This is a genomic window from Megamonas sp. Calf98-2 (assembly GCF_900110235.1).
Taxonomy (GTDB): domain Bacteria; phylum Bacillota; class Negativicutes; order Selenomonadales; family Selenomonadaceae; genus Megamonas; species Megamonas funiformis.
In genome coordinates this window covers 1-57,671 of record NZ_FOCY01000003.1, presented here as the reverse complement: position 1 = coordinate 57,671, position 57,671 = coordinate 1, and the positions used below count along the sequence as shown (strand labels likewise).

Here is a 57,671-nt window from a genome sequence, read left to right as displayed (position 1 = left end):
GTGCACTACATAGTGTAAAATCTAAGATTTATATTTATAAGGTTTTTGAAAATGAATTAGCAGACCCATTTATGAGTAGATTTTATTGGCATGTAAATAAAAAATTAAATTTAGAAGATATGCAAGAGGCTTTAAAATATATTGAAGGAGAGCATGATTTTTCTTCATTTCGTTCTGCTGGCGGAAATGATACAAGCCCTATTCGTGAAATCTATGAAGCTAGTTGTACAAAAGAAAATAATGTATATACTTTTAAATTTTGGGGCAGTGGATTTTTATATCATATGGTCAGAAATATCATGGGTTTGATGATAAATATTGGGCTTGGTAGAGTGGATAAACATGAAGTGCCAAAAATAATAGAGGCTAAAAATAGAGCTTTAGCAGGGAAGATGGCACCAGCAAATGGATTGTATTTGCAAAAAGTATATTATTGATAATATTTTGTTTAAGCTATGAATAATAAAGATGTAGAGGTATAAATGGTCATTTTAATTGCAGGTGCTAGTCATACAGGAAAGACTTTGTTTGCACAAAAATTATTAGAAAAATATAAATATCCTTATTTAAGTATAGATCATTTAAAGATGGGTTTAATTAGAAGTGGACAAACTAATTTAACAGTGGAAGATGATGAGCAATTGACTAAATATTTATGGTCAATTGTTGTAGAAATGATAAAAACTGCTATTGAAAATAAACGAAATTTAATTGTTGAAGGCTGTTATATTCCAGCAGATTGGATTGGGTATTTTAAACAAAGATATTTAGAAGAAATAAAATATTGTTGTTTAATTATGAGTGAAGAATATATAAAAAATAATTTTAGTACGATAAAACAAAAAGCGAATATCATTGAAAAGCGTTTAGATGATAGTTATTGTACAAAAGAATTGTTGATAAAGGAAAATAAACGTAATTTAGAGATATGTAAGCAATATAATTATAAATATATATTAATTGATGAAAAATATAATATAAGTGATATATAAAAAAAGCAGTAGATTTATATCTACTGCTTTTTTGTTAGTGAATAATTTGATTAGTTACCAGAACAACCATGTTTATCTTCATGGCAAGCATGTCCATGACCACCGCAAGAATGACCGTGACCATGATGATTACATTGTACATTAGCATTATAGTTTAATGTGCCATTAAGATATGCTTTTACAGCTTCATCAGCATTTCCCATAACGCCACCGAATAATTTAATACCAGCTTGAGCTAAAGCATTTTGAGCTCCACCGCCGATACCACCACAGATTAAGATATCTGCTTGAGCATTATTTAAAAATGTAGCTAAAGCACCATGTCCTTGACCTTGTGTATCAATGATTTGTTCATTCACGATTTGATTATTTTCAATATCATAAACTTTAAATTGTGATGTATGACCAAAATGTTGGAAGATATTTCCATTATCGTATGTAACAGCTATTCTCATTGTATTTACTCCTTTTTTAGTTATAATTTGTTGTTTGTGAATTTTTCGTTTAGGGCAATTTTGTAAACAGTTTTGTTCTCCTTGGCAAAGTTGATAATTGCCACCAGAAATCAATAGTGGACGACCATGTACAAGGCTGTTGGCTATTTTATAGCGAGCAATTTCATATATTTCACTGACTGTAGTGCGAGAAATATTCATTTGTTTAGAAGCTTGTTCATGGGTGAGTTTATTTAAATCTATTAGGCGAATTACTTCATATTCATCTAAGGTCAAAATAATTTTTTCACCATTAGAGATGCCTTCAGGAATAAAACTATCATAAGTTGGTTCAAAACAAATCTTGCGACAGCGACTAGGTCTTGCCATAAAATCATCTCACTAAAATTTATTTCCGACATATGTCGATTATTATTATAAGATATTAGTTAAGAAAAAACAAGTTTAATTAAAAAATTTTTCAGATAATCATTTGACTTGGAGTTTACTTAAAGTTCTATAATAATAAAAAAATACATAAGAAAAGAGTGATTTTTATGAATAACGGAGAAAAATATCAGGATAAATTATTAAATGATAAAGCTATATTATTTGGCGAAACAGACCCAGATTTTGCAAAGTTTTTTGCTGATTTTGCTTTTGATGATGTCGTTAATCAAAATGATTTAGATGATAAAACTCGCATGATGGCTATACTTGCTACATTGATTGGTTGTCAGGGCAGAAAAGCTTTTGAATGTATATTGCCAGATAGTTTGAAGATGAAGGTTACACCTGTAGAAATAAAAGAAATAATTTATCAAGCTGTAGCTTATCTAGGAATAGGCAGAGTAGCTGACTTTTTAGAGATTGTAAATGATTGTTTTAAATCTTTAAATATCAATTTACCACTTGAAGCGCAATCAACAACTACAAGACAGACTAGATTAGAAAAAGGTATACAAGCTCAAGTTGATATCTTTGGCGAAAATATGAAAGATTTTTGGAAATCCGGAGATAGTGAAACTAGACATATAAATCGCTGGCTTGCAGAAAATTGTTTTGGTGATTATTACACTCGTAAAGGTTTAGATTTAAAACAAAGAGAGATGATAACTTTTTGTTTTATCTTGGCACAAGGCGGTTGTGAAAATCAATTGACAGCACATATTCAAGGTAATTTAAATGTTGGCAATGATAAAGAATTTTTATTAAAAGTTTTAACTCAATGTTTGCCATATATTGGTTATCCTAGAAGTTTAAATGCCCTAGCTTGTATAAAAAAAGTTTGTGATAAATAAGGAAAGAAGATTTTTTGATGAAAGATGTTTTATTATTAGTAGGCGCAGGTCAAATAGGTATGGCTATCGCTAGACGTATTGGCTTTGATAAAAAAATAATAATTGGTGATAAAAATTTAGTTAATGCTAAAAAAATAGCAGATATTATGTATAATGCTGGTTTTGATGTAAATTATTTAGAAGTAGATTTAGCAGATAGAATATCTATTAAGAATTATATACAGGAAGCTCAAAAATATGGTCAGATAGGAATGCTTATAAATGTAGCTGGTGTATCACCTAGTCAAGCTTCTATAGAAACTATTTTAAAAGTAGATTTATATGGAACAGATGTTTTATTAGAAGAAGTCGGAAAAGTAATCAAACCATATGGCACAGGCGTAACGATTTCTAGTCAATCAGGTCATCGCATGGAAGCTTTAGGTAGTGAAATTGATGAACAATTAGCAACTACTGATTGTGAAGATTTATTATCTTTATCTGTTTTACAAGTAGAAAATAAAAAAGACAATTTACATGCTTATCAATTAGCAAAACGTTGTAATGTAAAAAGAGTTATGGCAGAAGCTGTAAAATGGGGTAAGAAAAAAGCTCGTATAAATTCAATTTCTCCGGGAATTATAGTTACTCCACTTGCTATAGATGAATTTAACGGTAAAAGAGGTGCTTTTTATAAAAATATGTTTGCCAAAGCACCAGTAGGACGACCAGGTACAGCAGATGAAGTGGCAAATGTAGCAGAATTATTGATGAGTGAAAATACAGGCGCAGATTTCTTAGTTGATGGCGGAGCTACAGCAGCATATTTTTATGGCGATTTAAATAGATAAAAAAGGAATATTTTTCAAAAATTTATAGCACAAATTCTTTTACGTTGGTTATTACAAAGAAATATTGTATGTATATCAAAATCTGTAAGAATAGAATACTTAAAAGAGAATTTTAATGTATTTGATTTTGAATTATCTAGTGAAGATATGAATTTAATATCAACATTAGATACTAAAAAAATTGTTTCTTTAGTCATTATGATCTTAAGATAATAGAATGGCTTTGTTCCATGAAATAAGAAAAATAATAAATAAAACAAAATATTAATAGAGATATAAGTTTTATAGGAATTAAAAAATACACTTTAAAAGTTAGATAAAAAACTTTTAAAGTGTAGGATATATAATGTTATTTATTTTTATTAATATTTAGTTTAATAGTGTATTTATAATCATCTGAGCGATAAAACATTTCAACATATTCAACAGGAATATCATTAATATCATAAGTTAAACGCTCTCTATAAAAAATTGGAATATTAGAAGGTAACTCTAAAAGGTTCTGAATATAGCTAGAAGGCATAATAGCTTCAATGTTTTCTTGTGCGGAATTTAATTGAATATGCTGTTTTTTTAATAGTTCATATAAAGATGAATGTTTATCTGTGAAATCAGAATTTCTTAAAATTATATTGTTTTTTTGAGTTATATAACTTTTATGGACACCTATTTTAGAATTGTTCATACAACGAATACGTTCTATATAATAAACCTTATCATTACTTAATAAATTTAGAGCATTTCTAACTTTTATAGGAGGCAATATATTTTCAAATTTCACTAAAATTGAATAAGAATCAATTCCTTTTACTTTGGTTTCATTACTAAAACTATCTAATTTTTGTAAATCTAAAATAAATTTTTGGGACTGTATAATAGTTCCTTTTCCGGAATATTTCATTACATATCCATCATTTTGTAAATCTTGAATAGCTCTACGAATAGTGATTCTACTTACACCATAATATTTTTGTAATTCTGCTTCAGATGGAAGTTTATTAGTATCTTTAAATTCGTTATTAATAATTCTGTTTAGTAATTTGTCATAAATAACAGCATGTAGACATTTATTACTCATGGCTCTCCTCCTCTGCCAATATTGTAACATTTCTTAGTCTATTTTTCTATTATTATTAATAGTGTCCATAAAATGTTTTGCTTTTTGAGGATTAATAGGATTTCTCATATTGCCATCTTTTATCCAAGTAGCAATAGATACTCCATCATAATATTTTATTAATGTAGAAATATTATCTCCGTTAGCTCCTCCACCTAAATATATTGGAGTATTAGGAACACGTTGTTTAATTTCATTTACGATAGAGATATTTTCTTCTATAGTTTTACCTGAAACAAATAATCCATCAGCAAATGCTTCATGTACAGCTTCCCAAGCGGCATCTCCCCAGCTTTTTTTACCTATTGGAACACCATGTACTTCGTAAATATCAGCAAATATAGGAACTTTTGAACCAATTTTACGTTTTAATTCTAATATATCAACACATTGAGCTTGTAGAATACCAGCGCTAGTAACATTTGCACCTGTGTATAAATGTTCTACACGTATAAAATCTGCTCCACAAGCGTCAGCAACAGCAAGGGCTGCTTCTCCATCCCAATTGACTAAAATACCTAATAATAAGGAAGGATAAGCATTTTTGATTTCTTGAGCAATTCTCGTCATATAAGCTACTGTTTGAAAATTTGAATGTTGCTTTATAGGCATATCATTCATATTTTGTAAAATAATACCATCAAAATTATTTTCAAGTATCATTTTTGCTTCGGATAAACAATCTTTTACAATTTCATCAATAGTTTTGCCAGTATATGTGTAAGTACCAGGTAAAGGTGGTGGTTGAAGCATAGCTAAAGCAGGTTTATTTAGTAATTTTTTATTCATTTAAAATCACGTCTTTCTGTAAATTATTAATATAATTTAAAGCAATATTATACATTTGATTAGCCGGTATAATGCCATATTCTGTTATATAAGCATAAATGAAATTAGGATTGACAGGAACTAGTTCTGGAGTTTTAAATTGTATATTATCTTTATTGATATCTAAGTCCCAATTTTTAGTTAATTTTATATATAAATCATCAATAACTAATTCTTTATGAAAACCTTCTATACTACGAGTATCTAGTTTTATCATTGGTGTCAAGAAATATAATGGTATATGATAATAGTTGCAAATTAACCCTACAATATCTGAACCTGTGGTATTAAATCCAGTACCATCAGCATATAATGTTTCAGCACCCATAAAACAAGCATCTACATTTTTCATAAAATGGAATAATGAACAATCTGGAATAAAATGAATATCATAATTTTTTATAGAGTATAGTTTTTTTATAAAAGGATATCCACCATCAATAATTCTACTTTCAGGAATAAATAATTTACGAGAAATATTATCTTTAGATAAATTTATTAAAAATTTTTCAACAGTACTAGAATAATCATATGCTAAAATTGATTTAAATTTTTTAGATTCATTAGTTGCATAAAATAATATTTTTTCTAAATTTTTTGAAGAAATATCAAAATAGTTATTTTTATTATTAATAATATTGATACGAAATTCTGAGGAGTTTAAGTTAATTTTATCAATATTAGAAATCATAATAAATATTGCATTAGAAATAGCTTGACTAGCTTTTCCTCTTGTTTGTATATAATAATTACAAACTAACTTTATATTATGAATAATTTGATCTGGAGTATTATCACTATTAGCAAGATTTTCAATCATTGTACCAATAGCTTTTATATGATTAGAAGCTCCTAATAGAGTATGATTTTCAATTTGATCAAATATTATTTGATCATTTGATGATAATAATGAGCGAATATGTTCTTTAGTATACATATTATATTTTCTCCTAAATGAATTGATAATAAATTTAAATTTTTAATATAGAACGAGCATTATGATTAAATATTAAATTTAAATATTGCTTCTTTAAGTTTAACATATCAAATATTTTTAAACCTGTAGATGTTAAACGATAAGGATACATAGAACCAAATAAAATTTTGTGACTATCTAATGTATTAATGGATTTTCGTAAAATTTGTAGTTCATATTGATTAGATGTTTCTATAAAAATATTTTTATTTCTAGAAGCAACATCAATACAAGTATATCCATAATCAAAACAACCCATATGAAGAAAAATAAATTTTATTTTAGGATATTTTTTAGCCCAAAATTCCCATTGTTGTGGTATAGAACGAGCACCAATTCCTACAAAAACTTTTACAGGTTTATTTGTAGTTTCAATTATAGATAGTATTTCATTTAGATTATATTGTAAGTCGGGATAATATCCATGTTCGAAAGAATTAAATTCGAACATGGATATATTTTCATTAGTGCAAGCTAACTTTACACTATCAATACACGACGGATCTTTAGGATTTATAATAGCACAACCTAATAAATTATCATGTTTATTGACAATATTGATAATATTTTTTGTATTTTCAATATTACTTAAATTATTTAAAGAACCAACAACTCTATAATCAATATTATATTTTTTCATATCATTTAGTAATGGTAATAAATTATATTGTCCATTATTATATTTTATATATGAGTGGATATCAATATACATAACTATACTCCTAACCCAAAATACCTAGATATGTTCCAGCTACACCAATTATCATAGTAGAAAAAATTAATATAGTTGCAGAAATTTTCTTTTTAGTGATTAAAATATACATTAATAGAGTATACATTAATCCAAGAAAACCTGGCATTAAGCTATCTAAAGTATCTTGTAAGACTAAAACACTTTCACCACTTCCTATTGAGATAGGTGTTGTTATTACAACTAAGGCAGGTATAAAACCACCAACAATCATGAAAGCTGCTAAAGAAGCTAAATCTGTTATTTTATCAATTAATCCACTATTTTGAATAGTATCTAATAGTTTTATACCTTGAGAATATCCTTGAAAAACACCTACATATCGAGTACCTAAAGATACCACACACATACCTAAAACAAAAAATAAAGGACCAAACCAACCTAATCCACTTTGAATAAAAGATATAGCTAAACTAGCTAGTATAGGGCGAGCTGTACCATTTAATAAAGAATCACCAAGACCTGCTAATGGACCCATTAAAGCAGTTTTTATGTCTGTAACAATAGAACCATCAAAATCATCATTATTAGCATTTTCTTCTTCCATTGCAGCACTTATGCCTACAGGTATAGCAGAAGTAATGTCATTAGTTAGAAAATATTCCATATGACGTTCATAAGCTTCTTGTTTTTTTTCTTCTGTATCATATAGTTTTTCAATAGCAGGCATCATAGCTTGGGTAAATCCTGCATTTTGTTGACGTTCGTAGTTATTACAAGTACGAATAGTCATTTGATTCCAAAAAATTTTCCATAAATCTTTATTTGTAAGTTTCTTTTCCATATTAAAACCTCTTATTCATTTATTTCTTTACTACCAAAATAATAATATATTGCACAGCAGGCAACAGCTAATAAAGCTATGCCAATCATGTTAACATGAAGGTAAGATGCAAAGAAAAATCCAATGATAAAGAATGGCCACATTTTTTTAGACTTTATGGTAGAAAGTAATAAAGCAAAACCAACAGCACCAATCATTCCTCCACCAACAGCTAGACCAGATATAATTTTTTCAGGAATGGATTCTATAATATTTGCTACAAAATCAGCACCAAAATAAACTGCTAAAAATGTTGGAACACCATATAATAATATATTCATTAACATAGGATATATAGTATTGTTACGAATAATAGCTCCACGATTCATTTTACTAACAGCATTATCTACTCTATGCATAAAATATACATTTATTAAAGAATTTTGAAAAGTTGTAGCAATTTGACCAATAAAAGAAACTGGTAAAGCTGTTGCAACTGCAAGCTCAGTACCACCTCCACCTAAAATGGCAATTGCAGTAGCAATTGCTGTAGAAATTGTAGGATCTGGAGGAGTAGCAGTACCCACAAATATTACAGCTAAAAACATAAGTTCAATACTTACACCTACAGCAAATCCAGTAGCTGTATCACCCATAATTAATCCAACGATAGGACCTACTACAATAGGTCTAAAAATATGTGTTTGAAATGTATGAGAATCAATAAACGCAATAGTAACAAAGAGAGAAACTAATAAAGCTTGTTCAAAAATACCCATAATATATACTCCTTTTAATTTAAATATTATAAGTTAGCTTTTCTTATTAATTCGAAAGTATTTTGACTATGATCACTAGGTACTGTTCTAAATTCACAAATAAAGCCTAATTCTTCTAATTGTTTGAAGGCAGAAATATCCTCATCAAAGAGCCAGAAATTATCTAAAATTTTACTTTTTCCTTTTTTCATGTTTTGATTTCCAATATTTATATTTTTAATAGTTAAAACATTTGCTAATTGCAATGCAGTAGATGGTGATCCAGCAAGTAGAAGTGTATTATCAGAAGATGTATCGTCTTGTAAAATTTTAATGGCATCTGCAATAGTTAATACTTGTAATTTGATATCTTTAGGAGTAGCCATACGTAATAATTTTTGTCTTAACGAATTTTTAGCTGCATTATCATCAACAACAACAATTTGTTTGGCATCTGCATATTGAAGCCAAGCTGTAACAATTTGTCCATGGATTAATCGTTCATCAATTCTAAATACAGTAATGTTCATATTAAATCTCTCCTTATAAATCGCTGATACCAATTGTTTGGCTAGCATTTTCTAAAATATGTTTTTTCATTTTATCTAAAGTTAAAATATCTTTATTCATATAACATTCAATAAATGTAGGTAAATTTATACCATATAAGATAGCAATATTATTTTTTTCAAAGGCTGCTAATGTAGAAAGATTAAAAGGAGTTCCGCCTAAAATATCAGTAAAAATTAAAAGTTCTTTAGACTGATTGTCATTAATATAATTTGTTATAAGTAGCTCTAAATCTTCATTTCCCATAGTTTCTTTGAATGATATAAAGTCAACCTCTTTTAATTCACCTATTAGCATTTTAGCAGAGTGTAATAAGCCTTCAGCTAAATTGCCATGTGTTATTAATAAAAATTTCATTTTACATCCTCCATAAATATTCTGCATTTTTATAAAAAATTTGTTCAAGTTGAGTATCATTAAAACCTAAATGATAGAATTTATCTATTTCAATATTTACAGGCTTATAAGGCCAATCAGTACCGAAAACAACACGATTAGCTCCTAAAATTTTTACAGCATTTTTTAAAACATCAACATCCATTTGACCAGATGTTTCAACCCATACATTTTTTAAATCTTTAACTGCCATAATTGTAGACATGCCAAATTCATAATAACCAATGTGAGTAAAAAGAAAATCTATATTAGGAAATTTTTTTGCCCATTCTGCCCAAATATATGGAGTACTTAGAGGTGCAGTTCCTACATGCATTTCAACATGAACATTATATTTACTGATTTCTTTAAAAATTTTTGAAAGTTCAGGTCTATTATCTGGATAATATCCTTGTTTCCAAGAATGAAATTTTACGCCGTTCATTTTATATTCATCTAAACATAAATTAACTTCATTAATAGCATCTGAATCTTTTGGATTAATAAAAGCGTATCCTTCTATCTCATTAGGAAATTCTTTCATAGTATTATAAATTAAATCATTTTGTTCTCTTGTAGAATTTCCAGAGAGACAACTAATTCCAACTTTTGAAATACCATAAGATTTTAGTTCTGAGATCATGTTATTAGCTGAAACAATTTCACCAGAACTAGTAGGACCAAAATGAGAATGAATATCATATATTTTCATACCGTTCCTCCTTGGTTATAATGTTATAACGTTATAATGTTTACAAGAATAGTATAGAGCATTTTATTTAAAAAGTAAATAGTTTTTTATAAATTTTAAGAAAATATAAAAGAATTAATACAAATAAAAGCTCTTTGATTAAAAACTAATCAAAGAGCTTTTTTGTTAGTGAATGAAAATGATTTATAAAGTTTTTAGATTTTATTTAAGGTTATTTTTGAAGAATAATTCTAATTTATCAAATGGTATTTTATCAATTTTGTCATATAAATCAATGTGTTCAGTATCATCTACAACATATAATTCTTTAGGTTCAGAGGCTTTATTAAATGCTTCTTCACTGAAAAATTTAGAATGAGCTCTATCGCCAACGATAAATAATATTGGACGAGGAGAAATTTCATCAAGATAATCAAGTAAATGATAATTCATAAAAGCAAGATTACTAGTTGTAGTAAAGCCACCTAAAGCATTGATATGATGTCCTCTTTTTAAAGCGTAAAAACGGAACCATTCAGCTGTTGGTTCTGTTAAATCTTCAGGAACTTTTTCAAGTGGTTTATCTGGAAAATATGGAATGTATTCAGGATATCCGTTTTGAGCATCAATCCATCTTTGTTTAGATAATTTTTCTTTAGTAGCTTGAATAGTTTCTTTATCCATGCCTAAGCGAGAAGCTACAGTCATATCATACATTGAAGCTGTAGCCACAGCTTTTATACGTGTATCCATCTGTGTTGCAGATAAAGCGAAACCACCAGAACCACAAATACCGATAGCTCCAATTTGTTCACGGTTTACAAATGGTAAAAGCCCTAAATAATCAACACCTGCACTGAAATTTTCTGTAAAAATATCTGGAGATGAGACATGGCGAGGATATCCTTCAGATTCACCCATAAAGCAAGGGTCAAATGTTAAAACGATAAATCCACGTTTTGCAAGTTCATTAGCATAAATACAAGGCCCTTGTTCTTTAACACCACCATAGGGAGCACCTACGATTAAAGCTGGATATTGTTTGTTTTTATCTAAATTTTTTAGATGATATAAATCTCCAGCTAGAGTAAAACCATAGCGATTTTTATAAAAGACAGAAGTACGCTCGATATTATCGCTTAATGGGGCAATATAATGTTTAGACATAATGAGACCTCTATTACTGCAAAAAAAATAAGAACTGTATCTTTGAAAATACAGTTCTTATTGTTAATTACTTTATCAAATAGTTTTATAGAGCTTTATGGTCTTGCTCAGCGATTTTTTCTTTAGCTACAGAAAGCATTAATTTTATACGATTTAACTGGTTTACTTCACTGATACCAGCATCACAGTCAATAGCTACGATATTTACACCATCGTGAGTACGCATGAGTTCACGTATCATACCTTTTCCTGTGATATGATTTGGCAAGCAACCAAATGGTTGTAAACAAATGATATTATCTACACCTTCTTGGATTAATTTTGCCATTTCACCAGTTAAGAACCAACCTTCACCAGCCATATTACCTAAAGAAACATGAGGTTTAGTTAAATTGGCTATTTCTTTAATTGTATATGGAGCGGTGAAACGCTTGCTAGCACGAAGTGCTTTACGCATAGGTTTGCGGAAAAATTCAAGTACTTTGATGAAGATTTCGGATTTAGCTTTATCTATCCATTTACCATCGAGCATTTTATATTTTACGATATCATCATATGCCATGTACATGAAGAAATCCATTAAATCAGGTGTTACAACTTCAGCACCTTCATCAAAGAGAATTTTTTCTACATGATTATTAGCTGTTGGGTGATATTTAACAAGAATTTCGCCAACGATACCTACTTTTGGTTTTATTACATCTTCATTGAGAGCAATTTCATCAAATTCTTTTACAGCTTTTTTGATATTATTGCTGAATTTAATATAATTGCCATTAGTGATTTCGTCCATGAAGATTTTACGCCATTTATTATATAAGACATCAACAGAGCCAGATACTTTTTCATAAGGTCTTGTTCTATTGGATAGGCGAATTAATAAGTCAGCGTAAATAGTAGCTTTGACAACATCAAGCCAAATTTCTGTTTTTAATTTGAAATCATCTGTTTCACGACCAACACAGGCAAATACAGGAACTTGGCTTAAGCCGGCATTTTCTAAAGCTTTACGCATTAAATTTAAATAGTTTGTAGCACGGCAAGCACCACATGTTTGGAAAAGCATGATGGAAGTATTATTCACATCATATTCGCCTGATTTTAATGCTTTTAATAATTGACCGATGACTACGATTGCAGGATAGCACATATCATTATTGACATAGCGTAGACCTAAATCAATATCTTCTTGTGTAGGCATTGGCGGAATGACGATTTTCATACCAGATTTTTTACAAGCATGTTGAATGAAATCAAAATGTTTAGGAGACATTTGCGGTGCCAAGATAGTATGTTCTTCTTGACATTCTTTGCTGAAATAAGCACGTTGTTTTGGAGGTTCGATTTCGTCAATTTGGGCAAAGCCATATTTCCATGCAGCCATGAGGGAACGAATACGTATACGAGCTGCACCAAGGTTACTTACTTCATCTAATTTTATCATGGTGTAGATATCGCCATGTTGTTCTAAGATTTCACGTACTTGACCAGTAGTGATAGCATCAAGACCACAACCAAAAGAACTGAATTGAATTAAAGTCATTTTTTTATGGCGAGCTACATAACTAGCAGCATGATACAATCTAGCATGATAGCTCCATTGGTTTACGATATCTAAGCTATCTTCTGGGCAATCTAAGTGATAAAGAGCATCTTCAGATAAAATTGCAATGCCGTAAGATTGAATCATTTCAGGAATACCATGATTGATTTCAGGGTCAACATGGTATGGTCTACCAGCTAAAACGACAATTGGCATTTTTTTATCAGTAGCTTCTTTGATGATGTTTTCACCATAATTGCGAATGTCTTCTTTATATTTATCTAATTCCTGATAACTTTTTTCTACAGCTTCGATTAAGTCTTTTTTAGGAATATTTAAAGAGGATAATTCTTCTTGTAAACGTTTAATCAAAGCTTTTTTATTATTTATTGGTAAGAATGGTTGAAGGAAGTTTATATTTTTCTGGCGGAGAATATCCATATTAGCACGGATATTTTCAGCATAAGAAGCGACAATAGGACAGTTATAATTGTTATCGGAGGCATGAAGCGGGTCTTTCATATTATAAGGGATACATGGATAAAAGATAGTAGTTATACCTTTTTCAATTAAATCCATGATATGACCGTGTACTAATTTTCCTGGATAACATAAAGAGTCAGAAGGAATAGTAGACATACCTTTACAATATAACTGAGCTGAAGATTTGCCAGATAATACTACTTCATAACCTAATAAAGTGAAGAAAGTAAACCAGAATGGAAAATCTTCATACATATTGAGTACACGTGGAATACCTATGCGTCCTTTTGGCGCATTGAGAAGTGGTTTATAGTATTCAAATAAGCGATGATATTTATATTTATAAATATTAGGTGCTTTATCTTCTTTAGCCACTTGTTTGCCAATGCCTTTTTCACAGCGATTTCCTGTAGAATAGCGATTGCCATCAGGGAAAATTTGTGTTGTGATTAGACAGTTATTACCGCAGCCATGACAGCGGTAAGTTTTTGTTTCCATATGGAAATCTTTTAATTCTTCTTTGGTTAAAATAGAAGATTTTTCTTGTTGACGTTCTATAGCTAAAAGTGCAATACCATAAGCACCCATTAAACCAGAGATATCTGGGCGGATTACATTTTTATTTAATAATAATTCCATAGAACGAAGTACAGCATCATTATAGAATGTACCACCTTGAACCACGATATTATCGCCAAGTTCAGATACATCTTTGACTTGGATTACTTTAAATAAAGCATTTTTGATAACAGAAAGAGCTATACCAGCAGAAATATCATTTACAGAAGCTCCTTCTTTTTGGGCTTGTTTTACACGAGAATTCATGAAAACAGTACAACGAGTACCTAAATCTACTGGATTTTTAGCAGTTAAGCCTTTATTGGCAAAATCGCTGACTTCCATATTTAAGCCTTGAGCGAAGTTTTGAATGAAAGAACCACAGCCAGCAGAGCAAGCTTCATTTAAAATGATTTGTCCGATATTGCCTTTATTTACATAGAAGCATTTCATATCTTGTCCACCGATATCTAGAACGCAAGATACATCAGGACAAAATTCACGAGCTGCACGTAAATGAGCAAAAGTTTCTACTTCACCAAAATCTGCATGAAGAGCAGCTTTAACGATATGTTCTCCATAGCCAGTCGTACCAACAGTAGCAATATAAGCATTAGGAGGAATAATTTCATATAGAGCTTTTATTTCATCTAATACAGTTTTTAATGGTGAGCCATTATTACTGCCATAGGAAGAATATAATATTTCACGATTTTTACTAATTGCGACTAATTTTGTAGTAGTAGAACCAGCATCAATACCTATGTATAGAGGTCCTTGATAATCTGATAATGAAGCTTTTTTTACAACATCTTTATTATGACGTTGCTTAAACTCATTATATTCTTGTTCATTTTTAAATAATGTAAAGGCTACAGATTCAGTTTCTGTAGATGATTTACTGCAATTATTTAAACGTTGCATTAATTCATCATATGTCATTTCAATTGCATTATCGCTTAGAGCGCAACCCATAGCAACAAAATAACAACCATCATCAACATTGACAATATGTTCATCAGTTAATTTTAAAGTTTTAATAAAGCGTTCTTTTAATTGAGTTAAGAAATATAAAGGACCACCTAAAAATGCTATATTACCTTCAAGTGGACGTCCTTGAGCTAAGTTACCAATAGTCTGATTAACTACAGCTTGTAAGATAGAAAGAGCAATATCAGCTTTAGAAACACCATCATTTAATAATGCTTGAACATCTGTTTTAGCAAAAACACCACAACGAGAAGCAATAGTATAAATTTGAGTGCCTTTTTGAGCTAATTCATTTAAACCCATAGCATCAGTATTTAAAAGAGAAGCCATATGGTCAATAAATGAACCTGTGCCACCTGCACAAACACCATTCATACGTTGTTCTGGAGCAGAGCCAAAATAAGTGATTTTAGCATCTTCACCGCCTAATTCAACAGCTACATCAGTTTGTGGTATCCAATTTTTAACAGCTTTAGAACAAGCAATTACTTCTTGAATGAAAGGCATGTTTAAATTATTAGCCATACCCATACCAGCAGAGCCAGTTATTGCACAGGTAAATTTATGATTTTTTAATGTATCTGATAATAAAATCATATTATCGTGCATGGATTTATAGATTTCTGATAAATGACGCATGTATTTCTTATAAACTACTTGATTATCTTTATCTAAGACAACTAATTTTATAGTAGTAGAACCGATATCAATACCAAGTTTATACGAAAAATTCAAGATAACACCACCTATAAAATATATATTTATTAATACTTTAGAAATTAGAAATATAAGCTTTAAATAGTTATTATTGTGCATATGTATTATATCATAGAATAAAAAATTTACCAAAATGAATAGTATTCACTTTTGAGGATTTTTTTATTAATTTTAGAAAAAAAGAATGAATTTTTTAGCTGAAATTGAATAGAAAAGTAAAATTAAATAGAAATAAGTGCTGAAAATGAAGATTTTATTTTCAAAATGAGATGATAAGATAAATTTTACTATATTTATAATAAGGAAGTTTTTTTCTGAAAAATAATGGAGTTTAATCTGGAAAAATAAAAACGATAACTTTTTTAAATTTTTTTCAAAAAAGTGTTGACAAAATGGTTTTAAAATAATATACTATAGAAGCTGGCTCGTGAGACAACAACTCACAGAGAAAAAACAGCAATAAAGGTTAAGATGGCCCGGTAGTTTAGTTGGTTAGAATGCCGCCCTGTCACGGCGGAGGTCAGGGGTTCAAGTCCCCTTCGGGTCGCCATTTGCCTCGGTAGCTCAGTCGGTAGAGCAGGGGACTGAAAATCCCCGTGTCAGTGGTTCGATTCCGCTCTGAGGCACCATTTTATAATATGCTGGTGTAGCTCAATTGGCAGAGCAGCTGACTTGTAATCAGCAGGTTGGGGGTTCGATTCCTCTCGCCAGCTCCATGAAATGCGGGTGTAGCTCAATGGTAGAGCCCTAGCCTTCCAAGCTAGTTACGTGGGTTCGATTCCCATCACCCGCTCCATCAAAAAAAGTTTGAAAAAAACTTAAAAAAGTTCTTGACAAGAACAAAACGATATGGTAACATATTAAATGTTCTCGACGAGAATAAAGAAGTGAATAATGCCGGGGTGGCGGAACTGGCAGACGCACGGGACTTAAAATCCCGCGGTTAGTGATAACCGTACCGGTTCGATTCCGGTCCTCGGCACCAATCACCATCATTTGTTATTTTTGCCCTTTGCGGTCGTGGCGAAATGGCAGACGCGCTAGCTTCAGGCGCTAGTGGGGGATACCTCATGGTGGTTCAAATCCACTCGGCCGCACCATTAAAGAGTATATGCGGTTGTGGCGGAATTGGCAGACGCGCTACTTTGAGGGGGTAGTGATCAATGGTCGTATGGGTTCAAGTCCCATCAACCGCACCATTAATTTAAAGAATGAACTGATACCAATGTGATATCAGCTTTTTTTATGTCTGTAGAAAAATTAAATATGGCGCGTTGGTCAAGTGGTTAAGACACCGCCCTTTCACGGCGGCTTCATGGGTTCGAATCCCATACGCGTCACCATGGTTATTCAACTCTTAATAAAGAGTTTTTATATAGATTTAAGAATGCTTTTTAAAGTCCAGATTAAAAATCTAGATTTTAAAAAGCATTTTTTTATTGTCGAAAACAAACCTAAAATTTTTTTATCAAACTCATTAGATTTTATCTAATTGACAATAGTTATAGACAGGTATAGTATAAGTGTAAAGTTAACTAATCAAATATTTATATATTAGTAACTTAAAAATAATACTATTTGTGAAATTTTAAACTACTAATTTATATTAGTAGTTTATAGTTTTTTATGAAGGATATTGAGAGGTGCTATTATGTTTGATAAATTAGAAGAAAAGGCTATGATTCATTTTTTTAATAAATTTGATAAAAATCCATTTCTTTTAAAATTTAAAGATAATCAATATTTAGTAGGTAAAGGTGAACCAACTTTTGTAGTGGACTTTAAAAAGACAATACCTATAATGGATTTACTTAATAGTACGTCTATCGCTTTAGGTGAAGCTTATATGAATGGAGATTTAATCATTGAAGGAAATTTATATGATGCTTTAATTCATTTTTTAGGTCAAATGGATAAATTTTCTTTAAATGAAACTTTGCTAGATAAAATAATTCATCCATCTAATTCTAAAGAAAGTCAAGAAAAGCAAGTTCAATCTCATTATGATATAGGTAATGATTTCTATAAATTATGGTTAGATGAAACAATGAGTTATTCTTGTGCTTATTTTAAAAATGAAGATGATACTTTATATCAAGCACAAGTGAATAAAGTGGATTATATTTTATCGAAATTATATTTAAAAGAAGGTATGAGCTTATTAGATATTGGCTGTGGTTGGGGCTTTTTACTCATCGAAGCTGCTAAAAAATATAAGGTAAAAGGTACGGGTATTACTTTAAGTCGTGAACAATACAAAGAATTTAAATCGCGTATACAAAAAGAACATTTAGAAGATTATTTAACAGTTGAATTGATGGATTATCGAGATTTACCAAAATGGGGAAAAAGTTTTGATAGAGTTGTTAGTGTAGGTATGTTAGAACATGTTGGCAGGGAAAATTATCAGCTATTCAATGATTGTGTAAATGCAGTATTAAAAGATAAGGGTTTGTATTTATTGCATTTCATCAGTCAATTAAAAGAAATGGAAACTGATAGTTGGATGAAAAAATACATTTTCCCAGGTGGAGTGATACCAAGTCTTAGAGAAATCGTTTCTAGTATGGGAAATGATGATTTCCATATTCTCGATATTGAAAATTTGCGTCGCCATTATGAAAAAACTTTACTTTATTGGGCAGATAATTTTCATAATCATTTAGATAAAATCAGTGAAATGTTTGATGAAAAATTTATTCGCATGTGGGATTTATATTTAAATGCCTGTGCAGCAAATTTCCATATAGGTGGTATAGATTTACATCAAATTTTAGTTACTAAAGGCGTAAATAATGAATTACCATTAACAAGATGGTATTGATATATTAATATAATAATATAATAAAAAAGAAGCTCTATAAGTTATTTGTAGTATTTAACTTATAGAGCTTTTATTTATTCTTTATGCATTTTGATTATTACAAATAAATTCTTTTAGAAATTCATAAGTTTTTTGAGGGCTTGGTGGGCAACCTCTAACATAATTTTCAAATTTGCTAGTGCAACGACCTATGCCAATGCCATTTTCGCTAAATTCTCGCCAACCCTGACCGATAAATAATTTTGTAGATAATTTATCAAGTAAATTATCTTTATCTAATAAGGAGAGTGCTTGCAGTAAATTTTGATAACATTGTTCACAAGGGCTAGAAGCATTGATATGAGAGGTTAATTTTGAATTATTATCACAAGTAACAGTATTATCTATTAAATTAATGATATTAGCTTTATTGATGTCAGCACAACCGATATTTAATTTAGAAGCCAGTTCAATGTATTCGATATCAAATGGTTTATAGCCTAGATTTTGAGCATAGTAAGCATCAGCTAATAAATTATCTATAGTAGCATACATATGTTTATCTGCTTGGATATCAGATAAACTATCGATTTCTACTAATGTGAAATTAGCTTTAATTAAATAATTTAAGAAACAGATTGATTTATAAAAATTATCTGTAGTGAATAAAGAGCGATTTTGGGTGTGCAAGATATTTTGCATGGCCTGTAATGCATTGTGTAGTATAGTTTTTTCATTTGGTGAAGAAGTAACTAAATTAATAAAAAAGTCGGCATTGATAACTTTATCTATTAATTTATATTCGATACCACCAATGGTTTTTGTAGTGTAATCTTTATCCTTAAGACCATATACAGGAATGTTTAATTTATCTACAATTTTATCGTATTTACAAGTTATTAATAATTGTTCTAAATCATCATCGATTAAAGAACCTAATGCAAGATTGATATTAGTAAAATTATTGTCTTGTAGGTATTTGATTATTGTAGTTAAGATTACTGGAGAAGTAGAGTATAGTGTATTATTGATATATTTTATATCAGGTTTAATAATAATTGTACTATTTTTATTAGGGATAAATTCTTCTAATTTAGAATTAGATAATAGGTTAAAAGTGATTTCATAGAGATTTGCACCATGTGTTTGTAAAATATCTGTTGAGTTCATAAAATTCCTTTCTTAAATGATTATATAATGCGTTAACCTAAAATTTTTAAAAGTTGACATTATATAAATATAATGGTTTAATTATATTTATATAAAAGATTTAAGGTGATAATAAATGAATTGTGTAAATGATTTAAAAGAAAAAATATTAAATGGTTATAGAATTAATAAACAAGAAGCTTTAGATTTAGTGAAAGCTCCATTAGATGAATTATCTACAGCCGCTAATGAGATAAGAAAACATTTTTGTGGTGATGATTTTGATATTTGCACTATTATTAATGGAAAATCTGGTAGATGTTCCGAGGATTGTAAATATTGTGCACAGTCAGCTCATTATACTACAAAAATAGAAACTTATCCATTGTTAAATACAAAGCCTATTTTAGAAGAAGCACAGTATAATTATAGCAAAGGTGTAGCACGTTATGCAGTAGTAACTTCAGGCAAGAGATTAAGTGATGAAGAAATAGATAAATTGGCAAATTCTTTAGATGAAGTACATAAAAAATGCAAAATAAAATTATGTGTTTCTGGTGGTTTATTGAATGAAGCTCAATTTAAAAAATTAAATGATGTGGGCGTAGAAAGAATTCATAACAATTTAGAAACTTCAAGAAATCATTTTGATAAAGTTTGTACTACGCACACTTTTGAAGATAAAGTAGAAGCAATAAAAGCAGCGCAAAGAGCAGGTATGAGTGTTTGTAGTGGTGGCATCATGGGAATAGGTGAAACCATGGAAGATAGAATAGATATGGCTTTAGAAATACGAAATTTAAATGTAAATTCTGTGCCTATAAATCGTCTAAATCCTATACCAGGAACACCATACGAACATAATAAGCCAGTTACTGATGAAGATATGCAAAGAATAGTAGCTATTTATCGTTTTATTTTACCGGATTTATTTATTCGTCTAGCTGGTGGTAGAGGATTATTTACAGATAAAGGTAAAGCTTGTTTGCAATCAGGAGCCAATGCTGTTATTTCTGGTGATATGCTCACAACAAGTGGTATTTCTATTGATACAGATATGAAGATGATACAAGAATTAGGTTTTAAAATAGTATAATCATTTTAAAAATATATAGGGCAATTAAATTTGCCCTATATATATAAATATTATACAATAAATTTTTTTTATGTTATAATATTAACCGGACTGAATTGTATAAATAATCTATTATTTCAGAACAGGTATTTAGTATGATGTATACAAAATGAAAGGAGTTTTTGTATGGAAATTTTAGGATTTATAGTTCTTATTGCCTGTCTTGTTATTGGTGTTCGTTTTGGCGGCTTAGGATTAGCTGCTGTATCCGGTATTGGTTTGACATTCTTTGTATTTGTTGTTGGTTTAGTACCAGGAAAACCACCAATTGATGTAATGCTCACAATTATGGCGGTAGTTACTTGTTCAGGATTTTTGCAAGCTTCAAAAGGGCTCGATGTAATGCTAAAATATGCTGAAAAATTATTGCGTAAAAACCCAAAACAAATAACTGTACTTGCACCGATTACTACATGGTTTTTAACTGTTCTTTGTGGTACTGGTCACGTAGTATATACTATGTTTCCAATTATTTATGATATTGCTATCAAGCAAAATATCAGACCAGAAAGACCAATGGCAGCAGCTTCTGTTGCTTCTCAGATGGGGATTTGTGCTTCTCCTGCTTCGGTAGCTGTAGTATCCATGGTGGCAATGCTTGCAGGGACAACTCATCCATTAGGTGTGGTACAAATTTTAATGGTTTCTATTCCAGCTACATTCTGCGGTGTTTTAGTAACAGGCTTATGGAGCTTAAAAAGAGGTAAGGACTTAGCAAAAGATGAAATTTTCCAAGCTAAATTAAGAGATCCAGAACAAAGAGCTTATATCTATGAAGAACAAGCTCAAAATAATGCTGAAGTAAAATTACCAGCTAGTGCTTATAAAGCTACATTTATCTTCTTATTAGGTATCGTTGTAATCGCTTTATTTGGTAGCTTTCCTAAAGAATTATTACCACTCGTACCAAATGCAAAAGGTGCATGGGTACCGCTTTCGATGACACCAACAATTCAGCTTTGTATGTTGGTTATTGCAGCACTTATTTTACTTATTTGCAAAGTTAAAGTTAGTGATGTAACAAATGGTTCTGTTTTTAAATCAGGTATGGTTGCTATCGTTTCTGTATATGGTGTAGCATGGATGGCAGAAACTTATTTTGGTGCTTATTTACCAGAATTCAAAGAAACATTGGGACAGATTGTTTTAGATTATCCTTGGACTTATGCAATTGTTTTATTCTTAATATCTAAATTGGTAAATTCTCAGGCAGCAGCATTAGCTATTGTAGTGCCTATGGCATTAAGTGTAGGTGTTGACCCACTTATTATCATTTCATTTATTTCTGCTTGCTATGGTTATTTCTTCTTGCCAACATATCCATCAGATTTGGCTTGCATTGGTTTTGACCGTTCTGGAACAACAAGAATTGGTAGATTTGTAATCAATCATAGCTTTATCATTCCAGGTTTTATTGGTATCACAGTTGGTTGCTGTGTAGGTTATGTAATAACACATCTTTTATATTGATAATTTAATTAATGAAATAAAAAATCCTAGAGTTTATGCTCTAGGATTTTTTGATTATAAATTTTATTGACTATAATTTTAAATAATATTAATATATAAGCTATATTTTGATAAATATAAATAAAGATTGGAGGGTTTTATGTGACAAATTTAATAAAAATATTACAAGAACAAAAAGATTTTTCTGAAACAGAAATAATGATTGCAACATATTTATTAGCAAATTTTAGGAAATTAGCTGGAATGTCAACTAGACAATTGGGTAAAAATACGTATACAAATTCAGCTGCTATTGTGCGTTTTAGTCAAAAATTAGGTTTTAGTGGATATACAGAATTTAGAGTTCAATTTTTAGCTGAAATGATGCAATATATCAATCATCCAAAAGGTGAAGAACTTGTTGTATCAACTAAAGATAGTATACATTCATTAATTGATAAAGTAACAGCTATTGAAATTGATACACTAAAAGAAACAAGGAACATGCTTAATCCAGAAGATTTTTTAAAAGCTCTAAATCTTTTTATAAAATCTAAACATATTGATTTTTATGCTATGGATAATAATTTAGATATAGCAAGAATTGCTTCAGCTGGTTTTATCATGGCTAATAAATGCTCAAGTGTACATTCTCCAATGACTATGCAATATTTACAGGCAACTAGTGCTTCAAAAGATCATTTGGGATTTATCATAAGTCGTACAGGGAATAATCGTATGTTATTAGATATTGCTCGTTTATTAAAACTACGAGGAATTTCCTTTATTTTGATTACAGCATCACCTAAGTCAGAAATAGCTAGTTTAGCAGATGTAGTTTTTTCTGTAGCAAGTGTGAAGCAAATGGAAGAATTAGGACCTAGAGTTTTTCTTTTAGGTGCAAAATATGTTACAGACATAATGTTTACCATGCTTATGACGCGTTTAGATTATCATGATTCGCAACAAAAAGAACAATGGTTAAATAAACATTTTCGTTATTAAGATGAAAATAAAAACTGCTTATTTTGATGTAGATAACATTTAAAATAAGCAGCTTTTTTTATTATTTTGATTATTTTCAAACAATTCGTATCATTGCTACAAGTGAAAAAAGGTTTTTTTATATGATATTGTATCATTGTTTTGTATTAGCCAATATCTATTGAAACAGTATTTTGTTAATGATATATTAAAATTGCCTTAAGGAAAGTTCAAAAAATTATGTATAAGAAAAGGAGAAAATTCTAAATGGATAAACAAAAACTTTTTGATAGCTTTATCGAAGTTATGAGCAAGTTTGCACAAATACGTGCTGTAGTAGCATTACGTGATGGTTTTATTATGACTACACCATTTACTATTTGTGGTTCAGTATTTTTGTTGATTGCAAACTTACCAATTCCTGGATATGGAGAATTTATGGCATCCATATTTGGTAATGATTGGACAGCACCATTTAATGCTGTAGCGGGTGGTACATTTAATGTATTAGCTTTAATTGTTGTAGTCGCAATTACATACAAATTTGTAGGCAATGAAGGTTGCGATGCTAGTATGGCATCTATATTAGCTTTATCAACATTGTTAATATTAATGCCACCATCATTAGTAACTGAAAATGGTCAATTAGTAGGAGATATTATACCAAAAGCTTGGGTTGGTAGTAATGGTGTTATAACAGCAATTATTATAGCTTTTTTTGTATCATATGTTTTCTGTTATTGTGAAAAAAATAATGTTGGTATAAAAATGCCAGATTCTGTACCACAAGGTGTAGCAAGAGCTTTTACTGCGTTAGTACCTGGTATGATATTTTTTACAGTAGCATCTGTTTTATACGGACTTTGTCATTATCTTGGAGCTATTACATTACCGGAATTAATCTTTAAAATTATTCAGACACCATTGCAAGGACTTTCTGATACATTAGCTGGTGGCTCAGTGATTGTTGCTTTACAGGGCATTTTGTTTTGGGCTGGTGTTCATGGACCAAATGTTGTCGGTGGTGTAGTAAGTCCATTATTGATAGCAAATTCTTTAGATAATCAGCATCTTATAGATATGGGTATGTCTCTTATAAATAATCCAGAAGCTAAAATTATAACTATTCAAGTCAATGACGTATTTGTAAAAAGTGGCGGTTGTGGTTTGACATTAGGACTTTTATTATCAGGTATATTTACTGTTAAATCTCAACAAATGAAATCTTTATTAAAAATGGCATTTGTACCAGGTTTATTTAATATAAATGAACCTCTTATCTTTGGTTTGCCAGTTGTATTTAATCCATATTTACTCGTTCCATTTGTGTTAGTACCTTTAATAGCATTATTTGTAACATATTTTTCAATCAGCATGGGCTTCATGTCTCCTTTTAGTGCCGTTCAAGTACCATGGACAACACCTCCAATAATTGCAGGATTTTTACTTAATGGTTGGCAAGGTGCTGTTGTACAGATAATAAACTTAGCTATTTCTACAGCAATATATTTTCCGTTTGTACGAGCACAAGATAAAGCAATGTTAAAAGAAGAACAAGATGAATTAAAAGAAGAACAAGATAAAAAAGAAGAATAATTATTAAATTATTTTTTGAGAGATTGTATATTAGAGAGAATTAATTTTGGGGGCGAATGTATTGATGCTATTAAAGAAAAATAAAGCGTTAGCTATTTCTATGGGAATATTTTTAGGATTAACAGGTACATCTTTTGCGCAATCAACATCTGATGCAGATAAAGTTTCTTCAGAAAATAAAGTTAGTGTTACTGATAATGAAAATATAAATGCAAATGTAGATAGTTTTAGTGATGTTCCTAAAGGTCATTGGGCTTATGAAGCACTTGATTATTTAGCTCAACATGGTGTCATTGAAGGTTATAAAGATGGAACATTTCAGGGAAATCGAACAATGACACGTTATGAAATGGCAAGTATAGTGGCTAATGCTATGAAATCAGATAAAGGAGATATAGGAGATAAAGCTGTATTAAATCAATTAAAAGAAGAATTTAGCGAAGATTTGAAGCAAATGCAATCACAAATTGATAAAAATACATCCGATATTTCCAAATTAAAAGAAGACGCAGAACGTTTTAAAATTAGTGGTTTTGGTAGAGTATCTTGGGATAATGACAATATCAAAGGTTATAATGACCAAAATGATAATAATCGTTTTTATCTTGATTTAAAAGGTAAATTTAAAGTTAATGATGATTGGAATTTTAATTTTGAAAGCGAAACAAATCAACGTTATGCTCGATATGTAACATCCGCTGGTGATGTAAAATATCATGAAGGTCATGGTGATGAGGACGGTGTAATTCAGCGTGTTTGGGCAGAAGGAAATATTGATAAATTACATGTTGATGTAGGTCGTAGATGGCGTGGATTAGGTTTTCAAAATGTTTTATTAGGAAATGAAACAGATGGTATAGTTTTGGATTATCCATTAGATAATAATGGTTTGAAAGCATTAGCATTTTATCAAAAACCAACTGATGCAGGTTATGATTTTGCTATGTACGGATTAGGCGTACAAGGTCCTGTTTCTGATAATTTACAAATTAATTTAGCATATGCCCAACTAGATATTGATAAAAATGAATCTCCAGGATATGACCCATATAATGGAAATAAACCATTAGTAAATACTTTTGGTTCACATGGATTGGTATTGAGTGCAATGTGGAATCCGATGAAAAATATCACACTTATTGGTGATTATGTGCTTACAAATGCTGAAAAAGAACGTGTAGCTGAATGGGCTTCAGATGGAACGCAACATATTTTTGATATTGATGAAAATACAAGTAAATCTATTCGTTTGAATTATCGTTGGACTAACTTAAATGATCCAGGTTCTTTCCAACTTTATACACGTTGGTTTGACTATGGTCGTCATGGAAATATTATGGGTGATGAAGAATGGGGCTTATTGAAACCAGGCTCTAAAGGATGGGTATTTGGTTTTAAATATGTACCAGCCAAAAATATAGAATGGGAAACAATGTATGAAATTGCTGATATGTATAGTGGTATTTATGGAGAAAAAGATCAGCAATATAAACGTGATTTCATTCGTACACAAGTAGATTTCCATTTTTGATAAATAATATTTTAAAGATAATTTTATAGATAAAAGGAGTAATTTATTATGAAAAAGATTGTTTTATTATGTGCATCTGGTATGTCTACAAGTATGTTAGTAAAAAAAATGCAGGAAGCAGCAAAAGCTGAAAATTATGATTGTGAAATAGCTGCCTATTCAGCAGCAGAAGCAGTGGAAAAAGCTTCAGATGCTGATGTAGTATTACTTGGTCCACAAATTCGTTTTTCTAAAGACAAAATTGCAAAAGAATTACCAGGTGTACCTGTTGATGCTATTGAAATGCGTATGTATGGTCGTATGGATGGTAAAGGTGCTTTAGCATTTGCTAAAAGTTTAATGAAAGACTAAGGGAGAGTAAGTAATGGAAGGTTTAGAATTAATAGCATTCGAGATTATTTCTTCTGTGGGAACAGCACGTAGTTGTTATATAGAAGCAATTAGTGAAGCTAAAAAAGGCAATTATGAAAAAGCAGAAGAATTAATTGCTGAAGGTGAAAAAGTATTTATTGAAGGTCATGATAAACACAATGAATTATTGCAAAAAGAAGCATCTGGTGAAGGTAATGTAGTCAATTTATTGATTTTACATGCAGAAGACCAATTGATGAGTGCAGAAGGATTTAAAATTATTGCACAAGAATTTATAGATGTTTATCGTAAAATAAACGTAAAATAAGGAGAATAAAAATGGGATTTCCAAAAGGTTTTTTATGGGGTGGCGCAGTAGCTGCCCATCAACTTGAAGGCGGTTGGCAAGAAGGCGGAAAAGGAATTAGCGTAGCTGATGTAATGACTTTGGGTGGACCAAATAAACCTAGAGAAATTACAGATGGTGTTGTTCCAGGAAAGATTTATCCAAATCATGAAGCTATAGATTTTTATCATCATTATGAAGAAGATATCGCATTGCTTGCTAAAATGGGATTTAAATGTTTTCGTACAAGTATTGCATGGACACGTATCTTTCCTAATGGTGATGAAGTTGAAGCAAACGAAGCTGGTTTAAAATTTTATGATGATCTTTTTGATACACTTCATCGTTATGGAATGGAACCAATTGTTACTTTATCTCATTTTGAAATGCCATATAATTTAGTAACTAAATATGGCGGATGGCGTAATCGTAAATTAGTAGATTTCTTTGTACGTTTTGCAGTTACTGTTTTTAAACGTTATAAAGATAAAGTTAAATATTGGATGACATTTAATGAAATTAATAATCAAAGAGATGTAAATACTGAATTTACAGCATTTACAAATTCAGGTGTACTTTATAAAGATGGTGAAAATAGATATGAGGTTTTATATCAAGTAGCTCATCATGAATTTGTAGCATCTGCATTAGCTGTTATTGAAGGTCATAAAATTAATCCAGATTTTCAAATTGGTTGTATGTTAGCAATGTCTCCAGTATATCCAGCAACTTGTAAACCAATGGACCAAATGGCAGCATTGAAAGAGATGGATCGTACATTTGTTTTCTCAGATGTACAATGCAGAGGACATTATCCAATGTATATATTAAAAGAGTGGGAAAATAAAGGTTATAATATTAAAATTGAAAATGGCGATTTTGATATTTTAGAACGTGGAAAAGTAGATTACTTTGCTTTGTCATATTACATGAGTTTTGTCAGTGAATATGATCCTGAAGGTAAAGAACATATGGGTAAAGAAGTTAAAAATCCATATGTAAAAGCTTCTGATTGGGGTTGGCAAATTGACCCAGTTGGATTACGTTATATGTTAAACGTGATTTCTGAACGTTATGAATTACCAATGATGATTGTTGAAAACGGAATTGGTTTACATGAATATCCAGATGAAACAGGTGTAGTGCAAGATGATACACGCATAAAATATTTCTCTGAACATATTGCTGAGATGAAAAAAGCTGTAGATGAAGATGGTGTTACACTCATGGGATATTGTCCTTGGGGACCTATTGACCTCGTATCAGCAAGTACAGGTGAAATGGAAAAAAGATATGGATTTATTTATGTAGATAAAAATAATCAAGGAAAAGGTACATTAAAACGCGTACCGAAAAAATCTTTTTATTGGTATCAAAAAGTAATTAAAACGAATGGCGAAGATTATTCTATTGAATAAGTGAAGGAGTGTAGTTTATGAGTTTAAAGAAAAAAGCTATTGTTAGTACAATGCTTATGGCATTATCCATTACACCAACAGTAATTCCAAATAGTATAGTAACACCATCTATTGTTATGGCAGCACCAGCTAGCGATGTAAAAGCAAGTGAAGCTTTTGAAGTGAATTTCCAAAATGGAATGCCAAAAGGATTTGAGGCTTCTGATGGATGGACAAATGGATATATGTTCAATGTAAATTGGCATAAAGAAAATGTTACATTTGATGGTGGAAACCTTCAATTAATTATTGATAAAGAAAAAAAAGCTGATAAAATACCATATTCTGGTGGAGAGTTTCGTAGTAAAGATTTCTACGGTTATGGAAAATATGAAGTATCAATGAAACCAATAAAAAATGATGGTGTAGTATCTTCTTTCTTCACGTATACTGGTCCATCTGATAATAATCCATGGGATGAAATTGATATAGAATTTTTAGGAAAAGATACAACAAAAGTTCAATTTAATTATTTCCGTGATGGAAAAGGTGGACATGAATATTTATATGATTTAGGTTTTGATGCATCTGAAAGTTTTCATACTTATGGCTTTGAATGGCATAAAGATAAAATTATTTGGTTTGTTGATGGTAAAGAAGTATATCGTTTGGAAGGAACAACAATTCCAGTAACAAAAGCTAAACTTATGATGAATGCTTGGTGTGGAACAGGTGTAGATGAATGGTTGAATGCATTTGATGATAAAAATTTACCTGTAAAAGCAGAATATCAATGGATAAAATATACGCCATTTACTGAATAAGGAGTTGTCTGATTATGTATAATAAGAAAAAACTCAGTCAAATTATTTTATCTGGATTAATGGCGGTAAGTTTTTCATCGATATCACTACCTATAGAAGCAGCTGATATGGGGCTACATGTTGACCAAGTAGGATATCTGCCAAATTATTCAAAAGTAGCAATGGTAACTGACTCTAATGATACTACTTTTGAAATAATTGATACAAAAGATAATAAAGTTGTATTTAAAGGAAATTTATCTGAACCTAAATATGATAAAATTTCTGAAGAAACTTTACGTAAAGCCGATTTTTCTTCTTTGAATGTACCAGGAACATATATTTTAAAAGTAGGTAATCGTGAATCATATGATTTTGTAATTGGTGATGATGTCTATGATGTACCTATGGTACAAAGTTGGCGTTCATATACTTTATCAAGAACTAATACTGCTATAAATGATGATAAAGTTTCTGGACTAAAATTAGAAGGTGGACACAAGCAAGATAAAGAAGCTCGTGTTTATTTCTCTGATAAATTAAATAATAAAGGTGATAAAATAGATGTTAGTGGTGGATGGTATGATGCAGGAGATTATGGTAAATATATAACAACAGGAGCATTAAGTAGTGCTGAATTATTGTTAGCATATGAAGCAAATCCCGACCATTTCACTAAAGGTCAATTGTTATTTCCAAAAGGCATAGAAAATAATACAAATATGCCAGATGTTTTATCAGAGGTAAAATTTGAACTTGACTGGATGGAAAAAATGCAACGTGAAGATGGCAGTACATTCCATAAAGTATCAGGTTTGACTTGGCCAGGATTGGATATTTCTCCAGATACAGATAAGCAAGATAGATATATTTTTAGTACAGCTACTTCTAGTACAGCTATGTATGGTGCAAGTTTAGCAATAGCTTCACGTGTATATGAACAATATGATAAAGATTATGCTAAAAATTTAAAACAAAATGCTGAAGCTGTTTGGCAATATTTAGAAAAAAATCCTAAACCAATTTATCGTGTTGATGAAGGACAAGAAAATGGTTCAGGCCCATATAATAAAAATACAGATCTTGAAGAACGTTTATGGTTAGCTGCAGAAATGTTTAGAACAACAGGTGATGCTAAGTATGAATCTTATTTGAAGAAAGAGTCTAAACGTTTAACTGATAAACCAAGCTTTTTTACATGGGATGATACTTTAGCTTTAGCACAATTTGCATATGCTAAATCTAATAATGCAGATAAGCAACTTCAAAATAAAGTTATTAATGCTTTAAGTAGTTATGCAGACGATATTTGTACAAGTATAAAAACAGATGGTTTTAATTGTTCTTTAAAAGAAAATGAATATACATGGGCTTCAACTAAAAATGCTTTGACTAAAGGTGATATTTTATTAATGGCATATCAAATTAAGCCAAAACAAGAATATTTAGAAGGAGCACTAGCACAAATTCATTATCTTTTTGGAAGAAATTCACTTGATAAGAGTTTTATGACTGGTGTAGGAGATAATCCACCATTACATCCACATAATCGTATCCATGAAAGCACAGGAGCTTATGTTTCAGGTCTTGTTGTCGGTGGACCAAATCATGTTATAGGTGGAGATCCAGACCAAACAGAATACTTGAATAGTGGAAATATTCCTATAGCAAAATCTTATCTTGACGTGGTAGGTTCTTGGTCTACAAATGAATATGCTATAGATTATATTTCATCTGCTGTTTATGCTTTATCTTGGTTTGCAGAACCAGATTCAGTTAAAGTTGAAGATTTAAAATATAATAAGTAAATAAAAATTGCTTTCTAATAATTAAATTAGAAAGCAATTTTTTTATACATATATTTATAAAACAAAAAAAGCTCCGATAAAATCGAAGCTTTAATCTACAAAATGGTGGGCAGGGATGGATTCGAACCATCGTAGCCTACGGCGACGGATTTACAGTCCGTTCCCTTTAACCACTCGGGCACCTACCCATTACAAATGGTGACCTTGGCAGGACTCGAACCTGCGACCTTTTGATTCGTAGTCAAACACTCTAATCCAGCTGAGCTACAAGGCCATTTGTTTATTGCTCTCACAAGCAACTTCTATATAATAGCATAGATATATTTTTTTGGCAAGTGTTTTTTATAAATTTTTTTTAAGAAAAAGAGTCTTCACCAAAACGCATATATTCTTTGCGATATTCAGAAGGCGTCTCTCCAATGTATTGTGTAAATAATTTAGTGAAATAAGGAGCATGTTGAAAACCTACAGTATAGCTAATATCTGTTATACTCAAAGAAGTTTTTCTCAATAATGTACATGCTTTACTTAGACGATATTGTTGTAAATATTGACTAGGACTGATTTTTAAATATTTTTGAAATAATTTAAAGACATATGTTCTGTCGATATTATTGGCGGTAGCAATATCAGAAATACTGATATTGTCAGCATAATTTTTGTGAATGTAATTTAAAATAGCATTGAAATAAACTTCTGTAGTTGAAAGTTCTGCTTTTTGTTTTAAGCGTAAATGATTACCAAGATAGTCAAATAATAAAAAAGTTGTAGAAATACTTTTAAAATAACGTTCTCGTTGAAATTCTTGATAAATTTTTTCAAAAAGATTTTTAAGATGTGTATCTAATTCATTATGAATAATATACGTTTCTGGGCTTAATCCGCACATGCTTAAAAGTTTGTGAATTTGCTTTCCTCGTAAACCGATCCAATGATAACTCCAAGGATTTTCAGGTAAAGGATAATATTTGTTTTTTGTATAAGGCGGTATCATAAAAATATCGCCAGCTTTAATATGGTTTTGTTTATCTTCGATTTGAAAAATACCTTCACCGGCAATGCAATAATGAATTACCCAATAATCAATAGGAACAAATTCATAAGGTTTAGTTGGCTTACATTCTTCATAACCACATTCATAGAGGTGGAAATCTTCGCTTATAGGATTGTTGTTGAATAAAACACTTACATCATTTTTAAAGATTTTTCCCATAAAAACACCTTCAATATTTTTATTTGAGTATATTATAAGAAGAATTCTTGAGATAGTCAATGCACCTCTGTCAACATAAGTATAAAAAATCAACAAATATATATTTTAAATATAATATTTTATCAACATAAATATAAAATATTTCAACATAGCTGATAGAGTCTGATAAGGGCAAATGCTATAATAATAATCGAAGTAAATACGTATATACTTGATAAAAAGATTGATAATTTGTTATTTTTATTATCTTTTATTTATTAAATTAAAAAGAATAATAAGAATATACAGAAAAGGAGAATTGTTATGGATAATCAAAGAGCGAGATTAGGTCAAATAGCTTTAATGATGATGACTTTTTCGGCAGTATATACTTTTCCAAGTATTATTAATAATAGCATACAAATTGGATTAGCTACTATTCCAGCTTATATATTTGGTTCTGTTTTTTATTTCTTACCATTTATTTTGATGATGAGTGAATTTGCATCAGCAAACTCTGATAAAGAATCTGGTATTCATAGTTGGTTAGAATGCGTTTTAGGTTCTAAATGGGCATTTTTAGGTGCATGGTGTTATTTCTTTGTAAATTTATTCTTCTTCGGTTCTTTATTGCCACAGACATTAATTCAAGGTTCTTATGCACTTTTTGGTACGAACGTTTTTGTGGGTGATAATTCTACATTGATTATTGCATTAGTTTCAATAGTGTTATTCTGGATTGCAACATATGTTTGTATCAAAGGTGTAAGTTGGATTTCTATTGTTACAAACTTAGCAGGTAGTGCCAGATTATTCATGGGTATAGCGTTTGTTATCTTAGCGTTTATCGTAGTATTTGGTTTAGGTGAAGCTCCTGCACAAGAATTTTCTATGGAAACAATCACTCCAAGATTTGATTGGACTTTCTTTATGACTATGGCTTGGGTTTTACAAGCTTGTGGTGGTGGTGAAAGTATTGGTGTTTACATAAAAGATGTAAAGGGCGGTAATAAAACTTTTATAAAGGTAATGGTATTATCCACTATCTTTGTTGGTTTGATGTATGTATTAGGTTCCATTGCCGTAGGTTTAGTAGTTCCTACAGCTGCATTACAAAATAACTTTGCTAATGGTATTTTTGATGTATTTAAAATTTTAGGTACACATTTTGGTATTCCAGGCGATATCATGGTTCGCTTAGTAGGTGTAATTTTATTCTTAGGAAGCTTAGGTTCTTTAGCTCTTTGGACAGCAGCTCCAGTAAAAGTATTCTTTTCTGAAATTCCAGAAGGTATTTTTGGTAAATGGATTGTAAAAACTAATCATGAAGGTAACCCAACAAATGCTTTAATTGTACAAGGTATCGTAGTTAGCGTATTGCTCATTATTCCAGCTTTAGGTATCGGAAATATGGATAGCTTCTTACAGATGCTCATCAACATGACAGCAGCAACATCTTTATTACCAGTATTATTATTATTGATTGGTTATATCGTTTTACGTTGGAAAAAAGACGATATGGATAGAAGCTTTAGATTTGGTAGTAGAAATTTTGGTATCTTTGCAGGTGTATTCTTATTACTTGTATTCATTTTCGTATTCTTCATGTCTACAGTTCCAGACCCAACATTAATCATGCAATATTTAGATGGTACATTACCTCAAGATGCAGCAAATCCTATTTTAACACTGGTTTATAACGTATTAGGTGTAGTAGTATTTATGGGTATTGCTTGGATTTGTTGGAACCGTTATGAAAAGAAATTAAATCAAAAATAATAAATAAATTTAGATATTATTTAGGAGGAATTTTTTATGAAAACTTGGGAAAATCATCAAATTGATGGAATTAATAGAATGCCAGCAAGAGCACATTTCTTGACATTTCCATCTAAAGAAAAGGCACTTTTAAACAACAATAGATATACTCATGCATTTAAAAATTTAAATGGCGTTTGGAAATTTATGTTTTTAGATGCTCCAGAATATAGTCCAGAAGGTTTCTTTAATAGTGATTTTGATGTAACTAAAATGGACGATATCACAGTTCCAGGAAATTGGCAGTTACAAGGCTACGGCAAAATGCACTATTCTGATTTATGGTATAATTTCCCTATTAATCCACCATATGTACCAACAGAAAACCCAACAGGTATTTATAAACGTACATTTTTTGTAGAAGAAAGCTATCGCGATAAAAAAATCATCATTAGATTTTGCGGTGTAGACTCTGCATATCATTTATGGATTAATGGCAAGGAAGTAGGCTATAGCAAAGTTGCTAGAAATGAATCTGAATTTGATATTACAGATATCATTCGTGTTGGCGAAGAAAATGATGTAACTGTTCGTGTATATCAATGGTCTGATGGCACATATTTAGAAGACCAAGATATGTGGTGGGAAAGTGGAATTTTCCGCGATGTAGAATTAATAGGTGTGCCTAAAGATGGTATCAATGATTATAAAGTAATTGCTGATTTAGATGATGAATATAAAAATGGTATTTTCAAAGTAGAAGCTTTCTTACGTACAACAAAAGAAGTTAATGTTACTTTTGAATTAGTAGATGCTGGTGAAAATACTGTATTTACAAAAACTGTAGTAGCTAAAGAAGGCAAAGCTTGTATTGATGAAGTAATCGCTGATGTAAATCATTGGACAGCAGAAACACCTTATTTGTATAAATTATTTATGACTGTAGAAGATGACGGTCAAATTGTAGAAGTTATTCCTCAAAATGTAGGTTTCCGCAATATTAGATTAAATGGTGAAACTTTCTTAGTAAATGGTGTAGCTATTAAATTTAAAGGTGTAAACCGTCATGATTATAGCCCGCAAAATGGTCGTGTAGTATCTAGAGAAGAAATTGAAAAAGATATTATTTTAATGAAACAATTCAATATCAATGCAATTCGTACATCTCATTATCCTAATTCTTATTATCTATACGATTTATGTGATGAATATGGTATGTATTTAATCGCTGAAACAGATTTGGAATGTCATGGTTTTGAATTGACTGGCGATTATAAATGGATTACAGATGATCCTTCTTGGGAACTTGCTTATGTTTCTAGAATGACTCGCATGATTGAACGCGATAAAAACCATCCTGCTATTATCTTCTGGTCTTTAGGAAATGAATCTGCTTTTGGTTGCAATTTCCGCAAAATGACAGATGTAGCACATGAAATGGATCCTACAAGATTAGTTCATTATGAAGGCGACTTTGATGTAGAATCTGCTGATGTTTATTCTACAATGTACACATGGATTGAAAATCCAAAGAAACCATATCTCATGAAAGATATCATTGAAAAATCTAAAAAACCACATGTTCACTGCGAATATTGCCATGCAATGGGTAATGGCCCAGGAAACTTAAAAGATTATCAAGACTTAGTATATGCTCATGATAAATTACAAGGTGGTTTCGTTTGGGAATGGTTTGACCATGGTATTGAATCCTTCACAGAAAGTGGAGAAAAATATTATCGCTATGGCGGAGATTTTGGTGATGACCCAAGCAATAAAGATTTCTGCATTGATGGCTTAATCATGCCAGATAGAACACCATCTCCAGGTTTATATGAATATAAAAAAGTTATTGAACCAATTACAACTACTGCTGTAGATATTCAAAAAGGTATCATAAACTTATTAAGTCGTTATGATTTTGCAAATTTAGATAGATTTAATCTCGTTTATAAAGTTATGGAAGATGATGTAATTCTTCAAACTGGATTTATGGCTGTTCCTTCTATTGAAGCTAGAGCAAATAAAGACATTACATTACCATATGATTTATCTGCAATTAAAGTAAAACCAGGAGCTCATTACTATGTAAATATTTCTTATCAATTAAGAGAAGATACAAGCTATGCTTCTAGCGGTCATGAACTTGCTACTGCTCAATTTGAATTACCTTTATATAAAGAAGGTATCGTGGTAAGACCAGAAGGTATTTTAAATGTTGAAAAAGAACATACTACTTTACATGTAAAAGGCGCTAACTTCTCTTTAGACTTTAACTTAGTAAATGGTAATTTAATGAATATCGTTCGTGATGGTATGCAAGTATTGAGCAAAGGTCCTCGCTTAACTTTATGGAGAGCACCTATCAGCAATGATATGGAAATCATTGATAAATTGAAAAAAGTATACTTCTTACATCTTGAACATGAAGTAGTGATGAATATTGATTATCACATGGAAGGCAATATCTTAAAAGTAGAAGTAGATACAATCAATAGTACAACTAATAGTGCATGGCACTTCAAAACAAAATATGTATATACAGTATGCCCATCTGGCGATATCTTAATTGATGTAGAAGGCACTCCTTCTGGTAGAGTTGATTTAGCACCAGATATGTTACCTAGAATTGGTGTAAGCATGCATTTAGATAAATCTATGGAACATGTACGCTATTTCGGTATGGGACCTGGCGAAAACTATGCAGACTCTAAAGAAGCAGCGCAAATGGGCTTATATGCAAATACTGTAGATGGATTATTTACAAACTATGTAATTCCTCAAGAAAATGGAAATCATATGGGTTGTAAATGGGTATCTATGACAAATGACAGAGGTATGGGTCTTTTAGCATCAACTGAAGGTGATTTTAATTTCAGTGCTTCTTGGTATGAAGATAAAGATTTAGATGATGCAAAACATACTTGTGATTTAGTAAAACGTGATTACATTATATTTAATGTAGATTACAAACAAAATGCTTTAGGTACAAATTCTTGTGGTCAGTGGCAATTGGATAAATATCGTGCAAAATTTGAAGACTTTAAATTATCCTTTAGATTGACTCCATTTAATAATAAAGAAGTTTTGGATAAACATTTAGCTGCTGAAAGAATTTGTCTTGATAAATAATAAAATAGCCTCTAATAAAATTATAATATTATGTACCCTAATGTTTTTGTTAGGGTACAATTTTTTTTATAAAAATAAAAGCACTAATAGTTATTATACTTACTATTAGTGCTTTAGTTTTAAATGATGATGAAAAACAAAAAAGCTCCGATAAAATCGAAGCTTTAATTTACAAAATGGTGGGCAGGGATGGATTCGAACCATCGTAGCCTACGGCGACGGATTTACAGTCCGTTCCCTTTAACCACTCGGGCACCTACCCATTACAAATGGTGACCTTGGCAGGACTCGAACCTGCGACCTTTTGATTCGTAGTCAAACACTCTAATCCAGCTGAGCTACAAGGCCATTTGTTTGCGGTTGTCTTAACCGCGTATATTATAATATCAGATTGATTTATATTTGTCAAATGTTTTTTTTGAAAAAATTTAAGATTTATTAAAATAAATTTTAGCTCTATACGAAATAGATAATAAATGATATATTATGTGATGGATAGTATTCGAAGCGAAACTGTACCACAAACTTTTATTTTTATCTAATTAAAAAGGATTGTATCGAAAGAACAAGACCTTACCAGAGATTTCATTGTATTACTTCCAAGAAAAAGAGGTGATAAAATGAAAATAGGATTTATTGGTGCGGGGAAAGTAGGCTTTTCCCTAGGAAAATATTTACAAAATAATTGCAGTCAAAATGATGTAGAGATTGTAGGTTATTTTAGTAAATCTTTAAAATCGGCAAAATCAGCAGCAGATTTTACCAGTACTAAATTATATATAAATCTTGAAAATATCTTAAAAGACAGTGATACCTTATTTTTGACAGTGCCTGATGGTAGTATTAGTCAAATTTGGGATTATATGAGAAATCTGGATATTAGAAATAAAAATATTTGTCATTGTAGCGGTTCGATATCTTCGACCGCTTTTTTTGATGCTCAAAATAAAGGTGCATATGCATATTCTATCCACCCACTTTGTGCGATAAATGATAGGTATGAAGCTTATAAAAATTTAGCAAATGCTGTATTTACTATTGAAGGTAATAGTGAATATTTAGATAGCTTGATGCAGATTTTTCAAAAATGTGGTAATGACATCATAAAAATTGATACGCAAAAAAAAGCACTATATCATGCAAGTGCAGTAATGGCTAGTAATTTAGTTACAGCTCTATTTGCCACGAGTATAGATTTATTAAATCGTTGTGGTGTAGATAAAAAGATGGCGAAAAATATTTTATTGCCATTATTGCAGGGAAATGTAGCTAATTTAGCTACTTTTGATATTAAAGATGCTTTGACTGGCCCAGTAGAGAGAAATGATGTAGTTACGATAAAAAAACATTTAAATGCATTTAATCAAGAAAATTTAAATCAAGAAAAAGAAATTTATAAGTTATTATCACAAAAATTAATTGAAATTGCACAAAGTAAAAATTCATTAAAAGATTATAGTGAAATGAAAGAGGTTTTTGATAGTGAAAAATACAGTATCAACATTTAAAATGCAAAAGGAAAACAAAGATAAAATTACAATGCTTACAGCATATGATTATTCTACAGCAAAGTTGATTGATGAAGCTGGAGTTAATGGAATTTTAGTAGGTGATTCCTTGGGCATGGTCATGCTTGGTTATGAAGATACATTATCTGTTACTATGGAAGATATGATACACCATATAAAAGCTGTTACTAGAGGAGCAAAAAATGCTTTAGTTGTAGGTGATATGCCATTTATGTCTTATCAGACATCTGTTTATGATGCTGTGAAAAATGCAGGTCGTTTAGTGCAAGAAGGTCATTGTCAGGCAGTAAAATTAGAAGGCGGAGAAAGTGTTTGCCCACAGATAAAGGCAATTGTCGAAGCTTCTATTCCTGTTATGGCACATATAGGGCTTACACCACAATCTGTTAATGCTTTTGGTGGTTTCAAAGTTCAAGGGAAAAGTGAAGAGGCTGCCAAAAGAATTCTTCAAGAAGCAAAAGCTGTAGAAAAAGCAGGTGCATTTGCTGTAGTGTTAGAATGTATTCCTGATAAATTGGCAAAAATTATCACTGAAGAAATAAATATACCGACAATTGGCATTGGTGCAGGTAGTGATTGCGATGGTCAGATTTTAGTATATCAAGATATGCTTGGTATGTTTGGCGGATTTAAACCTAAATTTGTGAAACGCTTTGCAAATGTTGGTGAAGAAATGACAAAAGCTTTTAAAGGTTATATTGAAGAAACAAAAGCAAAAACATTTCCAGCAAAAGAGCATTGTTTTAAAATAGATGATAGTGTAATTGAAAAATTATATTGATGATAATTTTATTTAAATATTACAAAGTTACAATAAAAACTATTGCATTTTATTTTTTTATATGATATTATGTAAACACGCTAAAGATGATGAAGAGGAAAAGTAGATAAATATAATCATGACAGAGAGTCAAGGATGCTGGAAACTTGATATGAGAGTATTTATTGAAGTTCACCTCGGAATTGCTCGCTGAACTTATTGTAGGTGGAGCCGGAGCCTTACCGTTATCGAAAAGGACAGTATCGGATTAGTCCCGTACTTGATGAGAGATATCTATATTTTTATAGATAAATAAGGTGGTACCGTGAATTCAGCCTCGCCCTTATATTAGGGTGAGGCTTTTATTATTTTTAAATCAATTAGATAAAAAAGAAAGGAGGCTTTTCATGAAGAAATTAGCTTTTTTAGGACCTCATGGAACAAATAGTGAAGAAGCTGCAATTTATATGGCTAATTTGCGTAAAGAAAAAATGAATTTAGTGGCATATAATACAATACAAGATGCGATACAAGCTGTTGCACAAAAAGATGTAGATTATTGTTTAGTACCAGTGGAAAATTCAATAGAAGGTTCAGTTCGTATTACCTTGGATACTTTGGCTCATGATGTTGACTTAATGATAGAGTCTGAATTAATATGGAGTGTACATAATCAATTATTAACAAAAAATCCTAATGCTAAGATACACACAATAATTTCTCATATTCAACCATTAGCTCAATGTAGAGAATATTTAAAGAGTCATTATCCAACGGCAAAGACAGAATCTGTTTCTAGTACAGCTAGAGCAGCAGAAAAAGCAAGCTGTTATGGAGATGGTTATGCGGCAATAGCGACAAAAACAGCAGCTAATTTATATAATTTGCAGATAATAGATACAGATATTCAAGATGTTGAAGATAATTTTACTAGATTTATTTTATTGACTAATAAAGATAAAGTAAAAAAATATCAAGATGTAGCCAATATGATGATAATTTGTCAGATAGATGGTAGAGCTGGCAGTTTATACGAACTTTTGGGTGATTTTGCTTGTCGAAAAGTAAATATGACAAGAATTGAATCAAGACCTGCGCGTACAAGTTTAGGCGAGTATATTTTTTTCATAGAAATAGATGCTAATGTGGATAAAGATATTTTACAGGAAGCACTTATGCAGGCTAGTAAAAAATGTTTTTGGCTTAAAAACTTGGGAAAATTCCCAGTATATAAAGCTAGTAATAAATTAGTAAATGAAATAAATTAATCTTAAATATAGATAAATGAAAAGGTGGAATAAATAATGGTTGTAATAATGAATTCTGATGCAAGAGAAGAAAATATCATGGCTGTAGTAAAAGCTATCGAAAGTGTAGGGCTCACAGCTAAGATAATGGAAGGTGCACAGCAGAAAATTGTTGGTGTAATAGGTGACAAAACTCGTATGGGTTCACTAGCAGTAGAGGCAATGGAAGGTGTAGAACAGACAGTGGCTATTTCTAAATCTTATAAATTAGCCAGCCGTGAATTCCACCCAGCAAATACTGTTGTTGATGTAGATGGTGTAAAAATCGGTGATGGCAATGTAGTAGTAATGGCAGGCCCATGTGCAGTAGAATCTCGTGAACAATTATTAGAAGCAGCAAAAATCGTAAAAGCCGGTGGAGCACAATTTTTACGTGGTGGCGCTTATAAACCTCGTACTTCTCCATATTCTTTCCAGGGTCTTGAAAATAAAGGTCTTGAATATTTGGCTGAAGCTCGTGAAGTTACAGGATTAAAAGTAGTAACAGAAGTAACAGAAGTAGAAGCTGTTGATGCTGTAGCTCATTATGCGGATATTTTACAGATTGGTGCACGTAATATGCAAAATTTCCGTTTATTAAAAGAAGTTGGAAGATGTAATAAACCAGTTATGCTCAAACGTGGTCTTTGCGCTACTATTGATGAATGGTTAAATGCTGCTGAATATATTATGAATGAAGGCAATCATAATGTAATTTTATGTGAACGTGGTATTCGTACTTATGAAACATATACAAGAAACACATTAGATATGAGTGCTGTAGCAGCAGTAAAACATTTAAGTCATTTACCAATTATCGTAGACCCAAGTCATGGTACAGGTAAATGGAGAATGGTAAAACCTATGAGCTTTGCAGCAATAGCAGCTGGAGCAGATGGACTTATCATTGAAGTTCACCCAAATCCTGCAAAAGCTTTATCTGATGGACCACAATCTTTGACACCGGAAAATTATAGAGAAGTAATGCGTGGTGTCTATAAAATTTCTGATTTTGTGAAAGCAGAAAATTTATTTACTGATTACATGAAAGACTAAAAATTTATATTATAAGATGAGAAAAAGCAGTCAAATACTTATGTATAATTAAAGTATTTGACTGCTTTTTTATGTCATTAAAAATAAAAATATAGGATAAGCTATAAAAATAAAGATAATAGTAGTGATTAAAAAGATTGCCTCAGCAATACTGGTGTTTAATTTATATAGTTGAGTAACTACAACAGAATTGATACCAATAGGACACATGCCAATCAAAGTGATGACTGAAATGAGTAAAGTATTATCTGTAAATAAGCTAGCGGTGATAAATGATAATATAGGTATGATAAGAAAACGAACAGGTACAATAGTCAAAGCTAGATATTTATATAGGCGAGCTGCTTTAAAATTTAATAAATAACCTACAGGTAAAATACCAAACCAAGCACCTAGATGGACAGAAGCATTAAAAATGGGGTCAAAAATATCAGGACGAGGTACTTCGTAAATATTTAAGATAGCACCGATAAACATACTAAGTAAACCAATTTGGTTCCAACTGATTAGAATAGAACGCCAATGCGGTTGAAATTTTGCTTTCGAACCAGATGTGAATTTTTGATGAAAATATTCAGCTAGAGGAAAACAAAAAGAAAGTGTAAAAATATTTTGTACCATAGCGATAACTTGGACATAAGCATAAGCTAATTGTCCCATAGCTATATAAGCACATAAACCACCTAAAATACCTGTATTAGAGAGCATACTACTTAAAAGATAAGCACCGCTATTGCGTATATTTTTACCAAGTCGCCAGTTTACATATGGACAAGCTAATAATCCTGGAAGTGCTGAAATGAGGATAATTCCTACGAATGCCAATAAAAATAAATTTTGGTCTATTTTTATCAACCAAAAACTACCAAGTCCAGTGATTATCATGATGAAACGGATATTTAATTTTAAGAGGAAATTACAAGTATTTAAAGATATTATCTTATATTTATGGAAATAATATCCTATAGTTAGAGGTAAGATAACATCAATAAATATAAATAAAAGGCGATAAAATGTTTCTGACATAATAACACCAGTTAAGCTTTTGCAATATCAGGGCGAAGTTGACTTGCTCTACCTAAATAAATATGTTTTATTTCCTTTTGTGTTTTATCAGTATTCACCAAAAGTAACACGCGGATACATTTTTCCATACTGTTTTCTACATATAACTGTTGAGCATCAAAAAGTGGCACTAAATCCCAATTAGGTAATTGACGTGCAGCAAAAGCAGGAAATACACTAGATAAATCCTTAGTAGCACTAAATAAAGCAGCACCAATATCTTCAGCAGTAATATCATTAGCTTCAAGAATGTTTATTAATAATTTTTTGACAGCCTCAATAATCTCTTCACGATTATCGTTCTCTACAGTGATAGCCCCTCTAATTCCTTGCATAAAAAACATTCCTTTCATTGTAAATATATTTGTTATATTCATTTTTCTTTTATATAAAAGAAAAACGAAACAAAAAGAAAATTGCCCGCTCACGCACTTTTTACTTTGGCAAAGATAAAAATATGCCAACAACGTTCTAAACTCACTACGTTCAAACAGTAGAACTAAAACCATTGTCATATTTTTATCTTTACCAATAGCCTATGGCTACCGCAAAAAGATGCTAAAATGCGGGAAATATTTGGTATTATTTTATTGTTGATTATTAAATAGTTATAGATAATGTAGTGATTTTTATTTTCCGCATTATAAAATTTTGTGGTAACCGTAAGGTTATTGAAAATAATTATCTTTGAATACGTTTTTAGTCTGAATGTTTGAGCGAAGCGAGTTTCTAAGCGTTGTATGAAAAGATAATTATTTTCAAAACTAAAATTTTATCTGCGGTGATTTCTTTGGTTCGTTTCTTTGTCACCAAAGAAATGAACATAAAAAACTATTTTTCTTTAAAAATGTTAATCATTAAACGAATTGATAAGAAGACGGCTACTAAATATCCTAATACACCTAAAATAGGGATTTCCATTATTTGAGGTGTCATATTAGTAGTGCAGATAATGCTAGAGCCTAAAAGTAGTGCAGAGCAAATGATACCGATGATTAATTTATTAATCATTTTATCTAAACGACGAAGAGGTTCTTCTGAGCCTGTTAAGTCTAAATTAACTTTAGTTTGTCCGCTCATTGTCATTTTTAGGATATCAGATAATTGTTCTGGTATATGCATGGATTTTTGAAGCATTAAATAGCTATCTCGTTTGAATTTAGTAAATTCTTCTTTCCAACTGAAATTTCGTTTAAAATCAGCTCGCATGTAAGAGGCAAAAATATCAATAAAATTGACATTAGGACAACAAATTTTGAGAACAGATTCAATCGTAACGACACCACGAGCAAACATACTTAGACCAGGATTTATAGAAAGTTTATGACGGCGAGCAACAGTTATGATATCATGTGCTAATTCACTTAATTTTAATGTTTGGAAATTGGCATTACTATAACGGTTCATTAGATTATCAATGTCTTCATAAAGTTGGATATGATTTAATTTTCCTTGAACAGTGCCTAAAGTTAAAATAGCGTTTTTCATTTCATAAGTATCATGTTGAACAAGGGCGTAAACAGCTTTTTTTAAAGCATCACGTTCTTTAGAAGATAAGCGTCCCATCATACCTAAATCAAGCCAAATAATTTTACCGTTTTTTATCCAAATATTACCTGGGTGAGGATCTGCATGGAAATAGCCATCTTCAATGATTTGTTTTACATAATTTTTGCCAAGATGAATACCTAATTCTTCAACATTATAACCTTGGGCTTTTAATTTGCTTATTTCATCAATGCGATGACCGTCAATATATTCCATTACAAGCACGCGAGCTGTAGTCAGTTCATGTTTTACAGTAGGACAATCAACGAAAATATCTTCACTATTGAGTCGTTTAAATTCGTCAATATGTTCAGCTTCCATCATGAAATCCATTTCTTGTTTTGTGATATTCCACATTTCATCAAGAATGGCGTTAAAATCTAAAATGCTAGATGAAGTTTTAAAGACTTGTAAGATAGATACAGCTCGTTTTAATAAAACTATATCTTTAGCCATTACTTCATAAATTCCAGGACGTTGTACTTTGATGACTATTTTTTCACCAGTTTTTAATGTAGCTTTATGTACTTGAGCTATAGAAGCAGAGCCAAGTGCATGGTCATCTATATCGAGAAAAACATCTTCTAATTTTTTATTATATTCTTTTTCAAGGCAGTTTTTGATGATGCTAAAATCTAAAGGCTTAGCTTGTGTTTGCAATTTAGTCAGTTCAATGGCATAATCGGCAGGTAAAAATCCTGGTTTTAAAGAGAGTATTTGACCTAATTTTACAAATGTAGGACCTAAATCTTCTAGGATTAAACGCAATTTTTCAGGTGTCATATCGCTTGTAAGTACATTATGCTTACGTAAAACAAGCACCATTTCTCGTAAACGATGAGAGGAACTGTATTTTGTTTGTTTAGGAAATTTTATCAAATTAACACCTTCTATCATAAATTTTTAATATAATGTATTTAAATAAAATAATTATGTTTATTATAGCAAATAAGTGAAAAATAGTATAACAGTTTATTTATCGCTTAGAATATGGATTTTTGGATGAGTTTAAAATTTTTAATAAAAAAGAGTTGAAATATTAATTTGAAAATCTTCAAGTATATATTTCAACTCTTTTTATTTATTCTTTTGTAATATTATCTAAAATTTGTAGAATTTCTTGTCCGTAATTATTTCCAGGAACTGCCCAACGACCATTTAAACCAGGCCATGTATCAATTGTTGATGTAGAATAAACGGCACGAACTAAGGAATAACGTGGGTCTACTACATCTTCACGAGGAGGTCTAACGGAAGCATAAGCCAACAAATGTTGGATATGAGCCCTAACACCAATACGAGCTGTTTCAAAATAAGCACCTTTTACAGTAGCACTTGTTGTACCTAGACCGCAATAATTATTTTGGTCAGGTGTTACTGTACCACCATATCTAAAAAATCCTGTTTCTTTTAAAGCTTGAGCAAAAGTTGCATCAGGACGAATTCCTTCTTTACCAGCTTCTTCATAATAATAATCAACTAATTCTTCAGCAGAAACTGTAATTTTAGGATTTGGGTTATTTTTGAGCAAGTAATTTACGCATTGTTCACGAGTTGCAATAGCTGAACCCATGATAGAAGAACTGCCATAATTTATTACTTTATCTTGTTCTTTTTTATCAGAGTCGCCTTTTAAAATAGCAGCGATTTTTTCTGATACAGAGTGATTAGATGTTTCTTTTTTATCAAAAGTATTATCATCATTATCAGTTTTTAAAGCAATAACAGCACTTGTTTCGCGTTGTTGATGTTGACTTAAGCCTTTTAAGGTATAATTATTTTGCATAGGAGTCATACTAGCTTGACTAGGAAAACCAATACTGATACAAGCTGCGACAATTAAAGAACTACCAAGAATTTTATATTTGCGAAAAAACATAGAAGATAAAGGACCTCCTTAAGTATCAAATTTTTAATTGCTTAAGACTACAAATTGGATAATAAACAAAAGCATAAATACATAAAGTAGAGGGTGAACTTGTTTAATTTTTCCAGAGAATATTTTTATTAAGCAATAAGAGATAATACCGATACCAACAGCATCAGTGATACTGTAAGATAATGGCATCATTAGAAAAATCAAGAAAGCAGGAAAAGCTTCTTGCATATCATCCCAATTTATACGAGATAAACTGCTCATCATATAAAAACCAACAATAATTAATGCTGGTGCAGTAACTGCTGGAACAGTGGATAAAACTTTAGCAATTGGAGCTGTAAAAAGCATTAAGAGGAATAATAAAGCAATGATGACGTTTACAAAACCAGTACGACCACCACTAGCTACACCAGAACCAGATTCAACATAGGCAGATGTTGGACTTGTACCAAAAATAGAACCAACAAGGCTAGCGATAGAATCTGCTAAAAGAGCGCTTTTTACATTAGGAAAAGTATCATTTTTCATCAATCCTGCTTGTTTGGCAATACCGAGCATAGTACCAGTAGTGTCAAATAAAGTAACAATGAAAAATGTAAAAATTATAGTATAAAGATTATGAGAAATAGCTCCCATGATATCCATTTGCATAAATGTATTACCGAGTTCAGGTGTACTGAAAATAGTATCAGGTAAACTGATATAACCAAAAAGGAAAGATAATATAGAGGTAATAATCATGCCTAAAAACAAGGCACCACGTACATTATTTACCACTAAAATAATGCTTATAAATAAACCGATAAGTGACATATAAGTTACAGGATCAGTAAAATTACCAAGAGTAACTAGGGTAGCTGGAGAAGCTACAATAATATGGGCACTTTGAAGACCGACAAAACTGATAAATAAACCGATACCAGCACTGATACCTTCTTTCATTGAAGCTGGTATAGCGTTGATAACAGCTTGACGAAATGATGTCAATGAAAGGATTAAAAAGATTAAAGCGGAAATAAATACAGCACCTAAAGCTTCTTGCCAAGGAATTCCCATGGAAATTACTACAACAAAACTAAAATAAGCATTCATTGCAAGCCCAGGAGCAATTGCTATAGGATAATTAGCAAAAATCCCCATGAATAAACAACCAACAATAGTTGCAATTATTGTGGCAAAAAATACACCATTAAAATCCATACCTGTCTGGCTTAGAACACTAGGATTTAAGATGATGATATATGCCATAGTTAAAAAAGTAGTAAAACCAGCAAGGGTTTCAGTAAAATAAGAAGTTTTTCGTTCTTCAAATTTAAAATATTCTTTTATTGACATGACAAAACCTTTCTGAGATTTATTTTGTATACTATCATATAATACCATAATTGTGAAAAAATTTTTAGTATAAATTTAATAATAATAGTTATTATCTTTAAATTGAATATTAAATATGATATCATTATATAGTTAGATAGTTATTTGTATATTGAAGAAAGGAGAAATATAGTGAAAAGATATCTTTTTATTTTAGTATTAAGCTTAATGACTGTTATTAGTTTTCCAATAAATAATTCTTTTGCGGCGACAGAACCGTTATCTGAAGAAATTTTTCAGTGGGTGCAGGCAACACCTCGTTCAAGTTATTATTTTAATAAAGATGCTATGACCTATGAAATTGGAGCAGATGGCATTGCCGACACGAATATTTTAATTGTGCCAACAGTAAGACTTTTTGATAATATGCAAATTCAAGATGTGATAATGAAAAGACAATGGAGAAATTTAAGCACATATAGATTTGATGAATTGTCTGGTGTAGCAGAATATTTGCGAATAAATATAAAAGATAAAACAGTAGAATATACAGAATGTGTATATTTAGATCAAGGATATAACTCTTTGTATGTTAATTATGAAAGACCAACTCAAAATATGAATACAATGAGTGTAAAAGATGTAGATTATAATTTTTATCAAGCTATATTAGATTATGAAAAAGAACATAGAAAAGAGCTTTTAACAAAAATTATAGATCAGGTTAATCCTGAAGATTTAAAAGCAGCAGGAATAACTTTAACTAAAGAGCAAAAAAAGAAGATGAAAGAAAATAAAAAGCAGAGAAGATAATACGCTATTTGGCAGTGGAGAGGTGTAAATTTTGTATTCTAGGAGTTGGAAAAAACTAGTTTTAGGCGTTTGTTTAGTCGTTTGTTTAGTAAATATTTTTAATGTAGAAAAAGTATTTGCTAAAGATGAGAAAAAAGTAATTTTGTATGTGCCTCAAGATGATAGACCGATATCTTCCGATCAAACAGCACAAGTAATCCGTTCTATGGGTTATACTGTAGAGATGCCACCAAAAGATTTATTAGGTGATAGAGATAAAGCTGGCAGACCAGAAGAAATTAATCGTTGGTTAGTGGAAAATGGTGGTAAAGATAAAGTAGCAGTAATATCTTCTGATGCTATGATTTATGGAAGTTTAGTAGCTTCAAGAAAACACCATATACCAAGAGATTTATTGTTAAGACGTGTAAAAAATATAGAAAAGTTGCATGATACGCACCCTAAAATGCCTATATATGTATTTTCTTCTATCATGAGAACGCCAAAAGATGGGGCTTCTTCAGGAACAGAAGAGCCAGAATACTATGTAAAATATGGGAAAGCTATAGCTAATTATACAAAAATTGATAATGCAGATACTTCAGGGTTAAATGAAAGTTATCAAGTAACGCTAAGAGAAGGTGTGCCAGAGGCAGCTTTGAAAGACTGGCTTTCTCGTCGCAGAACAAATTTAGAAGTCAATAAACAATTGATAAATTTAGTTAAAAACAATGATGTAGTGTATATGGCAACAGGAAAAGATGATAATGCTAAATTATCCCAGACTCATAGAGAAAGTAATGAGCTAAGAGAATATGCAAATAGTTTAGGATTAAAAAATAATCGTTTCCAAGTTTTGACTGGTTTAGATGAAGTTGGGCTTTTAGTTTTAACTAGAGCTGTTAATGAATTAGAAAATTATAAGCCATATGTTTATATAAAATATGCTTCTGGTTATGGCGGAGCAACTGTGCCAACATATTCAGATGAGTCTATAGATAATACACTTACAAGTCAAATAACGGCTATCGGTGGTATTAGAACATATGATTTGAAAAAAGCTGATTTAGTAATGTTTATAAATACTAATCGCAGTGGCTGGACATATGATGCTAATACTCCAGTAAATACGCTTCAACCAAGATATAATACAATGGATTTTGTTGAAGATATAGAAAGCTTTGTCAATGCAGGCTATCATGTGGCTGTAGGTGATATTGCTTTTGCTAATGGAGCAGACAATGCTTTGATGAAACAATTACAAGATAGAGATTTATTAGATAAATTATATGGATATGCTGGTTGGAATACAGCAACTAATAGCACTGGTTTTGCATTAGGCATGGGAATTGTAGGCAATCAGATAAGCCAAGATAAACGCAATGAATTATTATTGACTAGATATCTAGATGATTGGGTATATCAAGCAAATGTTCGTCAAAGTGTGAACTCTTACTTAAATTTATTGCCAGGTAGTGGTGATTATTTAACTATAGGAGATACAAAAAGACCATATATTGAAGAATATGGTACAAAATTAATGCGTTCTTTTGTAAGTGATAATTTAAATTTATTTAATGAAGCAGTAAATGTTTCGATAACAATGCCATGGAATAGAATTTTTGAAGCTAATTTCGATGTTTCTGGTAATAAATTAAATGAAACAGTATTGAAAAAGCATTTAAAATATTAGATTAAAAAGCCTGCATATCAGCAGGCTTTTCTAGTATGATTGAAATTATGATATAATTTATTATGATTAAGATATTTATAATTAATGAGGTGATAAAGTGCAGTTTAAATATTTAAAACAACTATTATGTCTTTTTTTGATGATGATAGTAGTTTATGTACCGAATGTTGTTTTTGCTAGTTTAAATAAAACTATTATTTTTGTACCCCATGATAATAGACCGATTTCTTTTAAGCAGACAGCAGATAATATTCGTGATTTAGGATATGAAGTATTGACACCACCAGAAGAACTCCTAGGTAATAGAGAAAATCCTTATGCAAAACCAGAAGAGTTATCTAAATGGGTGATAGAAAATGCAAAAAAAGCTGATGCAGCAGTAATATCTTCAGACTCTATGGTTTATGGTAGTCTTGTTGCTTCAAGAAAGCATAATTTAAGTGAAGATGTTGTTTTAGCTAGAGTGCATAATTTTGAAAAGATACATCAAGCAAATCCAAATATGAAATTATATGTATTTGGCTCAATTATGAGAACACCTCAAACAAGTGAAGCGTCAGGTAGTGAAGATGCAAATTATTATGCTCAATATGGTACAGATATTGCGCGTTATACTGCATTGACTGATAAATTAGAACAAGATGGACTAACACATAAAGAAAGAAAACAGTTAAAACAATATGAACAAAAAATACCAAAAGCAGCTTTAGATGATTGGCTTTCTCGTAGACAAGGCAATTTTTTAGTAAGTAAAAATTTAATTGATTTAGCTAGAAATGATGTAATCACTTATTTAGCATTAGGTTGTGATGATAATGCGAAATATTCACAGACCAATAAAGAACGCCGTGCGCTTGATAATTATGGCAGTGATTTAGGTGAGTTGAAATATCAATCAGTAGCTGGAATTGATGAAATTGGTTACGTTTTATTGACTAGAGCAGTGAATAATTTACAAGGTGATATTCCATTTGTAAGTGTTCATTATGCTAAAGGTACAGGAGAAAATACGATACCCGCATATTCTAATGAGCCAATTAAAAATTCTATAGCGACTCATATCAAAATGGCTGGCGGTATGAAAGTCAATAGCGATAAAGGAGCAGATTTAGTATTCATGGTTAATACTAATTTTGACGGTACAACAGGTGCAGCTAATGATTTAAATAATGTATATATACCAAATGAAAATATCATAGATTTTGTCAATATGGTCGATGAAGCTGTACAGGCTAATAAAAAAGTAGGTATTGGCGACATCACATTTGGTAATGGCTCTGATAATGCTTTAATGTTTAGTTTATATGGTAAAAATTTATTGGATAAATTAAATGCTTATTCAGGTTGGAATACACCTACAAATAGTACAGGTTATGCTTTGGCTATGGGCATGGGAGCAAATTATACAGATAGAGTGGGCATTTTAAAAATGCTTGAAGTCCGCTATTTAGATGATTGGCTCTATCAGGCAAATATCAGACAAGCTGTAGCAAATAGATTGAATTCCATGCCTGGTGAAGGCGATTATGGTAATACAAAAACTAGAACTTTACCAGCAGAAAAATTAGCTACAGAAGCTTTACAGAAAATGATAGTTGATTATGGCTTAGAAAAATTTGAAGGTCAGTCTTATGTGGCTGATGCGCAAATAAGATTTCCATGGCAACGTATGTTTGAAGCAGATATAGTTTTCCCTGAAGAAAAAGTATCTGTAGAAGAAAAAATAGAAAAATAAATTATAGTTCACATAAAGCTCTATATTAAGTATAATAATTAATATTTAATATAGAGTTTTTATTTTATAGATGATATTTTGATTTAATTTATAAGTTTATTTTTATTAAGGAGAATTTTAAATGTTTACACGAATTATATCGTTTATCAGTTCAAGTAGAAGAGATATTTTAATCTTATTTACAGCTTTATTTAATAGAAATACACCTAAGATAATAAAGACAATGACAATTGTAGCGTTTTTATATCTTATAAGTCCTATTGATTTTTTACCAGATATGATACCAGGACTGGGATTATTAGATGATGCAGTAGTTGTGCCGGGAATTTTATATGCAATGCTTCAGATGTTACCTGCTTCTGTTAGAGCAAAATCAGAAGCACAGGCAGATTATTTAGGGCCGAAAATGCCTTGGCTTTTAGCTATTTGTGGAATTTTTCTCATAGCATGGACTATATTTGTTTTTGTGGCGATTTATAATTTTATTTTTAATTAATTCAAATAATTTAGGAGATGAAATTATGCGTTTATATATAGCTGAAAAACCAAGTATGGGAGCAGAGATTGCAAAATGTTTGACAGGCCCTGTGCAAAGAAAAGATGGATATTTAATAACTAAAGATGGAATTGTAACATGGGCTTTTGGTCATATTTTGCGTCAAGCTGAGCCAGAAGAATACAATGCTAAATATAAAAATTGGAAAGCTGAAGATTTACCGATTATACCAAAACAGTGGAAAATGATTATAGATGAGTCTTGCAAAAAGCAATTTGGTATTATTAAAAATCTTATTGATAAAGCTGATGAAATAGTTCATGCAGGCGACCCTGATAGAGAAGGGCAATTATTGATTGATGAAGTTTTAGATTATTTAAATTGTCAAAAACCTGTAAAGCGAATTTTATTAAATGCTTTAGATGAAGGAAGTATAAAAAAAGCTAATAAAGATTTGCGAGATAATCGAGATTTTTTAAATTTAAAAAAATCTGCTTTAGCTAGAGCAAGAGCAGATTGGCTTATCGGTATGAATTTGTCTAGGGCATATACTTTGGCAGCAAGAAGAGCAGGAAAAAAAGGTGTATTTGCTGTAGGTAGAGTAAAAACGCCAACACTTGCTTTAGTTGTCCGCAGAGAACGCGAATTAAAAGATTTTAAGCCAGTGGATTATTTCACGATAAAAGCGATATTTGCTCATCAAAATGGTGAATTTAGTGCCACATGGAAGCCTAAAGATACACAGGCGGGACTGGATTTTGAAAATCGTTTGATTGATGAAAATATAGCTAAAGTTTTAATTGGTAAATTTGCTCAAAAAACAGAAGCAGGAAAAATAACAGCTTATCAAAAAGCACAGAAAAAAGAAGCACAAAGATTGCCATTTTCTTTATCTAGTTTGCAAGTTTTGGCAGGTAAAAAATATGGATATGACCCGCAATTAGTATTAGATACTGCACAAAAATTATATGAGAAAAAATTGACGACATATCCACGTTCTGATTGTGAATATTTACCACAAAGCCAGTTTAGTGATGCTAAAATTATTTTGCAGAATTTATATAATATCAATGAAAAGCAATTGACTAATTGGGCAAAAAAATGTGATTTAAAAACGAAAAGTAGAGCATGGAATGATAAAAAAATTACAGCTCATCATGCGATTATTCCAACAAAAGTAAAAGTCAATTTAATGAGTTTGACCATAGAAGAAAGAAATATTTACTTTTTAATAGCTCAAGCATATATAGCACAATTTTATCCAGTTCATATTTATGACCAGACTAAAATCAGCATAGAATATATGCAAGAATTGTTTGTAACAAGTGGTAGAGTCGTAAAACAGATGGGGTGGAAAGAATTATATGTGCAAAATAATAAAGAAAAATCTTTAAATGAAGATGATAAAAAAGAAGATAATGAAGAAAAAGAAGAACAAAATTCATTGCCACTTATGAAAAAAGGTGATGAAGTAGAATATGTAAAAGGCGAATATGATAAAAAATCTACAAAACCACCAACTCGCTTTACAAGTTCGACACTGCTTGCAGGTATGAAAGATATTCATAAATATGTAAAAGATGTAGAAGTTAAGAAAAAATTAAAAGATATTTATGGTATTGGCACAGAAGCTACAAGAGCGACTATTATCGAAGATTTAGTAAAGAGAAATTTTTTACAGCTTGAAGGTAAAAAGAAATATTTAGTGCCAACACAGTCGGCGTATATTTTAATTGATGCACTGCCAGATGAAATGACATATCCAGACTCTACAGCTGTTTGGGAAGACTATCTTCATTCTTTATCTGAAGGTCAGGGAACAATTGAAGAATTTTTAGCTAAACAGGCAGAATTTACGCAGAATTTATGTATGAAAGCAACAAAGACCGTTTTGGTACAAGAGCATGAATATAAATGCCCTAGATGTAATCAAGGTATTTTAGTAAAACGCAAAGGAAAAAATGGTGAGTTTTGGGGCTGTTCTAACTTTCCTAATTGTCGCATGACTTGTAATGATGTAGATGGCAAGCCAGATATAGAAAAAACGAAATTTAATTTCAATAATTATCGACAAATGAGTTATAATAATAGTGATAAAAATTATATAAAATCTGGGCAAAATGAGATATTTCAGCAAGATAATCAATTGATTTCAGCTTGGGATTTAATCGCTAGAGAAAATACAAAAAAGATGAATTTCGCTCCTAAAGAAAAATTTTCAGCAATGCCTATAGAGAAAAATAAAAATATTAAAGCTACATCAAAATATTTATGTACGCGTTGTAAAGAAGGCAATTTACGTAGAATTCGCGGTAAAAATGGTTGGTTTTGGGCATGTTCAAATTATCCTCATTGCATAGCTACTTATGATGATAATAATGGAATTCCTGTAATATAAAAAGCTCAAAATACGTTGAACTAGTATATGAATTTTTAAATCTATTTAAAGAATTTTTATTAACTATACTAAAATGTAAATTAAAAGTAAGTACAACGTAAAAATATTCAGATAAAGAAAAAGTTGAAAAATAACTTATGATTTTATATAATTATACTAGATTTAAATTTATACAATATAGGAGGTGAATTACCTGTTTCAATGTTAGTATAAATAGTTGATACAGGTAATTAATTATTGGAGCTAATTGAAGTTCTGTTGAAATTAATTTTAGTAGTATTTTTAGTGTTTATGAATGGTTTTTTCGTAGCGGCGGAATTTGCCCTTGTAAAAATTCGTTCCTCTCGTTTGGAAACTCTTTTACAAGAAGGTAATACACGAGCTAAATATGCCAAAAAGCTCACAGACCATTTAGATGCATCTTTATCAGTAACACAGTTAGGGATAACACTTGCATCCCTTGGTTTAGGTTGGGTTGGTGAGCCAGCTGTTGCAGCTTTATTAGTACCTGTTGTGCAGTTCTTTGGCTTTGGTGAAGATTTTGCTCATTCTATAGCACTTGTGGTAGGTTTCTCTCTCATTACAGCAATGCATATCATTTTAGGTGAATTAGCACCAAAATCTATGGCTATTCAAAAAGCAGAAACTGTAACGCTTAATATTTCTATACCAATGCTTATTTTCCACAAGATTATGTGGCCGGCTGTATGGATTTTAAACCATGTAGCTAACTGGGTAATAATTCGCCTTGGTTTTGAAGTGGCAAGTGAAGGTGAAGAAGCTCATAGTGAAGAAGAAATTCGCTTGTTGATGGAAGAAAGTCATAAACATGGATATATTGATAAAACAGAATTGACTTTTGTAGATAATGTATTTGATTTATCTAATCTTACAGTTAGAGAGATTATGATCCCTCGAACAGATATGATTTGTTTGTATTTAGAAGACTCTTTTGATGAAAATGTAAAAAAAGCGTTGACTGAACAGATGACAAGATATCCTGTTTGTATTGAAGATAAAGATAATATAGTAGGATTTTTGCATATAAAAGATTTATTAAATCCATTATATGCGCGCAAAAATATTGATATTAGGTCATTGTTAAGAGAAGTTACTGTCGTACCAGAATCTATGCCAGTGCGTAATTTGTTAAAACTTATGCAAGGAAAACGTTTACAATTAGCTATTGTTGTAGATGAATATGGCGGTACAGCTGGTATGGTTACATTAGAAGACATTGTTGAGGAAATTGTTGGTGAAATTCAAGATGAATTTGATGAAGAAAGACCAACAGTAGAAAAACGTACAGAGAAATTATATTCCCTTGATGCGAAAATGTTACTTGATGATGTAAATGAAATGTTTGGCACTAATATTGAAGAAGAAAATATAGATACTATCGGTGGTTGGCTTTCTACACAGGTAGATACTCCTCCACGTGTAGGTCAAAAAGCTAACTTTGGCGATGATGAATTCTTTGTCGAAGAAGTAGATAGAGTTCGTATTACGCGCGTATTAGTAAAATTAAATCATACTGTAGATGGAAATACAGATATTTAAAAAGTTGCGAATATGTTTATATTTTAGTATAAGCATTTCTATATAGTTAATAATATGCATTATATTGTATATCAAAGAAGAAAAGGGGTAATTTGATATGTTAAAATCTATTGCAATCATGACTAGTGGTGGAGATAGCCCAGGAATGAATGCTGCAGCTCGTGCGGTAGTTCGTACAGCTCTTTATGAAGGAGTAAAAGTATTTGGTATCTATGATGGATACAAAGGTATGCTTGAAGATCGTATCGTAGAATTAAATTCTCAAAGCGTTAGTGATATTATCCAACGTGGTGGTACTTTCTTAGGTACAGCTCGTTGCCCAGAATTCAAACAAGAAGAAACTCGTAAAGAAGCTCTTAAAATTCTTCAAAGCCATGGCATTGAAGGTTTAGTTATTATCGGTGGTGATGGTAGCTTAACTGGTGGTTCTTTATTAAGCGATTTAGGTATGCCAATCGTTGGTCTTCCTGGTACTATCGATAATGATGTTTGGGGCTCTGATTATACTATCGGTGCTGATACTGCATTAAACACTATCTTAGATGCAATCAATAAACTTCGTGATACAGCATCTGCTCATCGTCGTATCATCGTTCTTGAAGTTATGGGTCGTAAATGTGGCTGGCTTGCTATGATGGCAGGTATCGCTGGTGGTGCAGAATATGTTCTCGTTCCAGAAGTTAAATATGACCTTAACAAAATTTGTGATGAACTCAAAACATCTTATGACAATGGTCGCCGTTATAGCATCGTTGTTGTTGCTGAAGGTGTAGGCAGTGCTGTAGATATCGGTAAAGAAATCGGTGAAAAAACTGGTATCGATACTCGTGTAACTGTATTAGGTCACGTTCAACGTGGTGGTTCTCCAACAGCTGAAGACCGTGTAAAAGCTAGTATGTTAGGTGAAAAAGCTGCTTTAGCACTTCTCAATGGTCAGTCTAATATCGTATTTGGTATCAACGAAGGTAAAGTTGTAGCTATTGACCTTCATGATTCTGTAAATAACAACAAAACATTAGACCCAGAATTAGTACGCTTAGCACGTGTATTATCTAAATAATAATTTAGGCTAAAAATAAAAGCATTAAAGTTTGGATTAATTCTGAACTGCACCCCAAAAGTTGGACACAAAACAACTTTTGGAGGTGCAGTTTTTTTATGACTAAATACTCAAATGAATTTAAAGTTAAAGCAATTAAAATGGTTTTAAAAGGAAATTCTATTTCTCATGTAGTTAAAATTCTAAACATGCCAGATATAGCTCCTCTTTGCAGATGGATAT

General features: G+C 30.9%; 48 protein-coding genes, 12 tRNA genes and 1 other annotated feature (1 of these 61 running past the window's edge). Of the genes, 37 read left to right on the top strand and 23 right to left on the bottom strand.

Going from position 1 to position 57,671, the window contains the following annotated elements; translation table 11 throughout:
• Both truA and BMX03_RS01555 read left to right on the top strand, forming a co-directional pair.
• Positions 1 to 437, top strand: the 3' portion of a protein-coding gene (gene truA / locus BMX03_RS01560) for a tRNA pseudouridine(38-40) synthase TruA (protein WP_015562917.1). It extends 334 nt beyond the left edge of the window; 437 of the gene's 771 nt are visible here — the last part of the coding sequence; the start codon falls outside the window, past its left edge; the stop codon is at positions 435 to 437.
• Between the two features lie 45 nt (positions 438 to 482).
• A complete protein-coding gene (locus BMX03_RS01555; RefSeq protein ID WP_091693372.1) occupies positions 483 to 992 on the top strand; it encodes a P-loop nucleotide/nucleoside kinase family protein in 510 nt (169 codons plus the stop codon).
• A gap of 50 nt (positions 993 to 1,042) precedes the next feature.
• Here the strand turns inward: BMX03_RS01555 and BMX03_RS01550 are convergent, their stop codons facing one another.
• Positions 1,043 to 1,816, bottom strand: coding sequence for a DUF134 domain-containing protein (locus BMX03_RS01550; protein ID WP_015562915.1), 774 nt, complete (start codon positions 1,814 to 1,816; stop codon positions 1,043 to 1,045).
• A gap of 167 nt (positions 1,817 to 1,983) precedes the next feature.
• Here BMX03_RS01550 and BMX03_RS01545 point away from each other — a divergent pair, with 167 nt between their 5' ends.
• From BMX03_RS01545 to BMX03_RS11510, 3 genes are read left to right on the top strand one after another with little or no spacing between them, the layout of a single operon-like run.
• Entirely contained in the window at positions 1,984 to 2,727 is a 744-nt protein-coding gene (locus BMX03_RS01545; RefSeq protein ID WP_091693371.1) for a carboxymuconolactone decarboxylase family protein, read from the top strand.
• 17 nt (positions 2,728 to 2,744) lie between these two features.
• On the top strand, positions 2,745 to 3,557 hold the full coding sequence (locus BMX03_RS01540; protein WP_091693368.1) for an SDR family oxidoreductase: 813 nt from the start codon (positions 2,745 to 2,747) through the stop codon (positions 3,555 to 3,557).
• Between the two features lie 9 nt (positions 3,558 to 3,566).
• Positions 3,567 to 3,770, top strand: a complete 204-nt coding sequence (locus BMX03_RS11510) for an aldo/keto reductase (protein WP_218138517.1) — start codon at positions 3,567 to 3,569, stop codon at positions 3,768 to 3,770.
• A gap of 136 nt (positions 3,771 to 3,906) precedes the next feature.
• Here the strand turns inward: BMX03_RS11510 and BMX03_RS01530 are convergent, their stop codons facing one another.
• From BMX03_RS01530 to BMX03_RS01480, 11 genes are all read right to left on the bottom strand, one after another.
• Positions 3,907 to 4,635: a GntR family transcriptional regulator gene (locus BMX03_RS01530; protein WP_177159335.1), complete on the bottom strand. Its 729-nt coding sequence runs from the start codon at positions 4,633 to 4,635 to the stop codon at positions 3,907 to 3,909.
• A 33-nt stretch (positions 4,636 to 4,668) separates the two neighbouring features.
• The gene (locus BMX03_RS01525; protein ID WP_091693363.1) at positions 4,669 to 5,463 is read right to left on the bottom strand and encodes a BtpA/SgcQ family protein; all 795 of its coding nucleotides are present in this window, start codon (positions 5,461 to 5,463) and stop codon (positions 4,669 to 4,671) included.
• The gene (locus BMX03_RS01520; protein WP_091693360.1) at positions 5,456 to 6,439 is read right to left on the bottom strand and encodes an IF-2B domain-containing protein; all 984 of its coding nucleotides are present in this window, start codon (positions 6,437 to 6,439) and stop codon (positions 5,456 to 5,458) included. The genes BMX03_RS01525 and BMX03_RS01520 overlap by 8 nt, the downstream gene beginning before the upstream one ends.
• A gap of 34 nt (positions 6,440 to 6,473) precedes the next feature.
• Complete coding sequence (locus BMX03_RS01515) at positions 6,474 to 7,190, bottom strand: amidohydrolase family protein (RefSeq protein WP_091693358.1); 717 nt, start codon at positions 7,188 to 7,190, stop codon at positions 6,474 to 6,476.
• A 10-nt stretch (positions 7,191 to 7,200) separates the two neighbouring features.
• Positions 7,201 to 8,013 carry a PTS system mannose/fructose/sorbose family transporter subunit IID gene (locus tag BMX03_RS01510; protein ID WP_091693355.1) on the bottom strand — a complete coding sequence of 271 codons (813 nt, stop codon included), beginning with the start codon at positions 8,011 to 8,013 and terminating at the stop codon, positions 7,201 to 7,203.
• 11 nt (positions 8,014 to 8,024) lie between these two features.
• Positions 8,025 to 8,771 carry a PTS mannose/fructose/sorbose/N-acetylgalactosamine transporter subunit IIC gene (locus BMX03_RS01505; protein WP_091693352.1) on the bottom strand — a complete coding sequence of 249 codons (747 nt, stop codon included), beginning with the start codon at positions 8,769 to 8,771 and terminating at the stop codon, positions 8,025 to 8,027.
• A gap of 26 nt (positions 8,772 to 8,797) precedes the next feature.
• Complete coding sequence (locus tag BMX03_RS01500) at positions 8,798 to 9,280, bottom strand: PTS sugar transporter subunit IIB (RefSeq protein WP_091693350.1); 483 nt, start codon at positions 9,278 to 9,280, stop codon at positions 8,798 to 8,800.
• Between the two features lie 13 nt (positions 9,281 to 9,293).
• Positions 9,294 to 9,677: a PTS sugar transporter subunit IIA gene (locus tag BMX03_RS01495; protein ID WP_176815357.1), complete on the bottom strand. Its 384-nt coding sequence runs from the start codon at positions 9,675 to 9,677 to the stop codon at positions 9,294 to 9,296.
• A gap of 1 nt (position 9,678) precedes the next feature.
• Positions 9,679 to 10,407 (bottom strand): amidohydrolase family protein, encoded by a 729-nt coding sequence (locus tag BMX03_RS01490; protein ID WP_091693345.1) that lies wholly within the window; start codon positions 10,405 to 10,407, stop codon positions 9,679 to 9,681.
• Positions 10,408 to 10,608: 201 nt separating this feature from the next.
• Complete coding sequence (locus BMX03_RS01485) at positions 10,609 to 11,553, bottom strand: alpha/beta hydrolase (RefSeq protein WP_091693342.1); 945 nt, start codon at positions 11,551 to 11,553, stop codon at positions 10,609 to 10,611.
• An 85-nt stretch (positions 11,554 to 11,638) separates the two neighbouring features.
• Complete coding sequence (locus tag BMX03_RS01480; protein WP_091693340.1) at positions 11,639 to 15,862, bottom strand: 2-hydroxyacyl-CoA dehydratase; 4,224 nt, start codon at positions 15,860 to 15,862, stop codon at positions 11,639 to 11,641.
• A 455-nt stretch (positions 15,863 to 16,317) separates the two neighbouring features.
• Between BMX03_RS01480 and BMX03_RS01475 the strand changes: the two genes are divergently transcribed.
• The 9 genes from BMX03_RS01475 to BMX03_RS01435 all read left to right on the top strand — a co-directional run bounded on the left by BMX03_RS01475 (position 16,318) and on the right by BMX03_RS01435 (position 18,668).
• A tRNA-Asp gene (locus BMX03_RS01475) sits at positions 16,318 to 16,394 on the top strand.
• 3 nt (positions 16,395 to 16,397) lie between these two features.
• Positions 16,398 to 16,473: transfer RNA gene (locus BMX03_RS01470), tRNA-Phe, on the top strand.
• Positions 16,474 to 16,484: 11 nt separating this feature from the next.
• Positions 16,485 to 16,560, top strand: a tRNA-Thr gene (locus BMX03_RS01465).
• Positions 16,561 to 16,566: 6 nt separating this feature from the next.
• Positions 16,567 to 16,640, top strand: a tRNA-Gly gene (locus tag BMX03_RS01460).
• Positions 16,641 to 16,740: 100 nt separating this feature from the next.
• Positions 16,741 to 16,829, top strand: a tRNA-Leu gene (locus BMX03_RS01455).
• 29 nt (positions 16,830 to 16,858) lie between these two features.
• Positions 16,859 to 16,944 (top strand) — tRNA-Leu (locus tag BMX03_RS01450).
• Positions 16,945 to 16,957: 13 nt separating this feature from the next.
• A tRNA-Leu gene (locus tag BMX03_RS01445) sits at positions 16,958 to 17,043 on the top strand.
• A 69-nt stretch (positions 17,044 to 17,112) separates the two neighbouring features.
• Positions 17,113 to 17,187, top strand: a tRNA-Glu gene (locus BMX03_RS01440).
• 308 nt (positions 17,188 to 17,495) lie between these two features.
• Positions 17,496 to 18,668, top strand: coding sequence for an SAM-dependent methyltransferase (locus BMX03_RS01435; protein WP_075555163.1), 1,173 nt, complete (start codon positions 17,496 to 17,498; stop codon positions 18,666 to 18,668).
• A gap of 81 nt (positions 18,669 to 18,749) precedes the next feature.
• Here the strand turns inward: BMX03_RS01435 and BMX03_RS01430 are convergent, their stop codons facing one another.
• Entirely contained in the window at positions 18,750 to 19,817 is a 1,068-nt protein-coding gene (locus tag BMX03_RS01430) for a DUF362 domain-containing protein (protein ID WP_091693338.1), read from the bottom strand.
• 115 nt (positions 19,818 to 19,932) lie between these two features.
• Between BMX03_RS01430 and bioB the strand changes: the two genes are divergently transcribed.
• The 10 genes from bioB (at position 19,933) to BMX03_RS01380 (ending at position 31,196) form a co-directional block, all read left to right on the top strand.
• Positions 19,933 to 20,892, top strand: a complete 960-nt coding sequence (gene bioB, locus BMX03_RS01425; RefSeq protein WP_022227567.1) for a biotin synthase BioB — start codon at positions 19,933 to 19,935, stop codon at positions 20,890 to 20,892.
• Positions 20,893 to 21,057: 165 nt separating this feature from the next.
• Positions 21,058 to 22,401, top strand: coding sequence for an anaerobic C4-dicarboxylate transporter (locus BMX03_RS01420; protein WP_018999970.1), 1,344 nt, complete (start codon positions 21,058 to 21,060; stop codon positions 22,399 to 22,401).
• Positions 22,402 to 22,542: 141 nt separating this feature from the next.
• Entirely contained in the window at positions 22,543 to 23,385 is an 843-nt protein-coding gene (locus BMX03_RS01415) for a MurR/RpiR family transcriptional regulator (protein ID WP_008538822.1), read from the top strand.
• Between the two features lie 246 nt (positions 23,386 to 23,631).
• Entirely contained in the window at positions 23,632 to 24,960 is a 1,329-nt protein-coding gene (locus BMX03_RS01410) for a PTS sugar transporter subunit IIC (RefSeq protein ID WP_091693335.1), read from the top strand.
• A gap of 64 nt (positions 24,961 to 25,024) precedes the next feature.
• Positions 25,025 to 26,491 (top strand): S-layer homology domain-containing protein, encoded by a 1,467-nt coding sequence (locus BMX03_RS01405; protein WP_091693385.1) that lies wholly within the window; start codon positions 25,025 to 25,027, stop codon positions 26,489 to 26,491.
• 48 nt (positions 26,492 to 26,539) lie between these two features.
• Entirely contained in the window at positions 26,540 to 26,842 is a 303-nt protein-coding gene (locus BMX03_RS01400) for a PTS sugar transporter subunit IIB (RefSeq protein WP_008538815.1), read from the top strand.
• Positions 26,843 to 26,855: 13 nt separating this feature from the next.
• A complete protein-coding gene (locus BMX03_RS01395) occupies positions 26,856 to 27,170 on the top strand; it encodes a PTS lactose/cellobiose transporter subunit IIA (RefSeq protein WP_075555167.1) in 315 nt (104 codons plus the stop codon).
• An 11-nt stretch (positions 27,171 to 27,181) separates the two neighbouring features.
• Positions 27,182 to 28,606, top strand: a complete 1,425-nt coding sequence (locus BMX03_RS01390; protein WP_008538813.1) for a 6-phospho-beta-glucosidase — start codon at positions 27,182 to 27,184, stop codon at positions 28,604 to 28,606.
• 17 nt (positions 28,607 to 28,623) lie between these two features.
• Positions 28,624 to 29,409: a beta-glucanase gene (locus tag BMX03_RS01385; protein ID WP_008538812.1), complete on the top strand. Its 786-nt coding sequence runs from the start codon at positions 28,624 to 28,626 to the stop codon at positions 29,407 to 29,409.
• 14 nt (positions 29,410 to 29,423) lie between these two features.
• Positions 29,424 to 31,196, top strand: a complete 1,773-nt coding sequence (locus BMX03_RS01380; RefSeq protein ID WP_091693333.1) for a glycoside hydrolase family 9 protein — start codon at positions 29,424 to 29,426, stop codon at positions 31,194 to 31,196.
• A gap of 103 nt (positions 31,197 to 31,299) precedes the next feature.
• On the opposite strand, the gene BMX03_RS01375 is transcribed toward BMX03_RS01380, so the two are convergent.
• The 3 genes from BMX03_RS01375 to BMX03_RS01365 form a co-directional block, all read right to left on the bottom strand.
• Positions 31,300 to 31,384, bottom strand: a tRNA-Tyr gene (locus BMX03_RS01375).
• 8 nt (positions 31,385 to 31,392) lie between these two features.
• A tRNA-Arg gene (locus BMX03_RS01370) sits at positions 31,393 to 31,470 on the bottom strand.
• Between the two features lie 81 nt (positions 31,471 to 31,551).
• Positions 31,552 to 32,409, bottom strand: coding sequence for a helix-turn-helix domain-containing protein (locus BMX03_RS01365; protein ID WP_008538804.1), 858 nt, complete (start codon positions 32,407 to 32,409; stop codon positions 31,552 to 31,554).
• Positions 32,410 to 32,712: 303 nt separating this feature from the next.
• On the opposite strand from BMX03_RS01365, the gene BMX03_RS01360 reads away from it, so the two are divergent.
• The gene (locus BMX03_RS01360) at positions 32,713 to 34,167 is read left to right on the top strand and encodes an amino acid permease (protein ID WP_015562901.1); all 1,455 of its coding nucleotides are present in this window, start codon (positions 32,713 to 32,715) and stop codon (positions 34,165 to 34,167) included.
• 36 nt (positions 34,168 to 34,203) lie between these two features.
• A complete protein-coding gene (gene ebgA, locus BMX03_RS01355) occupies positions 34,204 to 37,278 on the top strand; it encodes a beta-galactosidase subunit alpha (protein ID WP_091693330.1) in 3,075 nt (1,024 codons plus the stop codon).
• A gap of 177 nt (positions 37,279 to 37,455) precedes the next feature.
• On the opposite strand, the gene BMX03_RS01350 is transcribed toward ebgA, so the two are convergent.
• Both BMX03_RS01350 and BMX03_RS01345 read right to left on the bottom strand, forming a co-directional pair.
• Positions 37,456 to 37,540 (bottom strand) — tRNA-Tyr (locus BMX03_RS01350).
• A gap of 8 nt (positions 37,541 to 37,548) precedes the next feature.
• Positions 37,549 to 37,626: transfer RNA gene (locus BMX03_RS01345), tRNA-Arg, on the bottom strand.
• A 203-nt stretch (positions 37,627 to 37,829) separates the two neighbouring features.
• Between BMX03_RS01345 and BMX03_RS01340 the strand changes: the two genes are divergently transcribed.
• The 4 genes from BMX03_RS01340 to aroF all read left to right on the top strand — a co-directional run bounded on the left by BMX03_RS01340 (position 37,830) and on the right by aroF (position 41,909).
• On the top strand, positions 37,830 to 38,786 hold the full coding sequence (locus BMX03_RS01340; protein WP_255361386.1) for a Rossmann-like and DUF2520 domain-containing protein: 957 nt from the start codon (positions 37,830 to 37,832) through the stop codon (positions 38,784 to 38,786).
• Positions 38,761 to 39,588 (top strand): 3-methyl-2-oxobutanoate hydroxymethyltransferase, encoded by an 828-nt coding sequence (panB, locus tag BMX03_RS01335; RefSeq protein ID WP_075555171.1) that lies wholly within the window; start codon positions 38,761 to 38,763, stop codon positions 39,586 to 39,588. The genes BMX03_RS01340 and panB overlap by 26 nt, the downstream gene beginning before the upstream one ends.
• Before the next feature lie 80 nt (positions 39,589 to 39,668).
• Positions 39,669 to 39,915 (top strand) — a binding site (T-box leader).
• 59 nt (positions 39,916 to 39,974) lie between these two features.
• On the top strand, positions 39,975 to 40,835 hold the full coding sequence (gene pheA / locus BMX03_RS01330) for a prephenate dehydratase (protein ID WP_022227923.1): 861 nt from the start codon (positions 39,975 to 39,977) through the stop codon (positions 40,833 to 40,835).
• A 36-nt stretch (positions 40,836 to 40,871) separates the two neighbouring features.
• Positions 40,872 to 41,909 carry a 3-deoxy-7-phosphoheptulonate synthase gene (gene aroF / locus BMX03_RS01325; RefSeq protein WP_022227922.1) on the top strand — a complete coding sequence of 346 codons (1,038 nt, stop codon included), beginning with the start codon at positions 40,872 to 40,874 and terminating at the stop codon, positions 41,907 to 41,909.
• Positions 41,910 to 41,978: 69 nt separating this feature from the next.
• Here aroF and BMX03_RS01320 read toward each other — a convergent pair whose 3' ends face one another.
• The 5 genes from BMX03_RS01320 to BMX03_RS01300 all read right to left on the bottom strand — a co-directional run bounded on the left by BMX03_RS01320 (position 41,979) and on the right by BMX03_RS01300 (position 47,784).
• On the bottom strand, positions 41,979 to 42,935 hold the full coding sequence (locus tag BMX03_RS01320) for a hypothetical protein (protein ID WP_022227921.1): 957 nt from the start codon (positions 42,933 to 42,935) through the stop codon (positions 41,979 to 41,981).
• Between the two features lie 11 nt (positions 42,936 to 42,946).
• Positions 42,947 to 43,309: a chorismate mutase gene (aroH, locus tag BMX03_RS01315; protein WP_018999984.1), complete on the bottom strand. Its 363-nt coding sequence runs from the start codon at positions 43,307 to 43,309 to the stop codon at positions 42,947 to 42,949.
• A gap of 496 nt (positions 43,310 to 43,805) precedes the next feature.
• Entirely contained in the window at positions 43,806 to 45,419 is a 1,614-nt protein-coding gene (locus BMX03_RS01310) for an ABC1 kinase family protein (protein WP_075555173.1), read from the bottom strand.
• A 184-nt stretch (positions 45,420 to 45,603) separates the two neighbouring features.
• A complete protein-coding gene (locus BMX03_RS01305) occupies positions 45,604 to 46,401 on the bottom strand; it encodes a glucosaminidase domain-containing protein (RefSeq protein ID WP_015562891.1) in 798 nt (265 codons plus the stop codon).
• Positions 46,402 to 46,434: 33 nt separating this feature from the next.
• Positions 46,435 to 47,784: an NCS2 family permease gene (locus BMX03_RS01300; protein ID WP_033405769.1), complete on the bottom strand. Its 1,350-nt coding sequence runs from the start codon at positions 47,782 to 47,784 to the stop codon at positions 46,435 to 46,437.
• 123 nt (positions 47,785 to 47,907) lie between these two features.
• Between BMX03_RS01300 and BMX03_RS01295 the strand changes: the two genes are divergently transcribed.
• The 7 genes from BMX03_RS01295 to pfkA all read left to right on the top strand — a co-directional run bounded on the left by BMX03_RS01295 (position 47,908) and on the right by pfkA (position 57,449).
• Entirely contained in the window at positions 47,908 to 48,528 is a 621-nt protein-coding gene (locus BMX03_RS01295; protein ID WP_022227918.1) for a hypothetical protein, read from the top strand.
• Positions 48,529 to 48,559: 31 nt separating this feature from the next.
• Complete coding sequence (locus BMX03_RS01290; protein WP_022227917.1) at positions 48,560 to 50,200, top strand: DUF4127 family protein; 1,641 nt, start codon at positions 48,560 to 48,562, stop codon at positions 50,198 to 50,200.
• 97 nt (positions 50,201 to 50,297) lie between these two features.
• Positions 50,298 to 51,935, top strand: a complete 1,638-nt coding sequence (locus BMX03_RS01285; RefSeq protein ID WP_091693328.1) for a DUF4127 family protein — start codon at positions 50,298 to 50,300, stop codon at positions 51,933 to 51,935.
• 121 nt (positions 51,936 to 52,056) lie between these two features.
• Entirely contained in the window at positions 52,057 to 52,431 is a 375-nt protein-coding gene (locus BMX03_RS01280) for a YkvA family protein (protein WP_091693325.1), read from the top strand.
• A gap of 25 nt (positions 52,432 to 52,456) precedes the next feature.
• Positions 52,457 to 54,829, top strand: coding sequence for a DNA topoisomerase 3 (locus BMX03_RS01275; protein ID WP_091693322.1), 2,373 nt, complete (start codon positions 52,457 to 52,459; stop codon positions 54,827 to 54,829).
• Between the two features lie 237 nt (positions 54,830 to 55,066).
• Positions 55,067 to 56,389: a hemolysin family protein gene (locus BMX03_RS01270; RefSeq protein ID WP_008538782.1), complete on the top strand. Its 1,323-nt coding sequence runs from the start codon at positions 55,067 to 55,069 to the stop codon at positions 56,387 to 56,389.
• Between the two features lie 97 nt (positions 56,390 to 56,486).
• Entirely contained in the window at positions 56,487 to 57,449 is a 963-nt protein-coding gene (gene pfkA / locus BMX03_RS01265) for a 6-phosphofructokinase (protein ID WP_018999976.1), read from the top strand.
• The last annotated feature ends 222 nt before the right edge of the window (positions 57,450 to 57,671 follow it).

What these genes read in the sequence shown, in the direction of transcription:
- pheA (WP_022227923.1), top strand. Translation starts at nt 39,975, where the DNA reads ATGAAGAAATTAGCTTTTTTAGGACCTCATGGAACAAATAGTGAAGAA.
- pfkA (WP_018999976.1), top strand. Translation starts at nt 56,487, where the DNA reads ATGTTAAAATCTATTGCAATCATGACTAGTGGTGGAGATAGCCCAGGA.
- BMX03_RS01310 (WP_075555173.1), bottom strand. Translation starts at nt 45,419, where the DNA reads ATGATAGAAGGTGTTAATTTGATAAAATTTCCTAAACAAACAAAATAC.
- BMX03_RS01555 (WP_091693372.1), top strand. Translation starts at nt 483, where the DNA reads ATGGTCATTTTAATTGCAGGTGCTAGTCATACAGGAAAGACTTTGTTT.
- BMX03_RS01390 (WP_008538813.1), top strand. Translation starts at nt 27,182, where the DNA reads ATGGGATTTCCAAAAGGTTTTTTATGGGGTGGCGCAGTAGCTGCCCAT.
- BMX03_RS01545 (WP_091693371.1), top strand. Translation starts at nt 1,984, where the DNA reads ATGAATAACGGAGAAAAATATCAGGATAAATTATTAAATGATAAAGCT.
- BMX03_RS01405 (WP_091693385.1), top strand. Translation starts at nt 25,025, where the DNA reads ATGCTATTAAAGAAAAATAAAGCGTTAGCTATTTCTATGGGAATATTT.
- BMX03_RS01410 (WP_091693335.1), top strand. Translation starts at nt 23,632, where the DNA reads ATGGATAAACAAAAACTTTTTGATAGCTTTATCGAAGTTATGAGCAAG.
- BMX03_RS01510 (WP_091693355.1), bottom strand. Translation starts at nt 8,013, where the DNA reads ATGGAAAAGAAACTTACAAATAAAGATTTATGGAAAATTTTTTGGAAT.
- BMX03_RS01490 (WP_091693345.1), bottom strand. Translation starts at nt 10,407, where the DNA reads ATGAAAATATATGATATTCATTCTCATTTTGGTCCTACTAGTTCTGGT.
- BMX03_RS01275 (WP_091693322.1), top strand. Translation starts at nt 52,457, where the DNA reads ATGCGTTTATATATAGCTGAAAAACCAAGTATGGGAGCAGAGATTGCA.
- BMX03_RS01530 (WP_177159335.1), bottom strand. Translation starts at nt 4,635, where the DNA reads ATGAGTAATAAATGTCTACATGCTGTTATTTATGACAAATTACTAAAC.
- bioB (WP_022227567.1), top strand. Translation starts at nt 19,933, where the DNA reads ATGAATTGTGTAAATGATTTAAAAGAAAAAATATTAAATGGTTATAGA.
- BMX03_RS01430 (WP_091693338.1), bottom strand. Translation starts at nt 19,817, where the DNA reads ATGAACTCAACAGATATTTTACAAACACATGGTGCAAATCTCTATGAA.
- BMX03_RS01305 (WP_015562891.1), bottom strand. Translation starts at nt 46,401, where the DNA reads ATGTTTTTTCGCAAATATAAAATTCTTGGTAGTTCTTTAATTGTCGCA.
- BMX03_RS01540 (WP_091693368.1), top strand. Translation starts at nt 2,745, where the DNA reads ATGAAAGATGTTTTATTATTAGTAGGCGCAGGTCAAATAGGTATGGCT.
- BMX03_RS01365 (WP_008538804.1), bottom strand. Translation starts at nt 32,409, where the DNA reads ATGGGAAAAATCTTTAAAAATGATGTAAGTGTTTTATTCAACAACAAT.
- BMX03_RS01400 (WP_008538815.1), top strand. Translation starts at nt 26,540, where the DNA reads ATGAAAAAGATTGTTTTATTATGTGCATCTGGTATGTCTACAAGTATG.
- aroF (WP_022227922.1), top strand. Translation starts at nt 40,872, where the DNA reads ATGGTTGTAATAATGAATTCTGATGCAAGAGAAGAAAATATCATGGCT.
- aroH (WP_018999984.1), bottom strand. Translation starts at nt 43,309, where the DNA reads ATGCAAGGAATTAGAGGGGCTATCACTGTAGAGAACGATAATCGTGAA.
- BMX03_RS01420 (WP_018999970.1), top strand. Translation starts at nt 21,058, where the DNA reads ATGGAAATTTTAGGATTTATAGTTCTTATTGCCTGTCTTGTTATTGGT.
- BMX03_RS01385 (WP_008538812.1), top strand. Translation starts at nt 28,624, where the DNA reads ATGAGTTTAAAGAAAAAAGCTATTGTTAGTACAATGCTTATGGCATTA.
- BMX03_RS01435 (WP_075555163.1), top strand. Translation starts at nt 17,496, where the DNA reads ATGTTTGATAAATTAGAAGAAAAGGCTATGATTCATTTTTTTAATAAA.
- BMX03_RS01395 (WP_075555167.1), top strand. Translation starts at nt 26,856, where the DNA reads ATGGAAGGTTTAGAATTAATAGCATTCGAGATTATTTCTTCTGTGGGA.
- BMX03_RS01320 (WP_022227921.1), bottom strand. Translation starts at nt 42,935, where the DNA reads ATGTCAGAAACATTTTATCGCCTTTTATTTATATTTATTGATGTTATC.
- BMX03_RS01485 (WP_091693342.1), bottom strand. Translation starts at nt 11,553, where the DNA reads ATGTCTAAACATTATATTGCCCCATTAAGCGATAATATCGAGCGTACT.
- BMX03_RS01515 (WP_091693358.1), bottom strand. Translation starts at nt 7,190, where the DNA reads ATGTATATTGATATCCACTCATATATAAAATATAATAATGGACAATAT.
- ebgA (WP_091693330.1), top strand. Translation starts at nt 34,204, where the DNA reads ATGAAAACTTGGGAAAATCATCAAATTGATGGAATTAATAGAATGCCA.
- BMX03_RS01550 (WP_015562915.1), bottom strand. Translation starts at nt 1,816, where the DNA reads ATGGCAAGACCTAGTCGCTGTCGCAAGATTTGTTTTGAACCAACTTAT.
- BMX03_RS01300 (WP_033405769.1), bottom strand. Translation starts at nt 47,784, where the DNA reads ATGGTATTATATGATAGTATACAAAATAAATCTCAGAAAGGTTTTGTC.
- BMX03_RS01500 (WP_091693350.1), bottom strand. Translation starts at nt 9,280, where the DNA reads ATGAACATTACTGTATTTAGAATTGATGAACGATTAATCCATGGACAA.
- BMX03_RS01505 (WP_091693352.1), bottom strand. Translation starts at nt 8,771, where the DNA reads ATGGGTATTTTTGAACAAGCTTTATTAGTTTCTCTCTTTGTTACTATT.
- BMX03_RS01280 (WP_091693325.1), top strand. Translation starts at nt 52,057, where the DNA reads ATGTTTACACGAATTATATCGTTTATCAGTTCAAGTAGAAGAGATATT.
- BMX03_RS01525 (WP_091693363.1), bottom strand. Translation starts at nt 5,463, where the DNA reads ATGAATAAAAAATTACTAAATAAACCTGCTTTAGCTATGCTTCAACCA.
- BMX03_RS01380 (WP_091693333.1), top strand. Translation starts at nt 29,424, where the DNA reads ATGTATAATAAGAAAAAACTCAGTCAAATTATTTTATCTGGATTAATG.
- BMX03_RS01360 (WP_015562901.1), top strand. Translation starts at nt 32,713, where the DNA reads ATGGATAATCAAAGAGCGAGATTAGGTCAAATAGCTTTAATGATGATG.
- BMX03_RS01520 (WP_091693360.1), bottom strand. Translation starts at nt 6,439, where the DNA reads ATGTATACTAAAGAACATATTCGCTCATTATTATCATCAAATGATCAA.
- BMX03_RS01495 (WP_176815357.1), bottom strand. Translation starts at nt 9,677, where the DNA reads ATGAAATTTTTATTAATAACACATGGCAATTTAGCTGAAGGCTTATTA.